This window comes from Paenibacillus tritici, from assembly GCF_013204885.1.
Lineage (GTDB): Bacteria > Bacillota > Bacilli > Paenibacillales > Paenibacillaceae > Paenibacillus_AQ > Paenibacillus_AQ tritici.
Map to the genome: position 1 here is coordinate 1 of NZ_JABMKX010000021.1, position 57,671 is coordinate 57,671.

The following is a 57,671-nucleotide window of genomic DNA, read 5'->3' on the forward strand; positions in this document are numbered from 1 at the left end:
GACTTTTTCATGAGGTCGCCTCGTTTCGTATGTTTGTAGGGGTACAAACACTTTAACGAATCAGCGGCCTTTTTGCTACCTTATTTTGGGTAATCAACAGGCTTAGAAAAACGTATCTTAAATTTAGCTATATACGAGCGTCTGAGGACAGCAATTGGATAAACGTCATTTAATTTCAGGGATTTCCTCGAATCTGACCGATTCGCTGTATATCAAGTGCTATTTTTCCAACTGCTTCCCGGCAAGCGGGCCTCCATTCATGAGCAAGTGGAGATTATCCAACTGCTGTTTCCCGCTACAGACTGCCTTACGCAGCAGCCCCCTTCTCTAGGCTGATACTACCATCTGTAGCCGCTTCTTCGGAGTTATTCATGTCAGTGTGCTGGCAGGGTATATCCGGATAAGCCTCACAGCGCACGCTCCGTATCCCAAATTGTCTAAGCCTCTATTCCAAAAAAAGCTGACCCCCGGAACTCCAGGTGTCAGCTTGATCTGCTCTCGTCTGCTCTCGTCTACTGTTGTTCAGCCTTCTCTAACATTCTAAGCACCAGCGTTACTGCTTCCGCCCGAGTGGCCTGATCCTGTGGAGCCAAGCGGTTATTGGCTTTACCCTCAATCAGACCGGCTGCATAGGCCACTGCTGCATACGGCTGGCCCCAGGCCGGGATGTCCGCCGCATCTGTGAACGGCGCCTTAGCCCTGGCATCCGTCTTCACCTCCAGCGCCCGGATGATCATCGTGATCATCTCCAGACGGGTAATCGTCCCGTCAGGCCGGAAGGTCTGATCCGTATAGCCTGTAATCCAGCCGGATTTAACCGCAGCAGCAATATACGGCTTCGCCCAAGATGGAATGCTGCGCTCATCCTTGAAGGTAATGCCGGATGGCTCAAGCTGTACATTCAAGGCACGGCCGAGGATTACCGCAAATTCACTGCGGCTAACTTCTCCGTTGGGACGGAAGGTTCCGTCTTCATAGCCGTTCACGAGCTTGCGTTCCGCCGCTGTGAGGATGCTCTCTCTAGCCCAATGCTTATCTACATCCTTGAACTTAGGCAGAGTAACATTCCCGCCGTCCCCTGTATTTCCAGTGTTTTCTGTATTTCCCGTGTTCCCTGCATTACCTGTATTCCCCGTGTTGCCGGTACCGCCAACAGTTCCGGTTGTACCGTTATTGCCAGAAGGGCTACCTGTATTACCTGTATTACCTGAATTACCATTGTTACCTGTATTACCGTTGTTACCATTATTCCCGTTATTTCCGTTATTTCCGTTGTCCGTGCCGCCGTCAGGTTTCGTTTCCGTCTTCAGGACCGTTAGCCCGAAGCTTTTTTGCGCCTCTGCCCCGTCTTTTGTAAGCGTCGCCGTCAGCGTCACTTCGGTTGTGGCAGACGGTCGCTTCACTTCCCCTGTCATAGAGATGACTTCCGGGTTCGTTGAAGTCCAGGTTATCGCACTTCCATGCTCCCCTACAGCCGGCAGAACGACATTCTTCGTTACCGAAGTCTTATGATCTCCTTCGGCGTAACCAATCTCCAGCAGCGCCTTATCCAAATTCACAGCCAGCGGCTGCGGCAGATTACCTAAGGTGATTGTTACCGAGTCTGTATGGAGTGGAACAGTGACGGTTCCTTTTTCGTTATCTATAATGCCTGTAGAGGCTTCAGTGATGTTGTTCACCATACTCGGCAATTGAACGCTGAAGCTGGCCGCACCGGCTTCAATCCTGGCCTGCTTCAAATTACTGCTGAAGGTTACAACAAGCTGGTTATCCTGTCTTACCACATTGTACCCGACTCTGCCGCCCTGCAGCGCAGGGTAGTTCTGCACACTGGCCACCTTGTTATGATTCGCCGCTGCGTCCGTAACCCACTCCTTGGGAATCCCGCGGCCCACGATAATCTCGTATTTCTGATTCTTATCGTAGATTTTCTCCGCAATCAGAGAGTCAACCAGTACCTTGGAGTTAACGGATTGGCCCCACATATGCTGCGCTGACCCGCCGCCGCCCGGTGTGTTCTGAAGGTTCAGCTCATCATTCGTCTGGGACCACGGACTTCCCGCGACCGGATAATGAATGCCTTCCCACCAGCTGAACGGTCCGCTCATGGAATTTTCAATCATGAATTCATAAGCTTTGATGCCCATATCCCGGTACTCTTCCCCGCGCAGCGCAGCACTCCCGTAACCGGCATTATATGCGCTGGAGTAGAAGCCATGCGGGTAACCTCCGAAGTTGTATGGAGAATCCGTGGTATCCTCCTGTATACGTCGGTTAATTCCATAGGTATACGTATCATCCAGCAGCTTAAGGTTAATATTGTCTTCCGGCTGCTCTGCCCCGAAAAGATACCCGTCCCAGTGCCATCTGCCGAACAGGAACATGGAAGCCCAGTTTGCATCCCTTGAATCAGCCATTCGGTTCTCATCATTACTCTCAACGACTGATGCCGGGAGATAATCCAATCCCTTATCCGTTATCGTCTGCTCCAGCTTAGCGGTGAATTTGGCCAGCAAGTCATCATATCTGGCTTTGGCCCACTCGGCCTCCTGCAAATAAGCCTCGTCCTTCTTCAAGCGGTACAATTCACGGGACACATATTCATAGGCGGTCAGACCCGTCAGGGCGGAATAATTGTCTATGGTCCAGTTCCCCTCGGAGTCAATCGCATAGGTTTGTTTCATGATTCCGTCCGTATTCCGGTCAGTCTCGATGCTTCTTGCACCGAACTTCACTCTTTTCTCAAACACTGTACCCGCAGATCCGTCCCCGGCAGTCATCTGTTCATCGAAGATCGAGGCGTCACCGGTCTTGCTTAAATAAACAGCATAAGCCCAGGGAATCTTCCAGTTGGTATCCCAGTACAGATTGCTGTCCACCAGCCCTGTCTCAATATTGATTCCGCCGGTCAGCGGGATACTCTTCAAATAATCCTGCGCATGGGCGAAGTCCCCGCTCTGAATCAGATCCACCAGAATCCCGAGCGTATCATGTGAGAATAACCGGGCGTAGCCGTTCTCACCCACATGCAGATACTGACCATCTTTGATGATCTGCGTATCAATATAACCGGACTTGAACGCATTCTCCAGCTCGTTGTTAGGCAGGTCGAGTTCTACTATTCGGGAGAGCCTGTCCTGCCAATAAGCCTTCATATCACTGTAATTAGCTTCATACGTTCCCTGGGCGGACACCTGCTCCGTGGTCAAGGAAGTAAACTGCGTAACGTTCTTGTCAAAATACTCATATTTATCCGCTTCAATCGCATAGTCCCTGACAATACTCTCTCCAGGCTCTACGGTGTACACATTTGCTGCGGCTTCATTGAGCGGAATCAGATTTCCTGATACTACCGGCAGGAGCATCGTTTCCCCGGAGTGATTCGTAGCCGTGATTCTGGAATAGTTAATGACATAGTCCCTGCTGTTCACTGTATGTTTGTTGGCGAAGCTCTCTATTCTGTAGTCCATTTTATACTTGGAATATTCACTGATGAATACCGGCAGATACCCTTCACCCTTGGTCCACTTAATGTTGCCGGTATCTGTTACTCCGAAGGTCACGAGCTGCTTGGGGGCAACCGGTCCATGCTGCTCGGGACGGCTTCCGCCGATCTGATAGGAGCCGTCCAGGAATCCGAGGGAAGCATTCTTATCTCCTTCGAACCCGAAGGCTGCCGTCATTTGCGCATGGGTCTCAACCTTGTATTTACCTGAGACCTTTAAGTTATGAACCGCTTCCAGAACAGTGGAGTATGCGGTTATTTTATGGTGTGCCGGAGCGTCTGCATCCAGCGCCTTGGCCGCTTTGACCGCTTGATTCAAGACATTCACCGAGCTGATCGTGTAGCCTTTGATCACGGCTCTGCTTATTCGGTCAATCTGCCCGGCAAAAGCAGTCAGGTCGATATTAATCTCCAGCCCCGCTCTTGCCGACTGTAATTGACGGAGCGCCTCATCAATCTCTGCCTGCGTGGCATCGAAATGATCGGCATACATGCCGGCATTCGCCAATGCGGATTCCAGCGCTGACCAGGACTGCACGGTATACAGCTTGCTGTTATAGTTAGAATCTGCAATCGCATGGATCAAGGCCTGCAAGGCGGTTCTGTCCACCGCAGACTTCTTGATGATTCTTAATATTCCGGTCCCCAGATGTGCCTCGGACTGGAATTTTCCCGCGACGCTTTTACCGAAATATTCACCGGCCGATTCTCCGTGCTTCTTCGTCACCATCCAGCGGTATTTGCCGGAGAATAAATTCTTCTGCGATACAACCAGTGCATAGCGGGTATTGGCCGCGAGATTATAGCGGAATGGAATGGTCGTCATTTTGCCGTCTGCCACATGGTCCTTCGCAACCTCTGTTCCTGCCAGGGGAGCACCCGCTGGTAATCCGGAACGGTCCGTTTGATATAACTTCACAGTCATATCGCTAAGATTATTGGACATTTTCCGGACATTAACCTGGACATACTGCATTTCGAAGCTCTCGCCCACGGAGAACGTCTGATATCTGTCCTGCTGGTCGCCGCTGCTGCCGAACTCGTATTCATTTTCTGCGGCGCCTGTGAAGTCGATCATAAGATTGGTTTCTCTTCTTACCAGTGCATTCTGCGCGGCTTGAAGCCGGGCTAATGCATCATCCACCTCTGCCTGGGAAGCATCCGCCTGCTCCAGAATGCCCCCCGCTGCCTCTCTTGCGTGAACAAACTCCAGCCAGGACTCGTCCGTGTATACGCCCTGAAGTCTGTCCTTCAATTGATTATAGGCATTCTGCAGGTTACTCTTGTCGGCAAGCTCCTTGCTGCTCACCGCCAGCCCCGAGAACGACATATTTCCATACCGTGACAGGGTGTCTGTCTGCAGGCCTTCCACTCTGAGTTCAACATTGGCCGGAACCTTAATCTGATACTTGTATACTTCCGAGCTCCCTCCTGCGCTGATAACCTTGGTCTCTACCAGGTTCGTATCCGCATAGATATTCACATTAGCCTTAGCCTGCCATAACCCGATGCCGAATACGACCGTTGATTCCTGCGGCTGCGGGGATACACTGAAGGTCCAGCCTACATGTTCGTAACTCCCGGAATCCCTGTTCTTCGGAAAAAACACGCCAAACCCCGTATCCTTAACAGCGCTTTCATATCCGGTCATACCATCATTCCAGGAGTAGGACAGATAATTGCCGTCCTGGCCCTTGTCCGGCTTCCCTTCAATTCCCGTGGTACCGTTGCCGTATACGTTGAAGGTTACAGAGCTTGGGCCGGCCTTTGTAATCCGTATGACGTCGTCCGGGCCGTTGCCTCTCAGATGCAGCCAGTCCACATTGCCAACCTGTGACAGATCCAGCGAATACTCCCCTTCTACTCTGCTCTGGGCGATATCAAGTACGGCGGAGTCTGTAGCGGAGTCAGTGACGTCTGCTCCATAGGCGATATTGACCTGACCCGGCAGGACTGAGGTTAGAACCAGTGAAGCCAACAAGAACATAAGCGGAATTTTGCTGATCGGTATTCTGAACATTGGGAACCTCCTTATCTATTTGATTTAAGCATATAAAAACCCCGTAGATTTAAACATACTAATATCTTTACATCCAGCCGACTTTTTTTACCTCTTTACGGCCCGGCCATCCGGGTAACCATAGTTCGCGGGATATGATTCCCGGCAAAAATAGAGGCTGTCCCAAGCAGCCATTTCATGGCTTTTGGGACAGCCTCCTTAAGTCCGGCCAGATGTACGCCAGCGCCTTCCGGCTGCGGGTATCTACGCTTCCGGCCGCTGCTTTATCTTCCCGCCTGCAGCAACGCCCCCAGCTCCCGCAGCAGCCGGGCATTGTCCGCCCGGCCCTTCACCGCGACGCGGATATGCCCCGGCGCAAGGCCCGGGTACATGGCGCAGCTGCGGACGAGAATGCCGCCCGCGCCCAAGCGCTGCTGCATCTCCTGCGCGCTCCACGGAGCAGGCAGCCGCAGCAGCAGGAAGTTCGCTTCGCCCGGCGGCACTTCGCAGCCGAGCTCCAGCAGACCTTGGCGCAGCCGCTGCCGCTCTGCTGCGATCAGCGCGCGCGTCTCCTGCCCGTAGCCGTCGCCGCTCTGCAGGCAGGCTTCTCCGGCCAGCAGCGCCAGGCCGTTCACGCTCCAGGTCACCTGCTTGCCGGTCATCGCCGCGGCAAGCTCCGGGTGCGCGGCGGTGAAGCCCAGCCGCAGCCCCGGAATGGCAAAGAACTTCGTCATCGAGCGCACCAGCACCGTATGACGGTAAGCCCCCAGCTCCGGCAGCAGGGATTGCCGGTCCGCCTCCGGGATGAAGTCGATGAACGCTTCATCCACGGCAAGAATCGTCCCGCAGGCCTCTGCCTTGCGGGCCAGCAGCCGCAGCTCGTCCAGCGGATACTGGACGCCGTTCGGATTGTTCGGCTGGCCGAGGAACAGCAGATCGACCTGCTCCAGCAGGCCGGATATTCTGTCCACGTCAGCCCGGTACTCCCTGCCGCTGGCCCCCTGAACGGACAGCACCTCCGCGCCGAACTGCTCCGCGAGCTGGCGGTACTCGGAGAAGCACGGCTCGACGATGCCTACCCGGCGCGGCGCAGCCGCCAGCAGGAGCAGAGCCATCGACTCAGCAGCTCCATTGGCAACGGTAATCCAGTCTGTGCCTACCCCCAGGCTCTCGGCCAGCAGCGCCTTAAGCCTCCGGTGACCCGGATCGGGATAAGCTGTAATCGCGGGTACAGCTTCCCGCAGCAGCGCCAGCACACCCTGCGGCGGCCCCAGCGGGTTAATGTTGGCGCTGAAATCCAGGAAGCCGCCGCCCTTCTCCCCGTATAGCTCAGCCGCTGTCAGCAGATCACCGCCATGGCCATATTTCTCAAGCATAGATACACTCCCTTTGGGCTTCATCATTACTTCAGTAACCCTTCTCCCAATTATCAGCCCTCAGCCGGAAATACGTCAATGATCTCACAGTAACGCACGAGTGCATCCGGCATAGTTCCGAGCACTGATCATCTCCCGGAGAAATACCAGGCGAAGCTGATTCTGCCGTACATAAGTCCGCTGGCAGCCTCAGTGGAGGAGGGACTGGCGGCCTTGCACAACTCCCCCGTGATAAGTTAAACTTTCGATTTTGTGGAAATCTCTCTTTTGGTTATAATAAGTACAGCAGTTTACTATGGTCAAGCGGAGGAATCACTAATGCTTTTTATTGATAATACCGGAATTACAGACGCATCCATCAATCTGGCCATTGAGGAGTTTGCGCTCAAAAACCTGCCGATGGACGAGAGCTACCTGCTCTTTTATATCAACAGCCCCTCGATCATTATCGGCAAACACCAGAATACGATCGAAGAGATCAACCAGGAGTATGTGAAGGAGCATAATATCCAGGTCGTACGGCGGTTGTCCGGCGGCGGCGCGGTGTATCATGATCTGGGCAATCTCAACTTCAGCTTCATTACCAAAGACGACGGACAGTCTTTTCATAACTTCCTCAAATTCACCCAGCCGGTGATCGACTATCTGAAGTCTATGGGGGTGAATGCCGAGCTGAGCGGACGGAATGATCTCCAGGTCGGGGAGCAAAAAATCTCCGGCAACGCCCAGTTCTCCACGCGCGGACGCATGTTCAGCCACGGCACCTTAATGTTCGACCTTAATCTGGATGATGTCCAGGCTTCACTGAATGTGAATCCCGAGAAGTTCAAATCGAAGAGCACCAAGTCCGTACGCAGCCGTGTCGCCAATATCAAGGAGCTGCTGGGCAACCCGGATCTTACGATCGAACAGTTCCGCGAAGGCCTGCTGCGTTCCATCTTCGGGATGGAGGCCGCCGAGGTTCCGCAGTACAAGCTGACCACAGACGACTGGGTGCGGATCAATGAAATCTCCAAGGAGCATTACCAGAACTGGGATTGGAACTACGGCCTCTCGCCAAAAAGCAATGTGAAGCATACCCGCAAATTCCCGGCAGGGCTGGTCGATATCCGCATGGATATTGAGGATTCTGTCATCCGCGAGATCAAAATCTACGGAGACTTCTTCGGCGTCGGCGATGTAGCTGATGTGGAGAACGCGCTGCGCGGCAAACGTTATGAGGAAGCCGAGGTACGGCAGGCGCTGGCGGATCTCGATCTGAAGCATTACTTCGGCCGCATTGAGCCGGAGGACTTCATCGGTCTGGTATTTCTTGAGGAATAAACTTGAGGAATAAATAGAAGGCATTACAAGCCAAAGCCCTCCCGCGCGGATGATCTCCGCACCGGAGGGCTTTGCCGTACACGCTTGCCGGTATTGTATCAGGCTCTGTGTCGCTCCCCTTAACAAGCAAGTGGATAAACGTATCTTAAATCGCCCGTTTCTGAGGAATCCAGGGAAGCAAGTGGATAAACAGCATCTATAATTGCTCCTTTTTGCTACTTAGGGTGAATCGAGAGGTTGTAAGTGCTGTTTATCCACCTGCTGTTGCAGCAGGAAGCATTCATTCATCAGCAAGTGTACGAAATCCAACTGCTATCTCCGGTCCTCACCGCGTCCTGGCCTGACCCATTCGTTATCAGACGTCATCCCAAAGATGGCGTAAGCACAAACACATAGACAACGAGCGCCAGCGTAAGCATCACGCATACCTTCTCCACTGCGTTGCCCTTCTTCGTACCGGTACTCATCAGCCTCAGCCGCAGCTTCAGCGGGATCGGTGGCAGCGGAGTGATCCCGCGCTGGGTCAGGGAATCGGCGAGCAAATGCAGGCCGTAGGACATACTCCCGGCAATCCAGAGGCTGCCGCCGTCATTCATGCCCGGTGAGACGAAGTAGAGCAGCGCCCCCCATCCGGCAACGGCATACAGCGTATGCGTGATCCCGCGGTGCGGAACTACCGATGCTACGACCAGCACACAGGCGGCGATATAGTTCCAGGGATCATAGGCATCGGCAAAAGCAAACAAGGCCAGCGCGATCAGCAGCATCACCAGATGCCGCAGCCTGCGGCTGGGCAGGAAGGATACACTGCCCACGAGCAGAGCCAGCGCTATGTTCCAAGGCGGCTCGGCAATCCCGGCAAAATAAAGATAGATGCCGGCGCCGATCAAAGCTACCTGCAGGATACGCAGCAGGAACTCGGGCACTGCCTTGCGTACCAACAGGGAATTCGGCTCGTCGATGTCGGGCAGCAGGGAGCTGACCACGGCAACGGCGACGGCCGGGAGGGTGATTTCCAGTCCCAGCAGGCTCATGGCGGACAAGGTAACCCCGGTGCTGATAACTAAATGGGATTTGCCCATCATGGTGAATCCGCTCCTTCATATAAGAGTATAATGATTCTGAGATGCCTGAAATGAGAACGTGTGTGCGGTTATCGAAGTATACCAAGGCTTTCCTTTTTTGTCCAGACTATAATTGGTACCCGGGTCATTCCCGTCCGTCCATCCAAGCAGGCGGCGCAGTTTCGGCTTGTCCTGTCCCCTGATTTAGGATACAATTTGGACAACTCAACTGGCCCTGAAATTGATAATCTCTGTGCATCGCGCACGAATCGCCGGTCTAAGTCTGCTACTGGCGGCGGTATGCGGGGAGATACAGCGGATAGCCGGACTACAACATACTTTTAGGAGAGAACCCAAATGTACAAATTGATTGCCATCGACATCGACGATACCCTGATTAATGACGATAAGGAAGTGACCCCGGCCACACAAACCGCGCTGGAGCAGGCTGTAGCCGCAGGCGTTGTAGTAACACTCGCTACAGGACGCGCTTATGCTTCCGCCCAGGCGATTGCCCGCCAGACCGGACTCAACGTGCCGATTATCACCTATCAGGGCGCGCTGGTGAAGAACCTGCTCGATGAAGAAGTCCTCTATGAGCGTTATGTGCCGCAGGATGCGGTACGCAAGCTGTTCCAGTATTGTGTGGAGCATGACCTTCACCTGCAGACTTACATCGACGACAAGCTGTATGCCCGGGAAGAGAACCAGAAGCTGATTGATTATTCCACACTGAACGGTACGCAGTACTACATTGAACCGGACTGGGAAGAGAAGCTCGTCCCGCAAAAAACTCCAAAAATGCTGATCATCGACGATCCGGCCTTCCTGGATGAGCTGTCCCCGATCCTGCGCAGCCTCCTGGGCGATTCGGTTCATATCACGAAGTCCAAGCCGCATTTCCTGGAGATCATGCACCACGAGGGCACCAAGGGTCTGGCGCTGGAATTCCTGGCCGCGCACTTTGGCTGTGACCCGTCCGAGACCATCGCTGTAGGCGATTCCTGGAACGATCATGAGATGCTGGAAGCTGCCGGACTCGGTGTAGCGATGGCGAATGCCATCCCTGCGCTCAAGGAGATCGCTGACTTCGTGACCCTCAGCAATAATGAAGACGGTGTGAAGTACGCGATTGATAAGTTCATTCTGGGGGCAGTTCAAGAGGCGTAAGCCAACCGGACCCCAACCTATAATCCCTGTATTTCCATAAAAAGGGTGGCGTACCGCAGGTTCATTCATTGAACCCGGCGGTATGCCACCCTTTATTTTTTTCGTGCAACGCTGTGAATTACACCGCTCCGATTACACGGCTCCGGCTACCGAAGCCTTCTGATTGACAGACTCCGTTCCGCCGCTGCCGCGGCTCTCCGTATTGCCGGAAGTCCCTTGCTCCTCCGCAGACTCCTGCTCCAATTGAGTATTATACAGCTCGGAGTACCGCCCTCTTGCAGTGAGCAGCTCCTCATGACTGCCCCGCTCCACAATCTCCCCGTTCTCCATCACCAGAATAATATCGGCATTCTGGATGGTTGAGAGGCGGTGGGCGATAACAAGCGTTGTTTTGTCCTTCATCAGTTTGCGGATGGCCTGCTGGACCATTTTCTCCGACTCGTTGTCGAGTGCAGCCGTAGCTTCATCCAGCAGCAGAATCGGCGCATTCTTAAGCATCGCTCTGGCAATGGACAGGCGCTGTCTCTGCCCTCCCGACAATCTCGAACCATGCTCGCCAATATCCGTGTGTATACCCTCCGGCAGCTCCATAACGAATTCATAAGCGTTCGCCTGCCGCAGCGCCTCCATAATCTCTTCGTCGGCCGCACCGGGCTTACCGCTCTCGATATTGTCACGGATGCTCCCCGTATACAGGCCCGACTCCTGGGGGACATAGGCGAAATAACTTCTTAGCTGTTCCAGCCGCATTCCGGTAATCGGACTGCCATTAATGGAGACCTCACCAGCATCCGGTGTATAGAACCCGAGCAGCAGCTTGAACAACGTCGATTTACCGCCGCCGCTCGGGCCGACCACGGCCATTTGTTGTCCGCGCGTCAGCTCCAGACTAATCTGGTTAAGACTCCGCTTCTCACTATCCGGGTATCCAAAGGCCAGATTCGTGAGCTGAAGCACCCCGAACTCCGGCGGCACCGCCTGCACCTCAGGCAGCACCTCAACCTCTGCGGGAGCATCCATCACTTCAAAAATCCGTTCAGCCGCACCCAGCGACTGCTGCATGGAAGCCACCAGGCCCGGCAGCACCGAGAACGGCCCTACCAGATAATTCATTAATTGAATGAAGGCGATCATCGCCCCGACCTCAAGCCTTCCGTTAGCCACGAACCAGCCGGCAATGACCAGGGCCAGGAGGAAGGTGAGGTTACCAAGCAGAGAAGAAATGGCTCCCGTTGCCCCCTCGATACCGGCCTTCTTCCTCTCCCCGGAGGCGATACTCTCACTGTAATCTATGTATTGCTTCTGCAGCCTGCGCTCTATCGAGAAGGCTTTGAACACCATGCTGCTGCCCAGGATATCATTCAGAAAAGATGTCGTTCTGCTCATACTTTCCTGCACCCGCACACTGTTGACACGCATCGCATTGCCGAAGACTTTGCCGGTCAGGAACAACAGCGGGCCTATAGACAGGCAGATCAGCGCAAGCACCCAGTTAATATAGAGCAGATAGGCAAAGGAGGCTACCGCCAGCAGCGGGTTGCGCATCAGATCCATCATCACCCGCCCGCAGGCTTCGCCGACCGACTGATTGTCATTCGTGAACCGGGACAGCAAATCCCCCGAATGATTACGGTCGAAGTAAGACTGCGGCAAGGCCAGCGTATGACTCATCATATCCTGACGCAGCTCATTTCTGATTTTGGCCGAGATATTGGTTTTGAGAAATTCATTAAGGAAGGTATTGAGGCCAGCGACAATAAGGAATAACACTCCAAACCAGGCAAGCCCCTTGAACGCCTCCACATCCAGACGCACGGCCGCATCCGTAATCCGGGCCAGAAACCAGGCCATCGTAAGATCCAGCATAATACTTAATACGGTGACCAGCAGCAGTACAGCATAGATTAGCTTGTGTCTAAGCATGTATGTACCCAGTCTCGCAAAAGCACCTTTCTTCTTCACATCATCAGCCCCCATTGGAATTCAACATCCTGCATTGTATTTAATTACCTTCCGGCTCATGCATTCAGTTTACTATACCACAAAGCAAGGAACCCAGCGGCGGCAGATGGATTCCTTAATCGGTCTCGGGGCTGACTGGAGTGAATACGGGAGAATCCTGTTATCCTGTCAAAAATCCCTGGAGTAGAGCACTCCCTCTGATCCTGGGGTTCAGGACTCCTCCGGGTGCAGCGGAATCTTCATCCCCGTAACCGCAAGAGTCACCTTCTCCGGCAGAATATAATCCTTCTCCAGATTGATGTCATGCGACATATGCGTGTAGACCGCACGGCGCGGCTGAACGGTCTCCAGCAGATCGGCGGCTTCGGTCATATCATACACAGAGCGGGTGGACAATGCTGCGGCTTCGTAATAAAAGCTGGTTCCCAGCACCAGCAGATCCGCTCCGTGCATAGACTTCGTCTCCTCCGGCGTGAGGGAGATGGAGTCCGGGCAGTATATCCAGACATACCCCTCCTTCTCCAGCCGGTAGGCGTAGGAATAACCATTCTTGCCATGGTTCACCCGCCACGTAGTAATCTGCCAGCCGTCCAGCGTAACGCCGTCATCGCAGGGAATCAGGTCGATATGCCCGCTGAGCCACGGGTATTGCCGTTCAATGACAGGAATGACCTCGGCCGGAGCGTACAGCTCTCCCCTGAAGCCCATCCAGCGGCAGCTGTCCGCCCATTCCGGCAGTCCGCCGATATGGTCGAAATGCGCATGCGTCACCAGCAGACGTTCCATGCGGCGGTGCCCCAGCAGCTCCATCTGACGCCGCCAGTCCGGTCCGCAGTCAATCGCCAGGAATCCGGCTCCGTTATCTATAAGCACAGAAGAACGCAGGCGGCTATTGCGCCCGGTTGTTCTTGCTTCCGTGCAGGTCTCACAATCGCAGTAGACCCGGGGTACCCCCATGGCATCCCCTGTTCCAAGGAACACTAATGTATCCATATGCCTGCCCTCCATCATCGTCTATTTTTCAGCGTGTATCCGTCAGTTCATTATAGAACAGCAGCCGGTCCTTTGCACCTTAGCCCGATACAAGTGGAAACGGCTTAGCCGTCCTTTAAAGGACGGTACCGTTTCAGCGAGAAATAGAAGGATAATTTATCATGTGAAACATATAAATTCTTATATTTCAAACAAAGAGCCGCCCCTCAGCCTGACCCGGCCGCAGAACAGCTCTCTTCATCATGCACACCTCACACCCAACAGGTATCGTCCAATCGCAGTACGCTTCTTCCACCCTCCGCCAGACCTACCTCGTTCTTACCCGCCTAGATTCCGGCCAGCACCTGGTACCATATGCCCCGCTTGGAGTATAACGTCGTACGGACCTCTTCCCAGCCGCCAAGGTAGCTGATGTCGAACAGCCCGGCAGGAACCGGATACTGGCTCTCATGCTCGGCATAGACCTGCTGGTTCACGGGACGGAAGCCGAATTTGGCGAAAATCTCCTGCGCCTCCGGCGTAGTCAGATAATCCACCAGCGCCTCTGCGGCCTTGCGGGTGCCGCGCTCATCCACATATTTGTCCACCACCGCAGCGGGATTCTCGATCAGCATCGTATTCCGGGGGAGGATCACCTCATACTTGACCCCCTCGGCAATCCGCGCCAGCAGCTCATTCTCATAGGTCACGATCACATCGCCGACCCCGTACTCGAAGGCAGCCATGGAAGCCCGCCCGCTTTTATCCAGAGATTCGACGTTTCGGTGTATGCTCTCCAGGAAGGCCTTGGCAGCAGCAGGGTCCTTCGCTCCTTCCTGCTCCTCAGAACGCTTCAGACCCGCCCCGTAGATCGCGTTGATATCCCACTGGGCCCCCCCGGAGGTCTTAGGGTTAGGGTAGAGCACCTTCACACCCGGCTTCGCCAGATCCGCAAAATCATGAATGCCCTTCGGATTGCCTTCCCGCGTTCCCAAGGCCACTACTGACCGCGTCACCATACCCGCCTCGCCGTGATTCTTCCAGCTCTTCTCCACCAGTCCTGCCTTGACCAGCTTCTCCACATCGCCTTCCATCGCCAGCAGAGTGACATCCGCCTCGAAGCCGCCGGCAATCGCCCGCGCCTGGGTTCCAGAGGCCTCATAGGACTGCTGGAATACGATTTTTTGGCCGGTATCCGCCTGCCATTGCTTCGCGAACAAGGGGAGAATCTCGCCCATGGCATCCTTCACCACGCTGTACGCACCCACCACAAGCGTCACATCTCCCTGCGGCGGCGTACCTGCTTCCCCGGAGGCCTGCTGTTCATTTGCGCAGCCGGCAGCGCTCAGGGTGAACACCGCCAGCATGAAGACCGTCAGCCATCCGTGCAGTAGTCTGCTCCTTCTGATAAGCCTCATCCCGGCGACACATCCTACATCATTTATTTTTTAGATAAATACAGGCATCGGATCTTTCTTAAGGCCATTCTCCTGAATCCAGCTCCGCTCCTCATTGAACAGGTAAGCGCGGTGTACCAGCACAGATATCTCCTGGCCCGGAGTCAGCGTTTCTTTCTCCAGAGAGCGGTAGGTGACCAGCTTATGTCCCTTTACCTCAACCTCCACGAGCCACTCACTTCCGCGGAAATGCAGATGCTTGACCGTACCCTGCTCCGTGGCCGAAGCCATTTTGAATTCATGCAGATGGCCCACCTCAATATACTCGGGACGGATCAGCGCTTTGGTCGGCCTGCCGCCGCCTGCTCCCTGGAAGCCTTTCAGCTCAGAGGCACTTTCGATCAGCGTGGATTCCCCGATGAAGGTCGCCACGAACGGCGTCTTCGGCTCTTTATAGATATCCCAAGGCGTTCCCTTCTGCTCCAGCCGTCCCTGGTTAATGATCATAATCTCATCCGCCACTTCAATCGCTTCATCCTGGTCATGAGTGACGAAGATCGAGGTGATGCCAACACGTTCAATCAGCTCCCGCAGCCAGGAACGCAGCTCTTGGCGGATCTTCGCATCTATTGCCGCGAACGGCTCATCCAGCAGCAGCAGCTGCGGTTCAGGCGCCAGCGCCCGGGCAAAGGCCACCCGCTGGCGCTGCCCGCCGGACAGCTGATGCGGATACCGCTTCTCGAAGCCCTTCAGTCCGGTAAGCTCCACCAGCTCGGTGACACGGTCACGAATGGCCGATTTGCTGGCTTTCTTGACCTTCAGCCCGAAGGCGATATTCTCGAACACCGTCATGTGCTTGAACAGCGCATAATTCTGGAACACGAAGCCGATCTCGCGCTCCTGCGGTGGAAGATGGTTCACAGTCTTGCCGTGGAATATAATCTCCCCGCTATCCGGTGTCTCAAGGCCTGCCAGCATGCGCAGAATTGAGGTTTTGCCGCCGCCGCTTGGGCCGAGCAGCCCGATCAGGTGACCCTTGGTAATTCCGAAATGGACATCCTTCACGGCATGAAAATCTCCAAAATGCTTATCGAGTCCCCGGACCTCTACATGCATAACTAGTGCCCTCCCTTTCTTCTCTTGCTCCATTCCATCAACAGCAGCAGCCCCGCAGAGAATGCGGCCAGCACCAGCGCTACACCGCCCGCAGCCGTAACATTGAAATTCTCGACATCCTGGTAGATCAGCGTGGTTGCCGTCTGCGTCCGGTTCATAATATTGCCGGACACGACGAGCACCGCCCCGAATTCGCCAAGCGAGCGGGCCACCGTCAGAATCACTCCATAGATGACAGCCCAGCGGATCGAGGGCCAGGTCACCTTCCAGAAGGTGGTCCAGCCATAGGCGCCAAGTGTTGACGCAGCCTCTTCCTGCTGGGAGCCGATCTCCTGCAGCACCGGCATCACCTCACGCACCATCAGCGGGAACGTCACGAACAGCGTTGCAATGACCATTCCCGGAAAAGCATACACAATCTTCACTCCGATTTGTTCAAATAATGCACCAAGCGCACTGTCCGGCCCGAGCAGCAGAACGATCATCAGGCCGCCGATAACCGGCGATACCGCATAAGGCAAATCCACAATGCTGTTCAAGAGGCTTTTCAGACGCCGTCCCAGCCAGTCTGCCCTTACCAGATACAAGGCCATCATAATGCCAAACAAAGTGTTCAGCAGTGTCACTACGGCCACCACGCCTCCGGTCATCAGCAGCGCATGCAGCGCCTCCGGCCGGGTCAGCGCATTCCAGAAGCCGCTCCAGCCTTCGCTGAAGGCGCCCATCGTCATTCTGCCAAGCGGGGCAGCGATCAGCACGAAGAATACGAGATAAGTAAGGCCAATCCACAGTCTTCTCATGATCTTCTCCCCCGCATCTGCAGCAGGTTAATCAGCCAGAGAATCAGAAAGGATAGGGTCAGCAGAATGATTGACACCGCTGCCGCCCCGGCCGGATTGTCACTTTCGACCTCCCCGAAGATAAAAACGGAAGACACCAGGGTACGCCCCGGGATATTGCCGGCTACGAGTACAACCGCACCGAATTCAGCAAGCGCCCGCGAGAAGGCCAGCATCCCGCCGCCGATCATGCCAGGTGCCATAGACGGAAGAATCACCTGGAGGAAGACCCGGCTGGGCCTCGCCCCCATCGTATACGCCGCCTCCTCTTCCGAAGCATCCAGCTCCTCCAGCAGCGGCTGTACCGCCCGGATTACGAAGGGGAACGTGACGAAGACCATAGCAATCACAATGGCCGGCTGGTGAAAAACCACCGTAAAGCCCAGAGATTCCGCCAGGCCGCCGATCAGGCTTCCGGGACCCAGCAGCAGCAGAATCATTAGTCCTCCAACTGCAGTAGGCAGGGCAAACGGGAGATCAACGAGACTGTTCAGCAGCGCTCTGCCCCGGAACTTATAACGGATAAGGACCCAGGCAATCATCGTGCCCAGAAGTACATTCGTAAGTGCAGCAATGACAGCCAGCTTAAGTGTTAATACAACCGACTTCCAAGCAATCGGGTCGGTCACACTCTCGGCGAAGCTTCCGAACCCTGACGAGAATGAATTGTAATAGACTCCAAGGATCGGCAACACGATCAGTATGACGAAATACAGTACGACTGTTGTTCTAAATCCCCAAGTCCAGCCCTTGTGCCTGATCAACGAATTCAATGCTCAACCTCCCACCTCCGGCGGATAACCGGTCGGTTTACTCGACTTTAAGGCTGTAATTATTCCTATTAATATACTTGGTTTAAAGTTATCCCTACTTTACCAAAGACTGCTTGCTGCCGTCAATTACTTTGTTAAGTTTTGGGTTAAAGTATAAGTATCATCATTGTTGTTCAAATCAGAGAGGGGCGTATTCATAATGCTGCATACTATGGAGATCACCACCAGCAAGCGGGATGAAATGCGGGACATTACCCGCGAGGTTCAATCTTATGTGAAAAAAAGCGGAGTGCTTAACGGGCTGGTCTTCGTCTATTGCCCGCACACTACTGCAGGGATTGCGATTAACGAGAACGCAGACCCTGATGTGAAGCGTGATGTGCTGATGCGCCTGGATGAGGTCTATCCCTGGGAGCATCCTAAATACCGCCACGCCGAGGGTAATACGGCCTCCCACCTGAAATCCATCACTGCCGGACCATCACAGACGCTCATTATTCATGAAGGGGCTGTGCTGCTGGGCCGCTGGCAGGGCATTTATTTCTGTGAGTTCGATGGTCCGAGGCAGCGCCAGTGCCACCTCAAAATCATCGAAGGTTAGTCTATTATTGCCTTGTAAAAACTTATAGAAGAGCAGCTTCGCCGGTTCCTGCGGAGCTGCTCTCTATACAATTGATAGCTTCTATAACACTTTCACCAATCAATGTTATACCAATGCAACGCTCTAAAGTGTGAGCTGTTAAAAAAAACAGCTTTTACAGACTGCGGCTTAATACTTTGACATGCGTAAGAGCAGCTTGCTTCACATCCTCGAACAACACTTTATCCTGGATATAATAAGAAATAAATCCGTGGGCAGACAGGAACAGGGTCAACGGCACATTCTGCCAGTCTTCCGACACATATCCCTCTTCCTTCATATGACGGCGGACAATACTTGCGAATAACTCGAAACATCGGCCCTGTTCTGCCCGGCAATAAGCCAGCAGTTCTTCGTCGCGGATCATGAACATGATCTCATACTGATACGGATGGTCCAGTCCGAAACGGATGAACTCCATAACCAGTTGTTCCACTCGGGTCATTCCCTCTACAGGAGGAGTGCTCATTGCATCATTCAATAACGTGGCTACATGATTGAAATCCTCGACCACGATCGCGTAGAAAAGTTCAGCTTTTTCTTTGAAATGATAATATAGAGAGCCGTGGCTATACCCCAGGTGCTGACCAATGCTGCGCATCGAAATGGCACGGTACCCTTTGGTTATAAAAAGATGCCTCGCCGCCTCCAAGATTCTTTCTCTCGACAACTCCTGTTCCACTGCTCTTCTTGCCATAGTCTATTCCCCTTCGCTGTAGTAAAGCCGCCGCCCTTCTGTAACAAGGGATTGCCCCTCCGTAAGATCGGTTATCCATGCGATAAATGCGTCACCTTCGTCATTGCGCGGAAGGCATAGCAGCGTAACTTTATCCGTAAATAAAGTCTCTCCGGTCTGGATGTTCCTGCCCCGCAGCGCGTTCTCCACCTTGCCCAGCCAAGTGTATTCGATCTCTACGAACACCTCCCGCCTCAGCACACGTGTGATTACCTCTCCGGCTTCCAGTGCAAGAACCGCACCGTCTGTATAAGCACGAATCAGCCCGCCTGCACCCAGCATAATACCTCCGAAATAACGGGTAACTACAATTGCTACATTTTTAACCTTTTGGCTGCGGATTACTTCCAAAATCGGTTTCCCGGCCGTTCCGCCCGGTTCCCCGTCGTCCGACTGTCTCTGGATCTCATCCCTCTCACCAATCATATAAGCAGAGCAGTTATGTGTAGCGTTCCAATGCTGCTTCTTGATATGATCGATAAATTGAACAGCTTCTTCTTCGTTCTCCACTGGCATTACATGTCCAATGAAGCGTGATTTACGGATTACGACTTCCCGTGAACCGGGAGTACGCACCGTCCGGTATTGTTCCAGCATTGTTGTCCATTCCTTAATCTACATATGATAACTTGATATATATTAGGAGCAGCCCCGGTAATGGTTACCTCTGGACTGCTCCCTGATGACTTATATGCGTATGAATAATCTGCGGTCCTGTGGTTATGTGTAGAACTATTCTGTAAGTCTGGCTTCCAGTTCTGCCTTTTCTTTCTCGTAGCCTGGTTTGCCCAGCAGTGCGAACATATTCTTCTTGTAGGCTTCAACACCCGGCTGGTCGAACGGATTCACACCCAGCAGGTATCCGCTGATGCCGCAGGCTTTCTCGAAGAAGTACACCAGATAACCGAAGGTATAAGGGGTCTGGTCAGGAATGGTAACGATCAGATTCGGCACTTGGCCGTCCGTGTGCGCCAGCATCGTTCCCTGGAAGGCCTTCTTGTTCACGAAGTCCATCGTCTGGCCGGTCAGGAAGTTCAATCCGTCCAGATCATCCGGATCATTCTCGATCGTTACATGGTGCTGCACCTTCTCCACCTGAATAACCGTCTCAAAGATGTTGCGGTTACCCTCCTGAATGAACTGGCCCATGGAGTGCAGGTCTGTAGAGAAGTCCACCGAGGACGGATAGATTCCCTTGAAGTCCTTGCCTTCGCTTTCGCCGTACAGCTGTTTCCACCATTCGGAGACAAAGTGCAGGGACGGCTCGTAGTTCACGAGAATTTCTGTAGTTTTGCCTTTGCGGTAGAGTGCGTTACGTACTGCAGCATATTGATAGCTCTGGTTGGTAGCCACATCGGGATTGTTGAATTCATCGGCTGCGGCTGCGGCCCCTTGCATCATCTCTTCAATGTTAATACCGGCTACGGCAATCGGCAGAAGACCTACCGGTGTCAGTACGGAATAACGTCCGCCGACATCATCAGGGATAATGAACGACTCATAGCCTTCTTCATTAGCCAGCTTCTTGAGTGCTCCCTTCTCCTTGTCTGTAGTTGCGTAGATACGTTTGCGGGCTTCTTCCTTGCCGTATTTCTTCTCCAGTGCTGCGCGGAAAATGCGGAAAGCAATCGCCGGCTCAGTAGTCGTACCGGATTTGGAGATTACATTCACGGAGAAGTCCTTGCCTTCTACCAGATCAAGCAGATGCGTGATGTAGGTGGAGCTGATGTTGTTCCCGGCAAAATATACTTCCGGAGTCTTGCGCTTGTCCTTGGACAGGTTATTGTAGAAGGAATGTGATAGCGCCTCAATCGCTGCGCGGGCTCCCAGGTAAGATCCGCCGATACCGATTACGATCAGTACTTCGGAATCACTCTGAATCTTCTTGGCGGCCTGCTGAATGCGGGCGAACTCTTCCTTGTCATACGCTGTAGGGAGATCAATCCAGCCCAGGTAATCGGAGCCGGCTCCGCTCTTGTTGTGCAGTTGCTCGTGGGCCAGTTTCACCGGAGCGGCGAAATAGTCAATCTCGGTCTGGCTGAAGAAGGAAAGGGCCTTGGTGTAGTCAAAATTAATCTTCTTGGACATCGGTAATGGTAGCCTCCTGTTTATCTCTTTAGATTTGACACCGTTTGTTGCAACATTATAATCTAGGATACTTTAATTTGCCTTGACTGGCAAGGTCTTAAGGCATAACCCCGGCTTTGGAACCATGTTTTTGAAAGTTTCATGAAAGCGTTTGCCAGGCAGAACAGGTATTCTGTTCTGTGGAACCTGCCGGGTCCTTCTGATAGAATGTAGACAAACTTAATTTCTAGAATAGGATCTCACTTGAGCAAAGGTGGAAATCAAATGAAGCAAATCGGTTTTATTGGACTCGGAACGATGGGGGCGCCTATGGCGTCCAATCTGCTGCGCAGCGGCTTTGAGGTTACGGTCTACAACCGCACCGTTGAGAAATGCAGACCCCTGGAACAGGAAGGCGCGAAGACCGCCCCTACGCCGCAGGCCGCGGCTGCGGGCAAAGATGTTATTATTACCATGATCAGCAATGACGATTCGATCCGTGAAGTCTTCTACGGCGACAGCGGTATTCTGGCTGCCCTTCAGCCGGGAACAACCGTCATTGATTCCAGTACCATCTCCCCCGGTCTGGCCAAGGAGATTGCCTCTGCCGTAGAGGAGCGGGGCGGCAGCTTCCTTGATGCCCCTGTAACCGGCAGCAAGCCGGCAGCTATCGACGGCACTCTGGTCTTCATGGTTGGCGGACATGCCGAAGTGATTGAGAAGCACCGGGATCTCTTCGACTCCATGGGCCGTCTGCTGCTGCATATGGGCGCTAACGGCAGCGGAGCTGTAGCCAAGCTGGCCCACAATGCCATGGTCGGCATTCACAACGTGGCGCTTGCCGAGGGCTTCTCCATCGCCGTGAAGTCCGGCGTTCCCGCAGACAAGTTCCTGGAACTGGTGAAGAACGGGTCTGCCGGCAGCAAGCAGGCCGAACTCAAGGGACAGAAGATTATCGACAATGACTTCAGTAACCAGTTCTCCCTTGCCCTGATGCTGAAGGATCTCAAGCTGGCGTCCTCGCTCAGCGATTCCACCGGCGTTCCTTCCCCTATGCTTGGCGTAGCCAAAAGCATGTTCCAGGCGGGCTTCAATCACGGCTACGGCGACGAGGACCTGTCCGCCGTGGTCAAATCCTACGAAGACTGGATCGGACGGAAGATCGGCGGTACAGGGGAGCAGGAATAAGAGACTTCCACTGGGAGTAATGAGTGCATCTGGGAGTATGAACGGATTACCGGCCCGCTATCGGCGGATTCAGAAGGAGCCTGATTATCACCTAAAAAAAAGCACCCCGGGACATAATCTCCCAGGGTGCTTTTTTGCTACTGCTTCATACTACACAATCGGGTAAGAACAGCAATAATCAGTTAATGCGAATACTTCCAGCGCAAATTTGGAGTTACCGGGAACATGGAACGTTTCCGCTCCGTTAATGTCCTTCCACACCTCAGTGCCGGGAAGCAGCACTTTCAGATTACCGGAGAGGATCTCCATGGTCTCCGGGCCATCTGTGCTGAATTCGTATACTCCAGGCAGCATAATGCCAAGTGTCACCTTAGTACCGTTCTCCAGAGTAACTGTACGGCTAGTAACTTTACCGTCGTAATAGATATTAGCTGCTTTTTGAATTGTCGCGCCCGTAAACTGACTCATATGCTTATTCTCCCCTTTGTCCTTAGATCCGTCTATTATAGCAGTGCTTTTACGCGGCTGACTACATTTTCTACGGTGAAGCCATACTCTCTGATTACTGTATCGCCAGGGGCAGAAGCGCCGAAGGTCGTGATGCCCAGAATGTCGCCCTGATCACCCGTATAACGTTCCCAGCCGAAGGTCTGCGCCATTTCAATCGCCAGACGGGCTTTCACTTCAGGCAGGATGACGGAATCACGGTATGCCTTATCCTGTTTCTCGAACAGATCCCAGCTTGGCAAGCTGATTACACGAACATCAATGCCTTCTTCGGCAAGAGCAGCCTGAGCCTTAACCGCCAGCTGTACTTCAGAGCCTGTAGCGATGATCTGCGCCTGCGGAGTACCGTTCTTGGAGTCAGAGACAACATAACCGCCGCGTTTGATGTTATCGCGCACACCGTCTACGGTACCTGCCAGAATCGGCAGGTTCTGACGGGTCAGTACCAAGGCTACCGGATTCGCGGTGTTCTCCATAGCATAAGCCCAGGCAGCCGAGGTTTCATTACCGTCCGCCGGACGAATTACCGTAAGGCCTGGAATGATACGCAGGGACGCAAGCTGTTCAATCGGCTCATGGGTAGGACCATCTTCACCCACTGCGATACTGTCATGGGTAAGCACGTAAGTGACCGGAAGCTTCATGATGGAAGCCAAACGGACAGCCGGACGCAGATAATCCGTAAATACGAAGAACGTACCGCCGAATACTTTCAGACCGCTGTGCAGTGCAATCCCGTTCATGGCTGCAGCCATACCGAATTCACGTACGCCGAAATAAATATTGCGGCCGTCATAGGATTCGGAAGTGAACTGCGACAGACCGTTCAGATGCGTCATAGTCGAGCTCTCCAGGTCAGCAGAACCTCCTACCAGCTGCGGGATACCGGCAGTCAAGCCGTTCAGCGCATTACCGGACGCCACACGGGTGGATACCGCTTTGTCTGCTGCTTGGTAGAATGGCAGATTCGCATCCCAGCCTGCAGGAAGCTCACCGTTCAGTGCTGTTTCGAGCTGTGCAGCAAGCTCAGGGTAGGCTTTTTTGTAGGCTGCAAATTTCTCATCCCATGCCTGGTTAGCTGCAATGCCTTTAGCTTTCACTTCAGCGAAGCTGGCGCGGACCTCGTCCGGTACATAGAAATCTTCTTCATAGACCCATTTGTAGAAGTCCTTCGTAAGCTTCGCTTCATCAGCACCCAGCGGGGAACCATGGGTACCGCCGTGGCCGCCTTTACCCTGCTTGTTCGGGCTGCCGTAGCCGATTACTGTCTTCACTTCGATCAATGTCGGTTTGCTGCTGTCTGCTTGAGCTTCTGCAAGAGCCTTACCCAGTGCAGGAAGATCATTGCCGTCTTCTACACGCAGAACCTGCCAGCCATAAGCTTCGAAACGCTTGGCGACATTCTCGGAGAACGCCAGATTCAGCTTGCCGTCGAGGGAGATATCATTGGAATCGTACATTACAATCAGTTTGCCCAGCTTCAAGTGGCCAGCAAGCGATGCAGATTCGGAGGAGATCCCTTCCATCAAGTCGCCGTCGCCGCAAATGGCGTACGTATAATGGTCAATCACGTTATGTTCATCTTTATTGTAAGTGGCACCCAGCTGCGCTTCAGCCATTGCCATACCTACAGCCATACCGATACCTTGTCCAAGCGGACCGGTTGTTGCATCTACACCGGCAGTGTGGCCGAATTCCGGATGTCCCGGTGTCAAGCTGCCCCATTGGCGGAACTGCTTCAATTCTTCCATTGGCAGATCATAGCCGCTGAGGTGCAGCAAGCTGTACAGGAGCATGGAGCCATGTCCGGCGGACAATACAAAACGGTCACGGTTAATCCAAGTCGGATGGTCCGGGTTATGATTCATCGTCTTAGCGAACAATTGGTATCCCATCGGTGCCGAACCCATCGGCATACCCGGATGTCCTGAATTTGCTTTTTCAATGGCATCAATGGCGAGTGTACGGATTGTTGTGATGGCCAGGTTGTCCACCGTTGAGTTTTCTGCTTTATGAATGGCTTGATCTTTTGCTTGTTCAGTCATTAAAATAATCCTCCTCAAATCAAGAATGTCATTTTGACTATTATTGTATCACGTAAGTGGAAGCATTTCCAATTGTTTTTGCTGCAGCTTATAATTTGCGGCTTCGGCCGGGACTATGCACTCCTATGCCCGGGACTTAGCCTTAAGTCTAGTTTCTATCTAAGACTAAAGTTTGTTTTACAAAGCGGATTTATACAGTAAGATGGAAGTACCTCAGCAAGATTTTTAACCGGATTATCCATAATTTCCAGCAGAAAGGAATACTGAAGATGACTGCAAACAGAGATATTTATATTGTGCTGACCGGAACAGGCACAGCCTTCAGCGGACTTATAAAATGGTTCACCAAAGCAGAGCTGAATCATGCTTCGATTGCCTTTGACAGTGAACTGCGCGAGGTCTACAGCTTCGGCAGAAAAAAGGTATACAATCCGTTTATCGCCGGCCTTATCCATGAGGATTTCGTTCATCCGTTCTACAGCAGCGCAGATTGTGCCATCTATCAGCTCAGAGTCACTACGGAAGAGTATGACACCATGTACAACCATGTCCAGGGGATGATGCAGAATCAGGAACGTTATAAGTATCACCTGCTTGGCCTGGTCGGCGTGCTACTGAACATCCGGATTGACCGGGAGAATGCTTTTTTCTGCTCCCAGTTCGTAGCCTCTGTATTTGAAGAAACAGCCGTTCATCCGGTAGCCAAGCCCTCCTGCTTCGTCACTCCGGAGGATTTCGCTTCATCCCTGTGCGCCCACAAGATATTCAGCGGCAAACTCTCCTATTATATGCACCGTACCAATCGGATGGCCCACCTTAATTCCAGTCTACATAATACCCCGTCCTCTGTTCCGGCAGAATATGCTGCAAGAAGAATGCGGCTTAATGAAGAACGGGCCGAGGGGATCGTCTGAACGATCACCCTCCGCCCGCTTGCGGCTGTGTGAATTATAGATTAAGTACCTGGATCACAGAGGTGGAGTGCTTCTTTATTTTACTCGATGGCTCTGATAATATTCTGTCCAATCTCCGAGTATCGTTACCGTAACCCGATCCACTTTGGTGTGATATTCATTGGTAGCCGTAAAAGTGAACGTAACCGGGCCATCCGGCAGCTGTTCAAAAGACGGGTCTGCCAGTTCGCCTGTCCACACGGTCTTGTCACTCCCGGTTGGACTCAGTTCTGCTGTGTACCCTCCAGTCATCGTAACCTGCACAGTATCCGGCAAGCCGGTTGCCTTCCCCTGGAGCACAAACTTCTCACCCGCCCAGTATACGCTATATCCCCGCGGACTTTCAGGTGAACCGCTTTGCTTCAGATTGTATGCCTGACGGTTGTTATTCCACTCCTCTGTATGCTGGACAGCCCCCTTAATGCTAAGCAGGTTAACCATCATAAATTTCTTCGGAGATACCTTACTCCATTCAAAGCCGTCATAGGCTTCTACTTCCACTCCATATCTCACATTCTCTACAAGTGCGCCGGCTGGCACCTGCCACTGATGTGCTTCCGATAGTTGTTCACCGGATTGGACCTGTATGCGCCCATTGGACAAGTCGATGACCCGTACCTTAAAACGCTGCTGCACATCGCCGTCGACATCCTGATAATCCCACTTCAATATTGGAGTTAACGTACTTACAATGGTAGGACTTGTGGACACTGTACTCGCCGGGTAGGTGACATTGACTACTGGGAGCCGGTTCACTACTGTAATATTTTGAATCCGTTCCCGGTATAGGCCCAAAGAATCTGTAACCACTTGCCGTAACGAAAAAGTCCCGTTGGTAGTAAACTGCTTGGTGAAATCACTTTGCGTGCTCGACAGCCCCTCTGCTCCGCTTCCCGGCTTCAGGAAATATTGATAGCGGATGCTGTCGCCTTTCGGGATATCCTCATCCGTGGCCGTGCTTTTGATGGTAAGGAGATCTGTCCTGTAGATCGGCAGCTTTGCCGCATCTTTTCCTGTATCTGTAGTTAAGGTGAATCCCGGCTTCGGCGGGTTGTCGATGATGAAGGCTTTTTCGTTGGAGATTTCAGACCAGGAACCCTTGGAATAGGCCCGGGCGTATAAGCTGAACAGAGCGAACCGTTCAAAGGTGGGATTCGCCACCTGATGCTGCCGCACCCCGCCCGAAGGATCTGAATCCTCAATCGTGTTGACCAGCAAACCGTCTTTGGTGAAGAACTCCAACCGGTAGTTCTCTTGCGGGTCATTCTCCGGGTCTGAATACAACCATTCAATCAGCGGATCTCCTTGAAGCTCTGCGTCAATAATTGAAGGATTAGACAGGGTTCCCGCAGGAGTGCTGAGTATAATAGACGGCGGCAGGTTTGGATTCACATTGACTTTTAACGCAGCGATATTCGATTTGCCCCCAACTTGATCTACTACCCAGTGCTCCAGTGTGTATATCCCTTTGTCCTGGAACTCTACATTGATATTGCGGGTATTGTACATCCGGGTAGCCCCATCGCTGTGAGTCACCTTCCAGTAGTATTGCAGGCTGCCAGCATCGGAGGAATCCTCATCCGCATCAATCCCGTAATAAGTCTTACTGTCATACTGGTATACCACCGAAGATCCGTTAATCTCTGCGGTTGGAATATGATTCTTGACGGTGAACAGTCGCGTAGCATTCGAGCTCAGCGACCCGTCCGATGCCGTAAGCCTCATCTCCCAGCCCTCTGAAATGGCCTGCTGCTGCGAAATCCCATTTCTTGCAATCAAATCACGGATCGTCATAGATGGATAACGGTTACCACTGGCATAATAATACCCGCTGTTATTGATCCGTGCGTTCCAGCCATAGATTAGGGGGTCTCCGTCCTCATCCGGATCAGGAGTCAGGTTCTCCAGTGAGATCACTGTATCCCGATACACTTCAGCGGGCATATTGAACGCAGCTGCCGGAGGATGATTTATGACTTGTACTGTTTGGCTGTAAGGCTGTGACCAAAGCCCCCGGTTATCATGGACCTGAAGGGTCAATTGATACGTCCCCACACCGAAGGCAGCGATATTCGGCGGCACCGCCGCACCGCCCCAATGACTCCATACCTGCTGCCACCCGTCCTTGATCACAGTCCAGTTGTACACATCAAGCGGATCATTATCCGGGTCAAAAGACTTGTCAGTGATCGTCGTGGCCTTACGATAAGACACAATACTGGGCTCGACAGTAAACAGCGCCACTGGCGGCAAGTTGCCTGCTGCACCTACTGTTTGCTGCGACCAGTCGCTCCAGACGCCCACCCCATTCTCACCATCTACGTCCCTCACCCTTAGACGGATATCATACTGGTCACTGCTCGGCAGTTGGGCTGGAGGGTACCCATCCGTCCAGACTTGCCCCTCTGTCTTCTTATATTGCCATTGCCAGTCCATCAGCCCCTTGTTAGAGGCAGTGATATGATCTAAATCATATGAACTGTCCGTGATCTGCAGCCATCCGCCCGTCAGCCTGGCACTGAACAAGGCAATCGGCTTGCGGTGAACATGGAAGGTCATGGAGGACAAGTTATTCCGGCTCCATTTGCGGTAGACATCGAACCGGTCATCACCCTTGGGATTGTCTCTTCCCTGGAAGTTAGCCACGTACACCCCGCTATACGGGAAGGACGAATATGGCGAACTTCGCCATAATCCGGAATCACCAATGATCCCCATTGAATTGTCAAAGAAATACGGATCATGGTCAAATCTGTATCTTTCTTCCCGCTTCGGGTCACCTTCAGAGTCAGAGTATTTGGTTCTAACCTCCACGGGAGTATTAATCAAGACAAACGATTTATTTCTCATTTGTTGTCTGACGTTAATCGTAAGCGTCCCCCGGGCTGTCATTCCTGATGGGTCCGATGCTGTGATGTTCATGGTGTAGGTTCCTGGTGGTATCGTGTCTTGAAGAACATCCAGTGGAATATTAAATATTTTTGACATCTTGGTTTGAGGTACCACGGTCTTTTTGTAAAATACGTTCGGAATCTCGGCTGTTACGGTGAGATCCTCGTTATCGGGATCACTAACATACCCCTCAATATTAATCCCGCTTAAGTTGGGGGCATTGACTAAAGTAATACCATTGGCTGTCCCGATAGAAAGACTTGGTGCATAATTGGGTATTAATTCTGCAACTCTGGTCATGTATGGCGACCACCAATAGGTGTTTGTCCTAGCCAGCACTCTAAACCGGAACAATTCTGGATCATCCGCTAGACCTGGAGTGTATTCATTTGGCTGATAATAGTTATATCCTTGTGCATATTCATTAGGATATGTGTTCGCCATTAAACCCCGTATTTTGGACATATCTACATCAAGAACAGCAGGCATATAATATCCTTGTGATGCTACTGCATTGATGTGTAAATTTCCCCAATCTGCTGACCAGTTGTAATACTGACCATAATAATCAGGTGTTCTAGGATCGTTACAGCTCCATAATTCGTCACGGCCATAATCTTGTCTGTTTATTTCATATTGATATGCTTTTTTGGTATACACGGTACTACACATTTCGATTTGCATTGGCTCAGTATATCCGGCCCAATCAGGTCTTCCCGTTGTATAGGTGACATGTAAATTAGAGCCTGGAACAATATCATAGGTCAACCTTTTGGTAGTTTTATTAAATTTAAGATTGGTTACCTTCAGAGCAGGAAAATCAATGACAACCTTATCATCCTGATTGCCATGTCCCCCTCGTCCAGCTTCAAAGTTAATATCCTTGTAATATATGAAATCGTCTGCTGCTGCCTGCACAACCGTTCCGATTCCTACTCCCTCTAGGGCTGGTTGCGGTAACAAAGGCAGCAGTAAAGTTAAACTTAGAAAAAGGATAATGATCCTTTTAACTTGATGTTTCATATGGCCAGCTTCCCCTCCTCCCTTATAAATCCCAATCTACTTCAGGCGCGCGGTTATTCACTTCTACAATCCGCTCAATCACATTCTGGGTCGCTTCAGAATTCGTCCGCAGCCGATCCGCATCAGTGACAAAATCCTCAATGGTTGGCTGTCCGAACTCTTCAAGAACAGTAACACGTACCTCATACTTCCCGACCTGATACAGCTCCAAATTTAGGCGGGTTTGGTTGGCGTCGCTGAACTGAACCCAGCCTTCATCTGTGAAATTTCCGTTGTTATTAGAATCGTAGCGATATTCCCAGATCCGTTGAATGATATTATCTTTGTCTGAAGAGAATGACATATCATCAATCGAGATGATCGCTTTGTTTCCATTACCCGGGTCCCGATAGGAACCAATAGGCATTGCAAAGTAGGCAAAAGGGGATTCGTCGGGGGCGATATCAAAGATAATCTCCTTGTCCGAAGCATACCCGGCCGTATTCTCTACGTGAATTGTAGCTTTATACTTTCCTGGCTTCTTAAAAAGAATATCCTTACTCTCCAGTTCGGCCAAGTTGCCGCTGTACTTAATATCCGCATTCGTCCCACCGCTGACTGCACTGATCGTGACCTGTGTCTTAGACTTAATGATCGGAAACCGGGTTGGACTCTGGCTGCTGTTGATCAATGTAGTTTTCCGATTCTGCTTGAGTGATCCGATAATTTCCAGGCTTGCCGATGGAACCGGTTCGATAACCGTTACTTCCGTACTGGTGCTCCCGATTAGACCATCATTATCGACAACGGTAAGAGTAATGGGGAACGTCTGTCCAACATCATCTCGGGTATACCACACATAACCCCTGGCCGTATTCTCTATGCCCCCTTGCGCTCCAGGAGTTCCCCACGCGTAGTCGGTAATATATCCGTCTGGATCAGAGGAGTTTCCCCCGTATACCATCATGTCAGAACCGGCTTTGATGTACTTAGGTGCAGAGATCCGGGCGATCGGCGGCTTCCCTTCCGGCTTGGTCGGTTTGCTGGGTACGGATGGATAGGTGATGGGGTTATCCGTCTTGTACACCCCGGCAGAGACCTCCATTTTCTGCTCCAGGGAGGTTATGGTTCCAGACTTGGTGAGGACCGGCTTTTTGAATCGAATGACAACAGTCAGGATATAATCCTGCTTGAAATTATCATTGATGACACGACTCGCCGGGATGGAAAGGTCAAAACTCTTGGATGCCGTAAGCTGCTTGCTGTAATCCTTCTTCATGTCGGCCTTGCCTGTACCATTCTTCTCATTGGCATAAAACACCCATTCCTCGATGTTAGAGGAATCTGTATAACCGAGCAGCTCGCCTTTAACGTTAATCTTCACATCGACCTTGCTGCCTTCCAGCTTGATCGGGTTCGGGCTTGGCTTCTCCAATGTGGCCGTTCCGTTTAGGGTGGCCTGGTCGGGTGGGGAGTAGTCGAAGGTGACCAGGCCTCCATAGCTGTAGGTGGTTACTTTGGCATCGGCTGTGTAATAATACGATGCGAAAGCTTTATATTTGCGTCCTTCCGCTTTACCTGACAAACCATCATTGCTTTCCGCATCCCACGGTACCCCGTCAGGGATTGTATAATTTAAAATCACTCTTCCATTTTTAAATTTCGGATCTTCTGCATAAGATGATTTTTCAAAAGATACAACCTTTATAGTAGATTGAATTATATCCTGATTATTAACAACCTCATTTACCGATCCGTTGTACCACTTCAAGAAAAGGTTGTCTTGATAAGGGCCTGCGGTTACCTTCGTTCTTGGTGGATTCCGTGAAGGATAAACATCAGTTGCAGTAACATCACCAGTCTTCATACGGTCATTATGTTCGTCATATTCGTTTATCTGCCATCTTCTTCCGTCTGAATACAACCAGATAGAGTTATAAATTTGTGTCCTAAACATTGCATCCCAAGAAGCCTTATAGCCTACGACATTTCTATAGTACTTTTGATTAGCCACCCCATTTAGCGCAACTTTAATTTTCCCGTTTTCCAAAGAAACACTCACCTTACCATTCGGCCCATTATATTTTAGACTTCCTGTTTTAATAGAAGAGCTAGTCACACCATTAGGAAGCTCTAAATAAAAGTTTTTAGCCGAATTGTCAGAACCAAGTAAACCAGTCGTAATAGGAATAGAAATTGAAGTTGATTTTGTGTCAGCAGCTTGCACAGATTTAGAGAATACAAAAGGAACAATTAGCGATACGCATAAACATAATAAAATCACTTTCTTCATAATCAGTAGTCCTCTTAATATTTCACTATTAATTTTTCATCAAAACCATTAGCATGATACAAACGAACTGCAAAATAATCAAAATCTTTTTCATACAAAAATGCTTGATACGTAGACAGTTCTTCACCTGGCTTGAGTGTATAGTAGTAGAATGCACTTTTATTGTTTATTTTCCCCTCATTTGTTTTTGGCCAAATAGGATCTAACTCCCCTCCCCGTTTTAGTGTTAAAACCCACTTATCTTGTTGATCATTCAATGATCTTTTTACCGTACTATTACTGTTATTCTTTATCGTAATTTTAGTCCAGATGAAATATTTAGGCTTGCTTACCAATACTCCAAAGGAGTCATATCTAAATTGTTTTATTAAATTCTGGGCATCCTTGGAGTTAATATCATAAATCATGATCTTCTCCAACGTATAACTCAATCCCCCGGCCGTAACCGTCACTGGCAGCTCCATATCCTTCACTAATCCATACTTGGAGAGATTATCTCTCATTACTGGTGCTGCCGTTGACTGCGCCGTTGGTTTAGCTGTCGGCTTCGCTTCTGCTGCACTGACAGCTCCCGTTTGAGCAACAACCGAACCTGTTAACAAGGCCACTCCCAGCAAAGCTTTCACCGCTGTCTTCCCCACTAATGTCTTGCTGATCATCTTCTTTTTCATCATTGAAATCTCCCTTATTTGTAATTTTGAACCCGTCAGCGATTCATCCTATACTCCTGCACCGCCGGGACCGTGATGGCCTCTTGGACCTTGCTTCTGGAGATGAGAACCGGATGCTCGGTTTGAATAACCGCTATGACCGAAGGGCCTTGTATGTATTTGGTGATGCCGTAAGTACGGTCTTCATAGAGCAGCGGAAAGGTGGCTCCGGTTGCTTCATCCACAATGTCGAACTTAACGATCTTCACTTGAGCCTGAAGCCGGCTCCCCGCCAGGGGGGATAAGCCGTCGTCCAGTCCCAGATTGCTCTGCAGGGTTTGGCGGAAGGTGGCATAGGCCTCAGCGGGGTCAATAACCAGCCGGCCTTGTGCCCTCGCTGCTTCGTTCAATTCCTGTGATGCGTCATGGACGGCCATGTTGTTGGCGTCCTTAAGCATACTTCGCATAGTATCCCACTCCTGATTCTGAATCTGAAAGAACCAGGAATAAATAAAGATCAAGAGGACAAATGCCAGCTTAATAATATAATCCATTGGTTAGCTTCATCCCTTAATTAATCGAGATATTCACTCATGATCGAGCCATGTCCGTAATACTGTGTGGGCTGGGATACGCCGGAGAAATTATAGGGGAACAGGTTCACCCGCGGTGCTGTCACGAACACATCAATCCGCTGTTTGCGCTCTAGGATTACTTCTGTTCCGCTGGTAACTTGGATCGAGCTCTCCGGAAATCCGACGGCCTTCAGATTTGAGATGACCTCAGCCTTCATAGAGGCCGTGACCATCCCTTCTGTCGCTGCCTTTTGCGTGATATAAGATGTGTTGGCCTTGACCTGCAGATCGAGCAGATAATCAATGTACGTAAAAATCGGCTGCAGGATTATGAACAGCACCAGCCACATGAACAATGCCCGGAGGACGGTTGCCTTCAAGCGCAGCGCCTCCTTTTAATACTGCTCGACAGCTTTGACATGGGTAATAATATCATCCTGGCTGCCGCCGATAATGCTTGTAGCCCCGGCAATAAAAATACCGGCAATCACAAAGCCAATAGCCAGGAACAGCGCGACGGAAATCGAGTCCTTCTTCATCTCAGTTAAACCAAGGGATGAACGAGCGTGTCAGTTACAGCAGCTTCCCCGGAATCTGCCGGTTGAACCAGACTAACCTTGGGAATATCAGGCCGGTTGTCGTCGGCTTTGTCAATTACGTCCCGTACCACAGGAATCAATATAGCGATTACGATAGCCACACACAGGAATCCGATAGCGATAAATAAACCGGTAGAAATAGCATCTTTTTTCATTGTTAATATCTCCCTTATGATTTTATATTGTAAAATGCTGCTTGAATATAACAAAAATTTCACTTGTAGCACTTTCTTGCTGCCAATGGCCAATTCTGCTCACTGAAACATACCTACGCCGTTAAAATTTCCTTTGATCAGCATAATGTACTGCATGGCCAGCGAGACAATCATCAGGAAGGTAGCGATAGACGGAATGACATTGATGATAGTGGAAATATCTCCGATAAAGGACCACTTCTTCAAATATTGATCGCTGGAGATTTTGGTGATGATTTTGCCCTGCTCCCGTAAATAATTCGCCGCTTCATGGTCATCATCCATCCCCTCCGTCGCCAGCAGAATGGAGCGGATATCGTTGATAAACGTATGGTTCTCGGGGAATTTGCCGCAAAACCATTCAATCGCCCGCTCCGTTCCCTCATCCACCGCCCTTTCCGAGAGCTCGTACAGATCCTGGCGGATGTAATTGAAATGGTTGGCCGTTCCGGCGCAGAAGGCTCCAAATTCCACATATCCCCGCTTGCGCAGCCGATTATTCTCATAGAGACGGATGAAGGAGATCAGCTCCCCGTCTTTTTGAATCAGTGTCTTCTGATGCAGCCAAATCAGCAGCCAGCCAAGCGGCAGAGCCCGCTTCGGACTGGTAATCAGCAGAATCAGCAGGGCAATAAGCGGATCATACACAGACATCGGCTCGGAACGTACGAAGTCTCCTGCTGCCTGGATAACCAGATACATCACAGCCGCCGAATAACGGAACAGAGTGATTTTGGCCGCTGAGATGGACAGCCCGCTCTGATTCAGCAATTGCTGGAGCCGCTCATTTTGCACCCGTTCCCCGAAGGCCTTCCACTGCATGCTCAGACGGAGCACATACCGTTCCTGACGACTGCTGCTGCTGACAAAGACCAATAGGGCAAGATACACAATACCTGTTACAGCTATTAATAGTAATAATCTATCCATTATTCATCACCTTAGTGGTAGTCCAGCTTGGGTCTGGCGAGGATGGTACTAATCATGAACGAGATGAATAATCCCGCAATGATCACCATCATAAAGGTAAGTCCAACCGTCGTTTCAAACTGTAATTTGAAATAGACATCCGGCTTGAGCATGTACATAAACGTTCCAACAGAAGATACCAGCACAATCAGATTTCCGTACAGCCCCAGGCTAATCGCATCCCTGCTGCTTGCCTTCACCGTCATAATGGTCTCCCGTTGCAGCTCCATCGAGCGGTTCAGCGTCATGAGTGAGCTTTTGAGATAACGTGTCCCCTCCTTCTCGCAATAGAGCAGATCGGAGACGAATTCTACGGCAAACGTCGTCCCAATCGCCCGGGCGAAACGCCCTGCTTCCTCATTCAGCTCCCGTTCATTGCTGTAATTGGCGAACGCTGCCCCAAGCAGCTTCAGAGGAGTCTTCAGCACGTTATCCCCGGGCAGCAATTCACTGGTCTTCGATAAAATGGAATCTGCGGATAAATGAGTGAATTTGGTGGCGATTTTGATCACATCGAGCAGGTCGTAACTCCCCCGTACCTTTCTCTGGGCATGGGCATATCTCATCCGCAGATAAGGAATACATGCCGAGAGGACTGCCAGGAACAGCGGAAGCCGCCAGGCATTCTGGACAGGTGCGCCGTCATTCAGGACCATTCCCTCAAGAAAAGGATTGCTGAAGCTCATCTGCCCCGGCAGCTCCCTCAGTGTCAGCAGACTGGATAGAAACACCCCCAGGAACAGCATTCCTGAACGGGCGGTAAAGCGCAGAACACTGAGGCCCGGCTCATATCTCTTATGGGCAAAATACAGCAGATCATCCAGATGACGGTACAGCCAATTTCTCCTCTTCACCGTTCTGACTTTCTTACCGAACAGGCTCCTTCTCAGGTCCATCCGGAACTCCAGCTTCTGCCCCCACTGCTTCAGCCCGCGATGGGCAAGCGGCTTCACCAGCAGCCAGAGTCCGCCTACAACGAGTAAGTGAAGGATAAACTGGATGATATATAACAGCAGTTCCACAGGCTCCGCTTCCTCTCATTCATTCAAAACAATTTTGGATTTCAGACTTTCCTTCAGCGGGTTAGCCATCGGCTTCTGCGCAGCAAGATGTCCAAGCTCCTGCAGCAGCATCCGTGCAGCTCTGGCATTCTTCTTCTTCATCTTCAGCATCAGCCCCGGTGTCAGCTTGTCATTATAGCTCCAGGCCGATTGCTCCGGTTCCCAGCGCATCAGATCACTGGCGAATACCGAGTTGCTGGCTTCTTCATAAAAGACCTCGGAAATCCGCGTCAGCCGCTTCTTCCCGTCCGGGACACTTTCCAGAATAAATACCAGCTCACAGGATTTCAGCGCTGAGATTAAATGCCCCTTCAGGCTGCCGCCAATCCGTGTAGATACGGCAAATGCCCCCTGATACGGAATATCCTCTGAATCTACAGTATGAAAGGTTCCTGTAATGCCGTCATAGCCCTTCTCTCCGCTCCACAGATAGAATTCCCATTCGTTATAGCGCATTTCCGTCATGTAGAGAATGTTCGGGTCATGCCGCAGGGACTCCACTCCGACCTCCATTAATTCTTCATTGGATGCCTGGATCGGGATGATCCGGTGGCCTTTAATCTGATACGGCAGAATCGACTCCGGATGCTTCTCAATCATGACTACTCCCATGCAGGAAGAGGAGCCCAGCAGCTGCTCACCGACAATCGTATTGGCAAAAGTGGTTTTGCCTGAGCCTACCGCCCCAGCGATAATCGTATTGCGGAACGTGCCTGTGAGGGCGCGGATCAGATCAATCGCTTCTGCAGGAATACATTCCGTACCGGCCTGATCGTCAAGATCCAGGAATTCAACAACCTGACGCCGTAACGAGATGGTGGTGAAGCCCTCCCAGACCCGCGGCGAGACCCAGATGGCTAGACGGATGAACCGACCCGGCCAGAGGGGATCATCCATTTTGAATTCCACCGAAGGGTTATCCTTGTTCAGCTTCTTGTTCGGATCACTTTTCAGCAGAGAACGCTTAAGCTGCTCCACCCGGTCCAGCGAGGGCATCTCGTAAGGATAAGCGACAAACCTCCCTTGATGGTTATAGAAAATCTGACGTCCGATCATCTGCAGTCCGGTTGATTCACTATAAGCACGGTCTGTAAACCAGCGGTAGGCGGGGCCAAAGCCCTTCCATTCATGAAACAGCGCTTCTGCCGCTGTACGGTAAGCCTCCGGCACTTTGCCGGTAAACGGGGTCCGCCGCAGATATTTCTCAATCTCGTTCATGAAAAAGCTGACCGCCTGCGGATCACCAATCAGCGCCTTGGCATTCAGTTCGAAATAGCTGTCATCCTCACGTTCCAGCCCGGCGTTCATTTCATTTTTCATTTTTTGCAGGAATCCGTAAAAGTCCTCTTTGCCTGGTGTGCTGGTACGCAGTACGCTCTGCTTCAGTGAGAAACCCTGTGTCATTGAAATATCCCCTTCTTGCGGACTTCGCGGGCAAGGCCCAGCGATACAAGCAAAGCATGGACCTTGTCGTCCGCTTGCTGAAGCTCCTTTTTGCCGAGCGGCAGGCTCTCCGGGAAAGATGGATAATGCGGAAGCTCCAGCAGAAGCTCGCAGCCGAGATGCAGGGCCAGATTCTTCGCTGAGGTCAGCTCCTCCACATTGCTGCGGTTAATAATCCACTGGAAGTCCTGCGGGTGCAGGTCCATATGCCCGGCCAGCTCCATAAGGGGCTGCAGCCTGTATTCATGCCGTGGATGCGTCACCATCATGCGCAGTACGGATTTCTGCATACCCACATACCAGGCGGCGCTCTCGGGAATCGATCCGAAATCCGCTATAACCACATCGGCACTCTCAATGGCGCTGGCCAGCAGATATTCGATCTCCTCTTCCTGGTAATCCTGCGCGCTAAGATAATCGAAGTTGCCAGGCAGATAAGCATAACCTTCCTGCTTCACCAATCCGTCAAAATCCTCAGCATGCAGCATTTTTCCGGTAATCCGCGGCCGCAGCCTGTCCAGACTAACCGCTGTCTTCCGGTCATGGCCCGGATCGTACAGATCAAGACCAAGCAATATCACCCGCAGACCTGAAGCGGCAATTCTCCTGGCGAACAGCTTGGCGATACTTGTACAGCCAATACCCGGTCCTGAGCCGAAGAATCCGACCAGATTACCGCTGTCTTTAAGCTCATCCTCCATGATGTAGCGCAGCTTATCTATGATAGCCGCCGAGGTCGAACGCGGGGGCATGAAGAAGATGCCCAGACCCTCACAGTGCATATGTATGGCCTGATACCCCCTCACTCCTTTTTGCAAATACATATACAAAATAGAAGAGTCAGGGTACCTCCCTCTCAGCTCACTTAAATCCGCCACCGGCACCTGCTCGCTTGTCACCATCAAGAGATGCCCTCCGGTATGTTCAGGCCCCGGCAGCACACTTTGTGCAATGACCGTAAATCCTGCAAGCTTAATTTCATTGATTGTCAGCTGATCAATTCCCAGACTGAATATTCTCAAGCTCATCCTTCCTCCCTTCTGCTTCTGCTCCGCGCTACTCTACCCTTACAATCCATAGCTTCTTGCCCTGTTCGAGATAAGCACCCAGCAGCTCACCGTCGCTCTTCTTCAGCTTCAGCTCAGGTGCTGCCACCTTCCCGGTCGAAGTAAAGCGGTTATTGTTGTTGCCATTCTCTGAATCGAGTACATCATTGTTGTCTTCAGTACGCACATAGTTCACCGTCACTCCGCTTAAGAATACCTTGCGGGCCGGTACCTCGGGCGGAACCTCTGCTTCCAGCAGGGAAGAAGCGTCTGAGGCCTTACTCCCTCCGGGAGTAGTTACAGATGCAGGTGCTGCTGCCGCCGGGCTGCTTCCCCGCCGCTCTTTAGCGGCCGGTTCACCTTCTACCAGATAGATATCCACCTTATCCCTGCTGCGGAGAGAACCGTTAATGGCATAGATAGCATCCTTGGGAATGGGGAAAATCCCTTCATCCTGCTGCGGCTCCAGCTCGCTTACATCAACCAGCGATTCGGTCAGGATGCTTCCATCTGTCAGATTGACATTCGTAATCTTCCGTTCCACCTGATCCAGGCTTGTGATGACCCCGGCCGGAATATCTTTGGTCTGCACGGAATCCAGATAGAGATTCTCCGCCTTAAGCTCATGATTCTTCGGCAGAAACCCTCCGCTATCCACTTTAATTTTGACAACAGTCTGTGACAGCACATAAGGCTTGAAGTAGAGATCATAGCCGAGCAGTCCGCCGAAGCCGATGATCAGAATGAGGCAAGCGAAGAAGTAATTGCGTTTCAATAAACGTCCGTGTGGTGTTGCCAAGCCCTTTACCCCCTTTGAATGTGATTTTGCACATAACAAAATACACTTAGGATTAATATCCAAAATGTGGTAAAATGCTTTTTTACCTGTCATGGTGAGAAGTGTATTAGATTATCATGTGAGGTTGTCTAGCTTGAGGCTGCGGGAAGTTCCCGGCTGAAGATAATGTCCGGTAAAAGCCAGGCCGGAACGATGTGATGTACATTTGCTTTCGCATGTTCCCTGGCTTTTACCGGAGTGGTTGTAAGGCTAACTGAAGTAGTCCGCTGATTAGTTAAATACTACTGTCTTGTTATGATGCACGAGAATTCTGTCCTCGATATGCCATTTCACGGCACGGGCCAGAACCACCCGCTCAATCGTACGTCCAATGCGCTTAAGCTCATTCACATCGTCGCTGTGGCTGACCCGCTGCACATCCTGCTCGATAATCGGTCCGCCGTCCAGCTCCTCGGTCACATAATGGGCAGTCGCCCCAATGATCTTGACTCCGCGCTGATAGGCCTGGGCGTAAGGCTTGCCGCCGACGAATGCGGGCAGGAACGAATGATGGATATTGATAATCCGGTGCCGGTAATGCTCGATGAACGAAGGAGAGATAATCTGCATATATCTGGCCAGAATGATCACATCAATATCTTCACCGATCACCTCAAGCTGGCGCTTCTCTGCTTCGGCCTTCGTCTCTGCCGTAACCGGAATATGATGGAACGGAATCCCGAAGGACTCTACATAAGCCTGCATATCGGTGTGGTTACTGACAACAAGGGCAATATCCGCATCCAGATCACCGGCCTGCCACTGCCAGAGCAGCTCCACCAGACAATGATCCTCCTTGGAGACAAAGATCGCCAGCCGTTTCTTGTGGCTCACCTTGAAGATCTGCCAGTTCATCTTGAAGCGTTCGGCAACGCCGCCGAAGATCGTACGCACCTCTTCAATCCGCTCATCCAGCCCGAGCAGGTCAAACTCTATTCTCATGAAAAACATTCCGCCGTCCGGGTCCATCGTATATTGGTCCGACTGCACAATGTTCGCGCCATGCTGGTACAAAAAATGCGACACCGCCGCTACAATCCCCGGACCGTCAGGACAAGAAATGAGCATACGCGCCCGGTCAGGATGTTGTGTGCCTGATGAATGATCTCTCTTCACATGTAATTCCATATTTCTCCGTCCATCCTCTCATCTGTTAACGCAATCTGTTGTTTGATTAGGCCTTCACGAGCAGCTGTTTGCCTGCCAGCCAGGCGATCAGCCGGTGATTAACGGCCTCCTCACTGAGCTGAGGGAATAATCCGGCGGCCATTACCTGATCATAGAGACGTTCCAGTGGTTCACGGGGATCTGCCTTTTTGGCCTTCGCGTCGTTCTTCAGCAGTTCCCACACATCAAGAACATAACGGCGGGAATCCAGCTCCTGCTTGGCAAAAAAAGCATGCAGCTCTTCCAGCTCCTTCAGGAATTCCGCTCCGAAACGTTCAGAGACATTGCCGCGCAGCAAGGCGATTTCCACTTCATACATAGGACGGACCTTCTTCGCTTCTTTGCCGATCCAAGGCGTCTCCAGAATAAACGGCAGACCTGCCAGCGCCTCATGATGCACAACATTGTTGATTGCCTCGTAACCAATGTAGCCTGAGCCAATCGGAGTATGGCGGTCTTTGCCCGCTCCGCGCGGGTTCTTACTGTCATTGATGTGAATAACACCGAGACGCTCAAGGCCGACGGTGTCATCGAATTTCTTCAGCACCCCATCCAGATCGTTCACGATATCGTATCCGGCATCATGAATATGACAGGTGTCCAGACAAATGGACAGCCGCTCATTGAATTCGACCTTATCAATAATAGAGGCAAGCTCCTCAAAGCTGCGGCCGACCTCCGTCCCCTTGCCGGCCATCGTCTCCAACGCGATGTGCACATCCGTCTCATTCGTACCGCCCAGCACCTCATTCAGTCCGTCTGCAATACGCTGAATGCCATATTCAGAATCCTTGTCGGTGAATGCACCCGGATGCAGAACAATATGCTTGACCTCAAGTGCATGGGTGCGGCGGATCTCCTCCTGCAGGAAATCTACTGCCAGCTGGTAGGTGTTTTCCTTATAGGAGCCCAGGTTAATAATGTAAGGAGCGTGAACCACAATCTCCTCTACGCCATTCTCCCGCATCGCCAGCTTGCCTTCCTCAGGGAACATGGACTCAATTGGCTTACGGCGCGTATTTTGCGGCGCTCCCGTATATATCATAAACGAGGTAGATCCGTACTCATTTGCTTCATTGGCCGCGCTCAAGAGACCCTTGTCCGCGCAGGACACATGTGAACCTATTTTCAGCATGCCTATTTCCCTCTTTCCTTCACGAATTAACCCTTATTCTACCGTGATCGGGAGAATAAATCTAGGCAAGCCCGGAGAGGCTGCTTTGGCTTCGCAAAACTTGGGAAATACGCTATACTCAAGATAAGTAAAGGAAAGTGACAATCATCATTGTCAAAGGCGGTGTAACCATGCATTTTCATTCACCCTCAAGCCTGTTATCCACGGGACCAAGCAATTGGTTTATGAATTCCATCGCATTTTGGACGTTTTTACTGCTGGGCTGTATGTGCATCGGCGGCTACTTTATGTTCCGCAAATTCCTGAAGGTACTGCCCAAGGCTGACGGCAAATCCAAGCTGGACTGGCAGAATTACTGGGTAGAACGCAGCCGGCCGCTATGGAGCGACGAGATGAAGGCTTTTCTGGACCAGCTTGTACAGCCTGTGCCTACCCCCTTCCGAGACATTGCCAAGCATTCCATTGCTGCCGAGATCGGCAAGCTTGCCGTGGAGAGCGATGCGCCGGAGGTCACCCGTGAGCACTGCATCAAAGGCTATATTATCGCCACACCTCGGCGCGACAACAGATTCCTGGTCACCTTTCTGGAAAAGAACGGCATCGACTACGCTCCCTACAAACATCTGGTCAAATAAGTTACTTCACTACCGGGCGTCCAGAACAGGAGGAATCCCTATGAAATATATCATATGCGGAGGCAGCGGATTCATTGGCATTGAGCTTACGGAATATTGGCTGAATAGCGGACATCAGATTATCAGTGTCGGCCGCCGGCTCCCGGAGAATAAGCTGGCACATCCGGGTCTGAGCTATCTTACCTGGGACAGCCTCGAATCAAATCCAGAAGCTGCCGAGGGTGCAGATGCACTGATTAACCTGGCCGGAGCTTCACTCAGCCAGCGCTGGACTCCGAAGGGTAAGCAGGCCATTATGACATCCCGGCTTGAAACCGTTACCGCTGCCGGGAAGCTGCTGAATTCCCTTCAGCATAAACCCCAGATCATCATCCAGTCTTCTGCCGTCGCCATCTATGGTACTTCACTGCAGGATACTTATAACGAAGCTTCTCCTGTCCGTGTTGTGGACTTCCCTTCAGAAGTCGTCAAGACCTGGGAGGAGGCTGCTGATGAAGCATACCAGGGTGTAAGGCTGGTCAAGCTGCGCACAGGTGTCGTACTCGGCAATGAGAGCGGTGCTTTTCCCAAAATGAAGCTGCCTTACTCGCTTGGCTTCGGCGGCAAAATCGGCACCGGCAAGCAGTGGATGTCCTGGATTCACCTCACAGATATCGTCCGGCTCATTGAATTCTGCATTCTTCATCCCGAGCTGGAAGGTCCGGTCAATGCCACGGCTCCACAGCCCGTCACCAATGAACAGTTCGGAAGAATGATCGGTAAAGTCTACCATCGTCCGCATTGGTTTCCTCTCCCTGCCTTTCTGCTGAAGACCGCTGTAGGTGAACTGTCAGAGATTCTGCTGGAGGGCCAGCGTGTGCTGCCTTCCAAAGCGATCAACCATGGGTTCACATTCACCTACCCGACACTTCAGCCTGCACTGGAGCAATTAAGAACCCAGTAGGTTAGGCAGTGTGAAATGTGTAGCACCCCCTAACAATTGTGAACACAGCCCCTTCGGTCAGCGGGTATTCTTTATAGGGAACCATCGTCTCACCTGCAAGAAACGTACCATTCCTGGAGTCCAAATCCTTCAGAATGTATCCTCCCGGGCCTCTGGAGATTTCAGCATGGACCCGTGAGGCTCCTTCTGACTTCTCTACATACTGGGCCACCTCTGATGAGCGTCCGATAATGAAGCTGGGACGGTTCAGCTCAATTCTCTCCGGGACTCCGCTCTCATCTGAATCGGTTCTTTCCAGATAAGGCCCTGTACGGCCGGCTAGGGGTGGCCCGCTGCCTGTACCCTGTTCAGGTTCACGGGTCAGCAGTGCCGTAGCCATTGCCGTCTCCTTCTTCTGGGGCCTGCTCCCGGCTATCCCAGCCGATGCCTGTTGGCTGCTGGCCGATTTGCCTGTGAAGCCATTGGCTGCTACATCAGCTAATTGTTGCTGAACTACCGGATTCCTGCCGAAATCCCACTCCAGTTCGCTTCTCAGCTTCCGCTTCCGGGCTGCACCACTATAATCCTCTTCCGCAGCTTCCAAGTCTTCCTCAGCTTCGCCCCATGCCACTCTTCCACTCCATACCAGCCAGCCTAAAGTTGCAAGAATCAGAGTACCCGCAGCACAGACTATGAGCCACAACGTCCCGGGATCATGTAAATAGAGAAACTTCCATAGCAGTGCATCACACAGGACGGCCCCCAGCAATACATATGTCCTATAAGGACTACTAGGCCTGTCCGCAGCCTGAATGGCTCTCAGTGGTTGGTCCGTTGCCGTCTGCCCACCGGTCGCACCCTCCTTCCGCTTCAGCTGCGGCGTACCGCTCATCCAAGGAGCCGGATTAAGCATCGAGCCAGAAGACAGCGCCTGATTATCTCCTTGTCCACGCGGGGACGCTGCGGCCGCCGGGAACTCCCTTGCCGGTTCTGCCATGCTGCGGAGCGGAGGCTGTACCCAATCTATCCTGTTTCCTGATCCGGCAGCAGAGGTACCCGCCCCAGCTACCTGGCTCCCATGGACAGGCTCCGCTGCTTCAGCATGGACCTTATGATTGTTCGCTCCCGTCAGCAGTTCCGCCAAAAGCTCCTTAAGCCCTGCCGGACTGAAGGTATCCTCCCCGCAATATTGCAGCAACCGCTGGATACCGTCACCGGACAATTCCTGAAGCGCAGCCATGAAGACCATGATCAGCGATTTCAATGCTTCACCCGGTCTTAGTGAAGGCTCCGTACGTTGCAGCGGAATATAAGTCAGGAATACCTTGCCGCTGCTGAGCGGGCCTTCAATAAAGATAAAGTCCTCATGGAGCGCATACTGCTCTGTACGCAGCATATATAACTGCCCCTCCTCCATTCCGGCAGCGATCTGCAGCAGCAGTCCGAAGAACTCCATCATGCTGAGCTTCTCACTCTTAAGTAATGCCCCCAGCATCTTCCGCTTGGAAACCTTATACTCCAGTGTTACCTGTAAATCTATCTCTCTGAGGAGCAGCCGCAGATGATGCGGAATACCGCTATTCATCAGCATCCGGGCCTGCACCATATTGAGCTCTCCTGCGCTGAGTCCTGCGGATCTGCCCAACAGCATAGTTATTCCGTCCTGCTGGATGAAATCACGTTCCAGTCCATACAAACTCCCTCACCTCCTGAGCTGACAATAATAAGCTTGATGTCAGAAATAAATATAAGCACAGATGAATCCCGGAAATACTGCCAGCATAAAAGGAAATCGGAGCAGTTCCCCCTCCAGCCCTTTGAAGGAACTCATATTGCGCAGCAGCAGGAAGCCCGCTGTCCTGCTAATCATGCTGCGGAGCCTGCGGCCGCTCTCCCGTCTGAACAGAATAATAACCCAGCCCACGACCGCCCCTAAGAGTACTGAATATACAATCACCTGAAGTGAGAAGAGTACACCGGTCCAGGCTCCGATGGCGGCAAACAGCTTAACATCCCCGGCCCCTACCGCTCCGATAAAATACATAATCAGCAATAGCAAAAATCCTGCTGCGCCGCCGCAAAGAGAAAACAGCAGTCCCGGCCAGCCCTTTATAATCGTCTGAAGGATGAGCCCCCCGAGCAACGCAGGCAGTGTAATCCAGTTAGGAATTCTCATCCAGCGTATATCTGTGAATAATGCCGCTGTCAGAAACGGCAGGCAGCCCCATATTGCCCATTCCGTCATCCGTGTTCCTCTTTCCTAGTCTTTTATTTTTTCACCACTGTAAAGGTTGCTTCCAACGTAGTTCCATCAGCCAGACTAATCACGAAGGGCCAGGTCCCCGGCGTTGTGTTGACGCCTATTTTCCATTCCCATTCGATGTACCCGTTCTCATCCGCCTGCTTCCAGCCCAGATACTTGGCAGTGCTCCGGCCGCTCTTGTAGAAAATCGACAGATTGGCGGAAGCCCCGGGAGGCACCTTCACCTTTATTGTCCCCTGACGATTCGCCACTCCCGGGTTTGGCTTCTCCAGGATCATGATCGTCCCGGACTCCTCCTCCGGTTCAGCCGAAGTTCCCTCCCCGGAAGAATCCGTGTTGCCGATCCATAAGCGTTCAACAGCGCTGGCCTCCAGCACAATTTTTTGATTCAGGAACGGGACTTTCATCGGCAGTTCATAGCTGACCACCAGACCGAAATAGGGATGCGTACCTTTTTGAAGATCTGGCACAGTAACATTGGAAACATGAATCCTGCTATATTCAAGCCAGTCCGAGGACATATAGGGACGCAGCATAGGCTTAAGCACCAGATCCAGCGCAGCCTCCGAGGCTCCCGCCTGCACCTTCTGCAGCGGTCCCTCTCCTTCCCGGACAGCAGCCCTGACCCAGGCTTCCATGGGTTCTGGAAGCTTACTGACGTAGTCCTCACTCCATTCCGTTAGCGACAGCCGCGGAATGCTCCAGATTCCCGCAGAGGCTGGGTCACCAGAACTGCCAGCTTCACCTGCCTCACCCGCTTCATCTGCTTCACCTGTCTCCCCGGCTTCATCTTCCCCGCCAGCAGCATCCCGCTGCTGCGCAGCCAATGCCGCAGGATACATATGGGTTGAGATGATTTTGACGGTATCAGAAGCTGTGCTCTGGAGCGCTGTCGAATACAACGTCATTTGGATAATGAAGATGAGGAACAAGATAAACAACAGGAACATGGGCAGAACCAGCGCCGCTTCGACAACCATGCTGCCTTCCTCCTGCGGGCCCGGTGACTTCCGCAGCCAGTGCTTCATTCTCCTGTCCCCCTTCAATAAGAAAAGTCAGCCCCTACTGTTCTGAAATACGTTTTGCCCCGTATATCACCTGGCAGTCCTGCACTGTAATCCACCAGCTTCACCACACCCGGGAGGAACCAAAGCGGCATCCCCAGCGTGAGTTCTGTGGAGGCATATGTAAATTTCTCTATCGGATTGATGCCAGTATTCAGACGGATAAGCGCAAGCATCCGGGCCAGCTGCTCTTCGCCTCCTCCATGAAGCAGGAGGAACAGCCGCAAATAATCACGGTACGAGAGTTTCGCAGTCATATATTTAGATAACGGAATCTCCCCTTTCGTGCAGAGAAGGATCATATCCTGAATAGCCTGCTCAATGCCGTACAGCAGTGCAGCCGCCAGCACAACGAGCGGATTGCCCAGGCCGGATTTCTCTATCATCCCCTCCATCGTCCGCACTGCCAGCCGCATGGCAAAGATCTCCCCATATGCTGACGCTACATTCCCGGCAGGATTATAGAATCCATACAAGATATATTCGAGTTCCTGTGCCTGCGGCTTCAGCTGTTCCCCAAGCTGCTCACCGGCTCCTTCAGCGGACCCTGAAGCCAAGGAGGTCAGCGCCGACAGATCAAAATGCCGGAAGTACATCGCAGAATACTCCGTCTGATAAAGCCTGTCCCTGGCTCCTTCCAGCACACTGCCCATTGCAGCATAGATACCATCCATATCCTTCATCGAAGATTGGCCCGCAGCATAATGACTGGAGGTGTTCACGGAAGCAGCCGGTTCCTGTTCTACCCCTTCGTTGAATGAAACATTCTCCTGGTGGTACCGGCGCAGACTACGATATTGTTCCATCCCTTCGCCTGCGCTGCCTCCAAGGGCGCGGATCTGATCCAGCAGATTCATGGCATCCCCAAGCTTCTCCTTGGCCTGCCGTTCTATCTGCTTGCGTTCGCCGTCGGAGGTGCGGCGGCTCTCGATCCGTGCGGCTTCTGCGGCAATAACAGTGCCGTGTTGTCCATAGCTCCCTATATAGCCGTTAACGGCCTGAGAAGCATCAAGAACCCCGGAAGTCATAAGAGAATGGTCTGCATAGAGCCCCGCTGCCGTGCTTAATATAGCCGGTAGACTGGAGACCACCGGTTCCATAGGCAGAGCTGCACTTCGCTGTACCCCGATGTTATTCTCCATCTCGCTAATCTCTGACGAAGGGAGGATAAGCCCCTCCACTTGTTCCCTCAGCTTCTTAAGCGGTTCTGAGCTAAGTTCTCCCGCAGTCTCCGGAATGTCCCAGCTGCGCGCAGGATCATCCCCGGCAGCACTGGCCTCTGCATTGGCCTGTTCAATCACACTCTTCATCTGAAGGTTCAGCGCCTTAACCTGTTCAAACGCAGCCGCTGCCTCTTCCAGCAGGCGGTTATTGCTCTCTTGAAAGTCTGCCAGAGCTGCAGGGATACGGCCTGCCAGTTCAAGGGTCTGATTCTCATAACGTGATAGAACCGCTGTATACCTCGGCCACCTTTTGGAATCCCGGTAATAATCCTCATAATACTTATTCACATAATCCCCATACATCGCCGGGATGTCAGAGCCAGAAGCCAGAGGTCCAAGCGTAAGCGCGGATATGCTATTCCCGGGAGGGTCCATCAGAAGCTTCTGCAGCTTCCGGGCACTGTCAGCAGCTTCCCTCCGCTTCCGCAGCATAAGATCCAGCGCTTCCTCGCGCTGATCGTACAAGGGCTGGAGGTCTCCCAGTACATTCGTTGTCCGTGAAGCTTCAGTCATTGCCGCCGATAACGGCTTAAGCTTGCCTGCCAGCTCCAGGGCGAAATCAACCGGCGCTTTGTATTTCATCTCTTCAATAATCTGCCGCCGGAAGACCTCATAACTGCCCAGCGGACGGCTCCAGTCCAGGGAAGAGGAATCGACCATCACGGGAAGCAGATTAAAGGCATCGCCCCGTCCGCTCTCGTACAGATTATCGTTAAGCACCTTCGACATCAGCTGATTCCCGTCTCCGCCGCCGAAGGCAAATAATCCATAACCCTCCCGCAGTTCAATATCATAAGCAGACATCACGGAACGGATAGCGGCTCTCGCCAAGCGTTCCTCCTGCACATTCACTGCTGCAATCCGTGCATAATCAATTAGTACAGCGTTGAATAGAAATACAAAGGCCAGAACCATAATCAGAAAGATCGAAACCGAACCTTCCGCTGCACTAAGACCTCTGAAGGTATATCCAGCTAATCCTTTACCCGCATCGCTTCTAGTAATACTAACTTCATAGTCCAGGAAGCGGCTCCGGCCAGAGAGCTTGTTCAAGGAACTGCTGTGCTTGAAAATACGCATATGATCTCCCTCCCCTTGCCTTATCCCCGGAACAGCTCCAGGCTGCTCCGGCCGGCAGACCTTAGCGCAGCTTGTCCAGCATAAGGGCTGCATTTTTCTTCTCCATGCCGCTCCCCTCCTTGCTGCCGGACGAATTACGTTTGAACTTGGCCCCATAGTAACGCATGAGATCCACCGTTCTTATAAACTCAACAGGCTCCGTAACATAGGAACGGGCACACACCTCAGGAACAGCTCCATCAGCCAGCAGATTGTCCAGGACAGGCAGTTGCAGCAGCTTCTTCAACTCCGTACTGATTCTGCGGCCTGTGAGACTGTAAGCATAGCCCATCTCTCCCTGCAGACCGGCTGGTACCATCTGCGCAGCCCGGCGCAGCTTCAACACCGGCAACGGGCCTCCGCCCTCAGCGTTATCAGGGAGCACAATGGCTGTACTGCCGTTATCTGCCCCGATTCCGAACAGGGACGACAACAGACCATCCTCCCCGATTCTCCAGTACAGCGGGTCATAATTACCGGCCTGAAATTCTCCGGTTGTCGCCCGGTTACTGTTCTCCCAGTTATAGGAGGCACGCTCCGCAGTAGCTGAGGCGATCTGCAGCAGCATCGACTTCTGATAGGTGTACAAGGAGAAGAACAGCAGCACCAGCGTAATCCCCATAATGATCGGCAGCAGAAGCGAAGCCTCGATGGTGAAGCTGCCCTCATCCTCCCTCAGCGGAATCAATCAAATACTTCCTGACTCTTATCTCCAGCCGTGCTGATCAGGTCCTTGACCACCTTTACAATCTCCTCACGGAACACCAGAACTACCGCAATCAGCACAGCAATGATCAGTATCATCTCCAGCGTACCCAGCCCTTCTTCATCCTTCCAAAAGCTTCTTGCTCCTTCAATCATCAGTGTTAACATTCGCTTCTACCTCCTACATTTTTAACATCATAAGCGCCGGTGTCCCCACCAGCACAATCACAATCAAGAAGATAACCACCATCGGAAAAACCAGCTTCGATGATGCCTGTTCCCCGCGTGTCCGGCTGATCGCCTTCCGCTTCTCCCAGAGCATCCGTGACAGATCCCGCAGTGACAGAACAAAGTCGGCCCCGCCTCTGCGGTAATTCAGCAGCACCGTAGTGGTGAAGATAGAGACCTCCTGCACCGCACAGCGCTTGCTGAAGTTCTCAAACGCCTGCTGGAAGGAATAACCGCCGTCCCATTCCGCCGTCATCTTCATTAATTCCGCGTACAGCGGATGGGCGCTGTCTCCATGGCGGCTGTTCACACAGCGGATAATAGCCCGCTGCACAGTCTCTCCTGCGCCGACCAGCAGAACAATACTGTTCAGCAGCTCGGGAAGCTCAAGCATAATATTCTGCTCCCGCACACGGACCTTCTTGTGCAGATCGCTGACCATGGCCACCGGAAGCGCTACGGCCAGCAGTCCTCCAAGGATCATTCCCGTCTGCTCGCCCGTAAGCAAGGTCAGTGCGCTTCCGCCTGCCAGCAGCAGCCAGCTGTAGCTGAGCATCTCTCCCAGGAAGAGCAAGGTGCGTTCTGCACTGTAGCGCATCCCATAGAGCCGCTGGAGCGAGCGCTGTATCCTGAACATCACCGAGGGAAGATAACTGGCGATTCTGCCTTGTTCTACAAGTAACAACAGAGGCTCACCCAGCCGGCGAAGCCGCAGGCCTTCCATAGACAGCTCCCGCAGTGCCGCATAGCGGCTTCCGCATCTCATGCGCAGGAATAGCCAGCCTGCTGCGAGCAGGAGCAGGACAACACCGCAGATCCATGACATCCCCTTCACTCTCCTCCCTTCACAGCGGAATGTTCATGATCTTATTGGTCCAGAGATAACAGAGGAATAACGCAATTAAGGCGAGTGTAGACACCGCTATTCCTGCTCCGGTGTACATGGGCTCCATATAGTCACCGGCACTCAGACTCATAAACATCACCATCATCAGGGGAGAGACCAGCAGCGCCTTGGCTTCGAATTTCTTCTGGGCAATACTGACCGCAATATCCTGCTGAATATCCAGCTTCTCCCCAATAATGGTCGACGTACGCCGCACGATCTCCACCAGATCCCCTCCTGTCCGCTTGCAGACCATGAACACATCTGCGAAGCGCTCTACATCCTCCATTCCGGCTCTTTTGCTGAATTCATACAGCGCATCTTCAATCGGTTCCCCGTTCTCCATGCGGGCGCAGATGATATTCAGCTCTGAGATCATGTCGCTTGCGCCCTCCGGGTCAAGCATCCGGAGATCAAGCACGGCCTCCCGGAAGGCATTCTCCACCGACCGTCCGGCAGAGAGCGACGAGGAGAGCGAGAACAGCATTTGCTTGAACTGCAGATTCAGCGCGGCCCGGCGGCGCTGCAGCAGATACCGGCGCAGCAGCCGTGGCCCATACGCGCTGCCGGGGACAAGCAGCGCAGCCAGGAACAGCTGATGGTAGAACAAGTAACCAATCCCGAACAACAGGACCCCGGCACACAGAATGACCAACATTCTTTGCAGGGAGGTCAACTCGTATACGGTATAATCGGGCAGAAGCACTTGTTCTCCCGAAGCAGATAAGCCTTCCGGCAGCCCTGGCGGTGTTCTTTTCATGAAGACTCTTCTGCGCCTGCCCGGGGGCGACTGTCCCCTCTTCTTCATGACCTTTAAGATACAATCGCCTCCTTCCCGGAACCTGCACTACCATACCGCTTCAACGGATATTCAGCGATTCCGGCCATTTGCAGCTTGACCACATTCAGAAGCGGGTTGCCACAGACCTCAAGTCTTCCCTGCACCCTGCCGTCCAGCTCGCCTGATTCACGGAATTCGTATAGCGGATTCAGTACGACCTCGCCGCTGCGCACACCGGCGACTTCGCTGATCTCCATCACTCTGCGTGAACGGTCACGCAGCCGCGACAGATGCACGAAGATATCTATCGCCGAGCTGATCTGCTGACGGACGACGGTTACCGGCAGCTCAGCCGCGCTAAGCACCATCGTCTCCAGACGGCTGAGCATATCCAGCGCGCTGTTGGAGTGGCCAGTCGATAACGAACCGTCATGGCCTGTGTTCATGGCCTGCAGCATATCCAGACATTCGGCTCCCCGTACCTCGCCGACAACAATGCGGTTCGGGCGCATCCGCAATGAAGTGCGGATCAAGTCACGGATGGTAATCTCGCCCCGTCCCTCCGTATTGGCATTCCGGGTCTCCAGGGAGACCAGATTCGGAACCGTGACAATCTGCAGCTCTGCCGAATCCTCCACCGTGATGACACGCTCCTGCGGCGGGATGAACTGTGACAGAGCATTCAGAAAGGTTGTTTTCCCTGATCCGGTCCCGCCGCTGATGAAAATATTATATTTGGCGGCTACCAGAATCTGCAGCAGCTCTGCCGCCTCCTCAGTTAGCGCTTCACGCTTCACCAGCTCTTCCATCGTCATCGGGGTCTCCGGGAATTTGCGGATCGTCATGGCCGGACCCTTCAGCGCCGCAGGCGGCAGTACGATATTGACACGTGAGCCATCCGGCAGCCGCGCATCCACAATCGGTGAGGATTCATTGACCACACGGTTGACGCCGGAGACGATGATCTGGATGATATCCTCCAGCCTGCTCCCGGATTCAAAGGCCAGCGGCAGCCTGCGGATCATCCCGTCCTCCTCAATGAAGATCTCTTCATGGCTGTTGATCATAATCTCGGTGATCGCCGGATTATCCACCAGGGGCTGCAGGATATCCAGCCCGCGGAAGGAATCGAACAGCTTCTTCACCAGTTCATGCTTCTCCTGGGCTGTCAGGAGGCGCAAGTGTTCCCGCTCCAGGATAATCCGTTCTATAAAAGCAGCCAGCTCATGGTTCCCGATGACCGAGGTCACATCCAGCCCGGCCCGGATATCGCTGCGCAGCGCTCTGAACATTTCTTCATTCATACAGAACTCCCGGTGAACACCCCGGGCAATGCCGGTTCTACGATCCCCCGGCAGAGCTCCTGAATACCATCAATGAATTGGGGGGAGTTAAGACAAAGCTCTCCGTAATGCTGCAGCCCCCAGGAAGGGATATACGGAAGGACGGCATCCAGCTTGAGCGCCGAAGAGGGCAGCCGCTCATTCTCCGCCCCGGTGCAGTTGTTCAACACTAACCGGCTCTTATTCATCAGCTCCGGCGGCATCCCGGAATGCGGACTTGCCATATACTCGATCCAGCGTTCAGTCTTGCGGATACTGACCTGCTCATTCTTCAGCACCCACAGCAAGACTCCACACCTGTGCAGAACAGCCTGGGCCCGCTCTTCCTCAATACTGCCGGTGTCTACGATAATCACATCATAGCTTCCGACCCCGGCCAGCCCCTCCAATAGCTCCAGCGTGTCCTGCTGCGACATTTGCAGCATCTCCTTGAAGTTCTCCACAGGCCGGAAGGCATCACACCGCAGACTTTCATGCCTGAATACATAGTCGCCCCACTTCGGCTTGCCCCGTCCCCCCTTATGCTCTACGCCCCCTGCCTTAAGCTCATATAGGAGCCGCTCCAGACCAGGTACATTACTGCCCGGCATCCGCAAAATGAATCCGCTGCTGTCCACACTCTCCAGGTTCAGATAGAACACGGACAGGCCGGTGGCTCCAAGCTGCTTCGCCATATTTAACGCTGCCGTTGTTTTGCCGCTGCCGCCGCTGGCCGAGACGACCCCGAGCAGCAATGTTGCTTCCTTAGGCAACGCAGCAGTTCTAATCCGCTTCAGGTCACTTAGCTGGAGAATCGCTTCCAGCAGCGACGGCAGCGCCTGATACTTGGCAATTCTCCTTCCCCCTGCCAGGTCTCCGCGTTCGGATAATTCTCCGGCTTCGGTTAAGACTGCCCAGGGAACCGTGCTTCTTCCTTCCACCAGCCAGGCTTCAATGAAGGACGGATCTCCTGCAACCGCGTCCGGCAGCTCATCGCCTGTCATAAATTCCATAAAAGCCTCCAGTCTGCTGAAAGCCGTGATCCGCATGATCTCCCCATACTCGCTATGATGCAGGTAATGCAGCAGCGGTTCTATGTACTCACTCTCCCGGACTGCAAGCACGATTCTTGCCGTCATGTAATCACCCTCCTCTGAAGAATCTTGGGAAAAACGGCAGCAAAAAAAGCACCGCCAATAACCGTGGGATACGGTCATTGAACGGTGCTTCCGTTACTGTTCCTGTAATTTACAGCTATAGTAGCATATATATAAGAGCACAGCAATAGATTTTTTCCAGCATCCGATAGATCCCTCCAGAATTCCCCTTATTGATCGGCTAGAGGAATCTCCGCTTCATGTCCGGTGTCGGCAAAAGGCACTGCTCATCCCGGCCGAACCAGCGGTAGCGGTTCCTTGCCACAATCCTGTATATTGCGTTGCGCAGCGGCCTTGGCATCAGGGTGAACACATATGCCAGAGGCCACGGAAACCGCAGTCTGCGGGCAATCCGCAGCACTGCCGCCGATTCTGTATAATACTTGCCGTTCTCAACCAGCACAACTGTGTCTAACTGCCGCTCCGGCAGACCGCCTGCCTTAAGCAGCTCCCGGCCCGCCTCACTCTGCAGGGAAGCAAATTTGAAGTTTGCCTGCGGGTCACGGGGAATAATGAACCGGACCAGCCCCTGGCACAGATGACAGACTCCATCAATCAGCACGACCGCTTCTCTCTGCACTTCCTTGTTGATCTCCGCCACTTCGTCCGCCCCTTCCCTCTTAGACATAGTGTACCCTTCACTCCTCTGCAGAAAACAGCAAAAAACGCGGGATAGCTCCCGCGCCTACAATGTCCGTTCGTCTAATTACTCGGCAATTGCCTTGTTAATCCACTCGTCTCCGGTCATTTGCTCTTCAAAATCAGCTGTGAAGGATTCCATACATTTGCAGATGAAATCTTTGCGGCATACCGGACAAGGAGTCTTGAGCAGGCGGCTGATGTTCGTCATTTTCCATTCCGGAAACCGATTGTAGAACGCGCGGCACTCCGTTCCGTCAGCAAGCTTGATAATGAACTCGTACAATCCTTCCTTATCATTGCTGCTGGCTTTGGTCACATTCGTAATACTCGGTTTGTAAGACATCTTCATCACCCATTATTTAAATTTTTGGTAAATTAATAGCGCACACGACACTAACAGATACTTAGACATATTAAAGAATATTCGGGGTGATGTCAACCAAAGCAGTGGCGGAAGGCCGCTATTTATTACACTTCTATCCTTCTTCGACTCTATTTAGCCATTATTCCCAGGATTGTGCTTTCCTACCCGTTATATAAAACGCACTTAAGATTTGAACTTGAAGCTTAATCGTCACTGCGGTGAACATTTGGACTTCCGGCCGCTGTTGTCAACAGATTTCTTGATCTACTCCGCTCTTCGCGGTGGAAATCCGTTGACAAAGGCGGTCGCTCCCGCTCCTACAGTTCCAAATTTCCCCTCCGCTTCTTTTGCTTTTTGTTTATTTCTTCAGTGCTTATTATATAGAACGAACCACATGTTCATAGCAATAAAGACCGGACATTTGCTGCCCGGCCTTAAGTGTTTACGAATATTTTTGAAGTATTTTGCAGCTATAGAATTCCGGGTATCCTCTTAAAGTACGTTCAGCTCTACTTCGATATTTCCGCGGGTTGCCTTGGAGTAAGGGCAGAAATCATGGGCTTTCTTAGCCAGATCTTCGGCAACAGAGCGCTCGATGCCCGGCAGCTTCACATCCAGCTTCACGGCCAGCTTGAATCCTCCGTCGCTCTCATCCTTGCCGATCAGCACATTCGAGGTAATCTCGACATCCTGCAGCTTCACGCCTTCCTTACGGGCGATATTGGCGAGCGCACTTTCATAGCAAGCGCCATAGCCCGCCGCGAACAGCTGCTCCGGGTTCGTGCCGGCACCGCCTGGGCCTCCAAGCTCCTTGGGGATTTTGAGGTCATGCTTAAGCGCCCCATCCGAAGATTCAACTGAACCCTCACGGCCTCCGCGAACCTTAGCTGTAGCTGTATATAATGCCTTCAGTTTCAATGCAGTCATCTTTAATCTTCTCCTTTTTGACACAAATTTTGTAAGAACACTTACCCATAACTTAAACCACCTCATGTTTTTGAAACGATTATAGCTGATGTATCCACCTTGAGGCTTGCTTCTGCTGGTGAATGGTGTACAATTAAATTGTGATAAATCATTTGTTCGGGAGGAATCATCCATGAGTGTCTATGATTATGAAGCCAACACCCTGCGGGGTCAGGAAGAATCGCTCTCCAAATACAAAGGCAAGGTTCTGCTCGTCGTGAATACAGCCAGCAAATGCGGACTCACCCCGCAATATAAGGGTCTCCAGGAAGTGTACGATAAATTCAAAGACCGCGGCTTCGAGGTTCTGGGATTCCCCAGCAACCAGTTTGCCGGACAGGAGCCGGGTGAGAGTGAGGATATCGCGGAGTTCTGCGAGATTAACTACGGTGTGTCCTTCCCCATGTACGAGAAGATTAATGTCAATGGCGCCGATGCCCATCCCCTGTTCAAATATCTGTCCAAAGAGGCACCCGGAGTCCTCGGCTCGAAGAGTATCAAATGGAACTTCACCAAATTCCTGGTGGACCAGGAAGGCCGCGTGCTGAAGCGCTTCTCCCCGCAGACAACGCCGGATCAGATCGAAGATGAGATCGCCAAGCTGCTGAAGTAGAATGAAAAGCAAACACCCTTCATACCCGGATCGAAACGGGGGCGAAGGGTGTTTTTTGAGACAAAAAAAGCCGAAACCCTTGAATCATCAAAGGTCTCGGCTTTTTTCCAATAGTATGCGGTAGAGAGGACTCGAACCTCCACGGGTATACACCCACTACCCCCTCAAGATAGCGTGTCTGCCATTCCACCACTACCGCGCGGTGTGTCTAACGTTGAAGCATTGTTTGAGGCCAACATTCAATATTATAAATCGGTTGCGCTCAAAAGTAAAGATGCTGGCTTAAGAATTTTGGTCCTTATCCTTACGTTTGCGATACTCGGTGAAAGCGATATATTCCTTGATGAAATTCTTCTCCTCCGGCTGCAGCTCCTCCGATTGGCAATTCAATTGCCTCATTGGGCCAAAAAAATAATCCTCGCCGCTTTCTTGCACCGTTTGGGTCTGTTTGCCCAGAATCAGCCAATCGAGGCTGACATGGAAAAACGCGGCGATCTCGATCAGCTTATGAGTGCCGGGTGTAGACTTGCCCCGCTTCCAATCGCCCATGTTGCCGGTACTGATTCCAAGCTGCGCACAGAAGGATTTCTTGGTAAGACCTTGCCGTTTGATCAGAAATTCAATTCGTTCGTATATGGTCTGCATCACCCAACCGCCTCCCGATAGAAAATATAATACGTAAAAACGTTATTTTTTATTGAAAAATGACGTAAAAAAGTATATAATTAACTATTATTATATCTTTACCTATTTTATATCATAGCGGCTGGATAGTCGATACGAGGTGAGCAATCTGAACAGCAAACGCCCCATTACTGCCTACGGTTGGGCTATTAAGAAACGTCTGGCAGAACTGCACTTGGATCAGAAGAAATTCTGTGAGTTACACGACATCCCACCCTATCGGCTGTCCAACCTGATTCACGGTACACGCAAGGCAGACAGATACCGTCGTCAAGTCGCTGAATTGTTGAACCTGCCTCCATCTTAGTGCCTTCAACCCGCATACTGAGGAGCGATTATCTTTGCCTGACAGCCTCTCAACCCTCTTCCCGTCTCTTAATGCGCTGACACATAATGCGCTGGTAATAGACAGCAGCGGAATGATCCGCTTCGTTAGCGCCCGGTGGGATGAATTTAACCGGCAATATGGACTCACAAGCACCCCGGACTGCCTGGAGCGGAGCATACTTGAGCTGTTTCAGGAAGTGATGATCGTTCCCGCAGACATCCATAAGCTGGAGCAGCTGCTACAGGATATGGTCCAAGGCACCCGTCTGTCCTC

At 52.1% G+C, this 57,671-nt stretch carries 52 protein-coding genes and 1 tRNA gene (1 of these 53 running past the window's edge); 10 read left to right on the forward strand and 43 right to left on the reverse strand.

All coding sequences use genetic code 11. From position 1 onward, the window contains the following. Positions 1-512: 512 nt before the first annotated feature. Together HQN87_RS27395 and cobD are read right to left on the reverse strand one after the other, a co-directional pair. Complete coding sequence (locus HQN87_RS27395) at positions 513-5,525, reverse strand: S-layer homology domain-containing protein (RefSeq protein ID WP_173139797.1); 5,013 nt, start codon at positions 5,523-5,525, stop codon at positions 513-515. Positions 5,526-5,788: 263 nt separating this feature from the next. Beyond that, positions 5,789-6,880: a threonine-phosphate decarboxylase CobD gene (gene cobD / locus HQN87_RS27400; RefSeq protein WP_173139944.1), complete on the reverse strand. Its 1,092-nt coding sequence runs from the start codon at positions 6,878-6,880 to the stop codon at positions 5,789-5,791. Between the two features lie 318 nt (positions 6,881-7,198). Between cobD and lplA the strand changes: the two genes are divergently transcribed. Beyond that, positions 7,199-8,203, forward strand: a complete 1,005-nt coding sequence (gene lplA / locus HQN87_RS27405; RefSeq protein WP_173139799.1) for a lipoate--protein ligase — start codon at positions 7,199-7,201, stop codon at positions 8,201-8,203. 362 nt (positions 8,204-8,565) lie between these two features. On the opposite strand, the gene HQN87_RS27410 is transcribed toward lplA, so the two are convergent. Continuing rightward, positions 8,566-9,288, reverse strand: coding sequence for a metal-dependent hydrolase (locus HQN87_RS27410; protein WP_173139801.1), 723 nt, complete (start codon positions 9,286-9,288; stop codon positions 8,566-8,568). A gap of 336 nt (positions 9,289-9,624) precedes the next feature. Between HQN87_RS27410 and HQN87_RS27415 the strand changes: the two genes are divergently transcribed. Beyond that, positions 9,625-10,437 (forward strand): Cof-type HAD-IIB family hydrolase, encoded by an 813-nt coding sequence (locus HQN87_RS27415; protein ID WP_173139804.1) that lies wholly within the window; start codon positions 9,625-9,627, stop codon positions 10,435-10,437. A gap of 132 nt (positions 10,438-10,569) precedes the next feature. On the opposite strand, the gene HQN87_RS27420 is transcribed toward HQN87_RS27415, so the two are convergent. The 6 genes from HQN87_RS27420 to cysT form a co-directional block, all read right to left on the reverse strand. Beyond that, positions 10,570-12,399, reverse strand: coding sequence for an ABC transporter ATP-binding protein (locus HQN87_RS27420; RefSeq protein ID WP_173139806.1), 1,830 nt, complete (start codon positions 12,397-12,399; stop codon positions 10,570-10,572). Between the two features lie 210 nt (positions 12,400-12,609). Further along, positions 12,610-13,392 (reverse strand): MBL fold metallo-hydrolase, encoded by a 783-nt coding sequence (locus tag HQN87_RS27425; protein WP_173139808.1) that lies wholly within the window; start codon positions 13,390-13,392, stop codon positions 12,610-12,612. 326 nt (positions 13,393-13,718) lie between these two features. Further along, positions 13,719-14,789 carry a sulfate ABC transporter substrate-binding protein gene (locus HQN87_RS27430; protein ID WP_173139810.1) on the reverse strand — a complete coding sequence of 357 codons (1,071 nt, stop codon included), beginning with the start codon at positions 14,787-14,789 and terminating at the stop codon, positions 13,719-13,721. Between the two features lie 30 nt (positions 14,790-14,819). Further along, positions 14,820-15,884, reverse strand: coding sequence for a sulfate/molybdate ABC transporter ATP-binding protein (locus HQN87_RS27435; RefSeq protein ID WP_173139812.1), 1,065 nt, complete (start codon positions 15,882-15,884; stop codon positions 14,820-14,822). 2 nt (positions 15,885-15,886) lie between these two features. Further along, positions 15,887-16,684: a sulfate ABC transporter permease gene (locus HQN87_RS27440; protein ID WP_173139814.1), complete on the reverse strand. Its 798-nt coding sequence runs from the start codon at positions 16,682-16,684 to the stop codon at positions 15,887-15,889. Further along, positions 16,681-17,496, reverse strand: coding sequence for a sulfate ABC transporter permease subunit CysT (gene cysT, locus HQN87_RS27445; RefSeq protein ID WP_173139815.1), 816 nt, complete (start codon positions 17,494-17,496; stop codon positions 16,681-16,683). The genes HQN87_RS27440 and cysT overlap by 4 nt, the downstream gene beginning before the upstream one ends. A 199-nt stretch (positions 17,497-17,695) precedes the next feature. Here cysT and HQN87_RS27450 point away from each other — a divergent pair, with 199 nt between their 5' ends. After that, positions 17,696-18,097 carry a secondary thiamine-phosphate synthase enzyme YjbQ gene (locus HQN87_RS27450; protein ID WP_173139816.1) on the forward strand — a complete coding sequence of 134 codons (402 nt, stop codon included), beginning with the start codon at positions 17,696-17,698 and terminating at the stop codon, positions 18,095-18,097. A gap of 154 nt (positions 18,098-18,251) precedes the next feature. On the opposite strand, the gene HQN87_RS27455 is transcribed toward HQN87_RS27450, so the two are convergent. From HQN87_RS27455 to HQN87_RS27465, 3 genes are all read right to left on the reverse strand, one after another. Next, complete coding sequence (locus tag HQN87_RS27455) at positions 18,252-18,833, reverse strand: TetR/AcrR family transcriptional regulator (RefSeq protein WP_173139817.1); 582 nt, start codon at positions 18,831-18,833, stop codon at positions 18,252-18,254. 3 nt (positions 18,834-18,836) lie between these two features. Then, positions 18,837-19,469 (reverse strand): YigZ family protein, encoded by a 633-nt coding sequence (locus HQN87_RS27460; protein ID WP_173139818.1) that lies wholly within the window; start codon positions 19,467-19,469, stop codon positions 18,837-18,839. 135 nt (positions 19,470-19,604) lie between these two features. After that, positions 19,605-20,960, reverse strand: a complete 1,356-nt coding sequence (locus HQN87_RS27465; RefSeq protein ID WP_036700477.1) for a glucose-6-phosphate isomerase — start codon at positions 20,958-20,960, stop codon at positions 19,605-19,607. 264 nt (positions 20,961-21,224) lie between these two features. On the opposite strand from HQN87_RS27465, the gene HQN87_RS27470 reads away from it, so the two are divergent. Beyond that, positions 21,225-22,127 carry an NAD(P)-dependent oxidoreductase gene (locus tag HQN87_RS27470; protein WP_173139819.1) on the forward strand — a complete coding sequence of 301 codons (903 nt, stop codon included), beginning with the start codon at positions 21,225-21,227 and terminating at the stop codon, positions 22,125-22,127. A 150-nt stretch (positions 22,128-22,277) separates the two neighbouring features. On the opposite strand, the gene ppnP is transcribed toward HQN87_RS27470, so the two are convergent. Together ppnP and tkt are read right to left on the reverse strand one after the other, a co-directional pair. Then, a complete protein-coding gene (gene ppnP / locus HQN87_RS27475) occupies positions 22,278-22,595 on the reverse strand; it encodes a pyrimidine/purine nucleoside phosphorylase (protein ID WP_173139820.1) in 318 nt (105 codons plus the stop codon). A gap of 35 nt (positions 22,596-22,630) precedes the next feature. Continuing rightward, a complete protein-coding gene (tkt, locus tag HQN87_RS27480) occupies positions 22,631-24,679 on the reverse strand; it encodes a transketolase (protein WP_173139821.1) in 2,049 nt (682 codons plus the stop codon). 269 nt (positions 24,680-24,948) lie between these two features. On the opposite strand from tkt, the gene HQN87_RS27485 reads away from it, so the two are divergent. Next, positions 24,949-25,593, forward strand: a complete 645-nt coding sequence (locus tag HQN87_RS27485) for a hypothetical protein (RefSeq protein ID WP_211722411.1) — start codon at positions 24,949-24,951, stop codon at positions 25,591-25,593. 75 nt (positions 25,594-25,668) lie between these two features. Here the strand turns inward: HQN87_RS27485 and HQN87_RS27490 are convergent, their stop codons facing one another. The 14 genes from HQN87_RS27490 to HQN87_RS27555 all read right to left on the reverse strand — a co-directional run bounded on the left by HQN87_RS27490 (position 25,669) and on the right by HQN87_RS27555 (position 41,496). Further along, a complete protein-coding gene (locus HQN87_RS27490) occupies positions 25,669-28,554 on the reverse strand; it encodes a PKD/REJ-like domain-containing protein (RefSeq protein ID WP_173139822.1) in 2,886 nt (961 codons plus the stop codon). Between the two features lie 1,015 nt (positions 28,555-29,569). After that, on the reverse strand, positions 29,570-31,819 hold the full coding sequence (locus tag HQN87_RS27495; RefSeq protein ID WP_173139824.1) for a hypothetical protein: 2,250 nt from the start codon (positions 31,817-31,819) through the stop codon (positions 29,570-29,572). 14 nt (positions 31,820-31,833) lie between these two features. Beyond that, positions 31,834-32,490, reverse strand: coding sequence for a hypothetical protein (locus HQN87_RS27500; RefSeq protein ID WP_173139826.1), 657 nt, complete (start codon positions 32,488-32,490; stop codon positions 31,834-31,836). 35 nt (positions 32,491-32,525) lie between these two features. Continuing rightward, positions 32,526-33,023 carry a hypothetical protein gene (locus tag HQN87_RS27505; protein ID WP_173139828.1) on the reverse strand — a complete coding sequence of 166 codons (498 nt, stop codon included), beginning with the start codon at positions 33,021-33,023 and terminating at the stop codon, positions 32,526-32,528. A gap of 20 nt (positions 33,024-33,043) precedes the next feature. Beyond that, positions 33,044-33,424, reverse strand: a complete 381-nt coding sequence (locus HQN87_RS27510; RefSeq protein WP_173139831.1) for a hypothetical protein — start codon at positions 33,422-33,424, stop codon at positions 33,044-33,046. 15 nt (positions 33,425-33,439) lie between these two features. Further along, a complete protein-coding gene (locus HQN87_RS27515) occupies positions 33,440-33,583 on the reverse strand; it encodes a hypothetical protein (RefSeq protein WP_156118554.1) in 144 nt (47 codons plus the stop codon). Positions 33,584-33,588: 5 nt separating this feature from the next. After that, positions 33,589-33,798 carry a hypothetical protein gene (locus HQN87_RS27520; protein WP_173139833.1) on the reverse strand — a complete coding sequence of 70 codons (210 nt, stop codon included), beginning with the start codon at positions 33,796-33,798 and terminating at the stop codon, positions 33,589-33,591. Between the two features lie 99 nt (positions 33,799-33,897). Continuing rightward, positions 33,898-34,767, reverse strand: coding sequence for a hypothetical protein (locus HQN87_RS27525; protein ID WP_173139835.1), 870 nt, complete (start codon positions 34,765-34,767; stop codon positions 33,898-33,900). A gap of 11 nt (positions 34,768-34,778) precedes the next feature. Further along, complete coding sequence (locus HQN87_RS27530) at positions 34,779-35,828, reverse strand: hypothetical protein (RefSeq protein WP_173139837.1); 1,050 nt, start codon at positions 35,826-35,828, stop codon at positions 34,779-34,781. A gap of 15 nt (positions 35,829-35,843) precedes the next feature. Continuing rightward, positions 35,844-37,271: a P-loop NTPase family protein gene (locus HQN87_RS27535; RefSeq protein ID WP_173139839.1), complete on the reverse strand. Its 1,428-nt coding sequence runs from the start codon at positions 37,269-37,271 to the stop codon at positions 35,844-35,846. Then, on the reverse strand, positions 37,268-38,338 hold the full coding sequence (locus HQN87_RS27540; protein WP_173139841.1) for a CpaE/TadZ family protein: 1,071 nt from the start codon (positions 38,336-38,338) through the stop codon (positions 37,268-37,270). The genes HQN87_RS27535 and HQN87_RS27540 overlap by 4 nt, the downstream gene beginning before the upstream one ends. A 28-nt stretch (positions 38,339-38,366) precedes the next feature. Continuing rightward, positions 38,367-39,155 (reverse strand): CpaB family protein, encoded by a 789-nt coding sequence (locus tag HQN87_RS27545; RefSeq protein WP_173139843.1) that lies wholly within the window; start codon positions 39,153-39,155, stop codon positions 38,367-38,369. Between the two features lie 270 nt (positions 39,156-39,425). Beyond that, complete coding sequence (gene purU, locus HQN87_RS27550) at positions 39,426-40,322, reverse strand: formyltetrahydrofolate deformylase (RefSeq protein ID WP_173139845.1); 897 nt, start codon at positions 40,320-40,322, stop codon at positions 39,426-39,428. A gap of 46 nt (positions 40,323-40,368) precedes the next feature. Beyond that, positions 40,369-41,496: a deoxyribonuclease IV gene (locus HQN87_RS27555; protein WP_173139847.1), complete on the reverse strand. Its 1,128-nt coding sequence runs from the start codon at positions 41,494-41,496 to the stop codon at positions 40,369-40,371. Positions 41,497-41,666: 170 nt separating this feature from the next. On the opposite strand from HQN87_RS27555, the gene HQN87_RS27560 reads away from it, so the two are divergent. Then, complete coding sequence (locus HQN87_RS27560; protein ID WP_173139945.1) at positions 41,667-42,131, forward strand: DUF2621 domain-containing protein; 465 nt, start codon at positions 41,667-41,669, stop codon at positions 42,129-42,131. A gap of 40 nt (positions 42,132-42,171) precedes the next feature. Then, complete coding sequence (locus HQN87_RS27565; protein WP_173139849.1) at positions 42,172-43,074, forward strand: TIGR01777 family oxidoreductase; 903 nt, start codon at positions 42,172-42,174, stop codon at positions 43,072-43,074. A gap of 1 nt (position 43,075) precedes the next feature. Here the strand turns inward: HQN87_RS27565 and HQN87_RS27570 are convergent, their stop codons facing one another. The 13 genes from HQN87_RS27570 to HQN87_RS27630 all read right to left on the reverse strand — a co-directional run bounded on the left by HQN87_RS27570 (position 43,076) and on the right by HQN87_RS27630 (position 55,719). Next, positions 43,076-44,749: a DUF6382 and FHA domain-containing protein gene (locus tag HQN87_RS27570; protein WP_254075697.1), complete on the reverse strand. Its 1,674-nt coding sequence runs from the start codon at positions 44,747-44,749 to the stop codon at positions 43,076-43,078. A 39-nt stretch (positions 44,750-44,788) separates the two neighbouring features. Beyond that, on the reverse strand, positions 44,789-45,298 hold the full coding sequence (locus tag HQN87_RS27575; RefSeq protein ID WP_173139850.1) for an A24 family peptidase: 510 nt from the start codon (positions 45,296-45,298) through the stop codon (positions 44,789-44,791). 23 nt (positions 45,299-45,321) lie between these two features. Next, entirely contained in the window at positions 45,322-46,344 is a 1,023-nt protein-coding gene (locus HQN87_RS27580; protein ID WP_254075698.1) for a TadE/TadG family type IV pilus assembly protein, read from the reverse strand. Between the two features lie 14 nt (positions 46,345-46,358). After that, positions 46,359-48,683 carry a hypothetical protein gene (locus tag HQN87_RS27585; protein ID WP_173139851.1) on the reverse strand — a complete coding sequence of 775 codons (2,325 nt, stop codon included), beginning with the start codon at positions 48,681-48,683 and terminating at the stop codon, positions 46,359-46,361. Positions 48,684-48,744: 61 nt separating this feature from the next. Continuing rightward, on the reverse strand, positions 48,745-49,410 hold the full coding sequence (locus HQN87_RS27590) for a TadE/TadG family type IV pilus assembly protein (RefSeq protein ID WP_173139852.1): 666 nt from the start codon (positions 49,408-49,410) through the stop codon (positions 48,745-48,747). Further along, the gene (locus tag HQN87_RS27595) at positions 49,407-49,595 is read right to left on the reverse strand and encodes a Flp1 family type IVb pilin (RefSeq protein WP_173139853.1); all 189 of its coding nucleotides are present in this window, start codon (positions 49,593-49,595) and stop codon (positions 49,407-49,409) included. The genes HQN87_RS27590 and HQN87_RS27595 overlap by 4 nt, the downstream gene beginning before the upstream one ends. A 13-nt stretch (positions 49,596-49,608) precedes the next feature. Then, positions 49,609-50,481 carry a type II secretion system F family protein gene (locus tag HQN87_RS27600; protein ID WP_173139854.1) on the reverse strand — a complete coding sequence of 291 codons (873 nt, stop codon included), beginning with the start codon at positions 50,479-50,481 and terminating at the stop codon, positions 49,609-49,611. Between the two features lie 19 nt (positions 50,482-50,500). After that, entirely contained in the window at positions 50,501-51,301 is an 801-nt protein-coding gene (locus tag HQN87_RS27605; RefSeq protein ID WP_173139948.1) for a type II secretion system F family protein, read from the reverse strand. 53 nt (positions 51,302-51,354) lie between these two features. After that, complete coding sequence (locus HQN87_RS27610; protein WP_173139856.1) at positions 51,355-52,626, reverse strand: TadA family conjugal transfer-associated ATPase; 1,272 nt, start codon at positions 52,624-52,626, stop codon at positions 51,355-51,357. Then, a complete protein-coding gene (locus tag HQN87_RS27615) occupies positions 52,623-53,783 on the reverse strand; it encodes a CpaE/TadZ family protein (protein WP_173139858.1) in 1,161 nt (386 codons plus the stop codon). The genes HQN87_RS27610 and HQN87_RS27615 overlap by 4 nt, the downstream gene beginning before the upstream one ends. A 199-nt stretch (positions 53,784-53,982) precedes the next feature. Beyond that, entirely contained in the window at positions 53,983-54,429 is a 447-nt protein-coding gene (locus HQN87_RS27620; RefSeq protein WP_173139860.1) for a thiol-disulfide oxidoreductase DCC family protein, read from the reverse strand. A 78-nt stretch (positions 54,430-54,507) separates the two neighbouring features. After that, on the reverse strand, positions 54,508-54,786 hold the full coding sequence (locus HQN87_RS27625; protein WP_036727511.1) for a hypothetical protein: 279 nt from the start codon (positions 54,784-54,786) through the stop codon (positions 54,508-54,510). A gap of 513 nt (positions 54,787-55,299) precedes the next feature. Beyond that, on the reverse strand, positions 55,300-55,719 hold the full coding sequence (locus HQN87_RS27630; RefSeq protein WP_173139949.1) for an organic hydroperoxide resistance protein: 420 nt from the start codon (positions 55,717-55,719) through the stop codon (positions 55,300-55,302). Positions 55,720-55,906: 187 nt separating this feature from the next. Here HQN87_RS27630 and HQN87_RS27635 point away from each other — a divergent pair, with 187 nt between their 5' ends. Further along, positions 55,907-56,386 (forward strand): glutathione peroxidase, encoded by a 480-nt coding sequence (locus HQN87_RS27635; protein ID WP_173139862.1) that lies wholly within the window; start codon positions 55,907-55,909, stop codon positions 56,384-56,386. A gap of 116 nt (positions 56,387-56,502) precedes the next feature. On the opposite strand, the gene HQN87_RS27640 is transcribed toward HQN87_RS27635, so the two are convergent. Together HQN87_RS27640 and HQN87_RS27645 are read right to left on the reverse strand one after the other, a co-directional pair. After that, positions 56,503-56,585 (reverse strand) — tRNA-Leu (locus tag HQN87_RS27640). 83 nt (positions 56,586-56,668) lie between these two features. After that, positions 56,669-57,031: a helix-turn-helix domain-containing protein gene (locus HQN87_RS27645; protein ID WP_173139950.1), complete on the reverse strand. Its 363-nt coding sequence runs from the start codon at positions 57,029-57,031 to the stop codon at positions 56,669-56,671. A gap of 148 nt (positions 57,032-57,179) precedes the next feature. Between HQN87_RS27645 and HQN87_RS32530 the strand changes: the two genes are divergently transcribed. Together HQN87_RS32530 and HQN87_RS27650 are read left to right on the forward strand one after the other, a co-directional pair. Next, positions 57,180-57,377, forward strand: coding sequence for an XRE family transcriptional regulator (locus tag HQN87_RS32530; RefSeq protein ID WP_246553664.1), 198 nt, complete (start codon positions 57,180-57,182; stop codon positions 57,375-57,377). 34 nt (positions 57,378-57,411) lie between these two features. After that, on the forward strand, positions 57,412-57,671 hold the start of the coding sequence (locus HQN87_RS27650; protein ID WP_173139864.1) for a PAS domain-containing protein. The gene runs 316 nt beyond the window's last position; only the first 260 of its 576 coding nucleotides appear in the window; its start codon is at positions 57,412-57,414; its stop codon lies off the right edge, out of view.

Bases quoted from the DNA above. Each gene is read 5' to 3' on its own strand.
- HQN87_RS27610 (WP_173139856.1), bottom strand. From the start codon at position 52,626: ATGAATGAAGAAATGTTCAGAGCGCTGCGCAGCGATATCCGGGCCGGG.
- HQN87_RS27440 (WP_173139814.1), bottom strand. From the start codon at position 16,684: ATGAGAAGACTGTGGATTGGCCTTACTTATCTCGTATTCTTCGTGCTG.
- HQN87_RS27540 (WP_173139841.1), bottom strand. From the start codon at position 38,338: ATGAGCTTGAGAATATTCAGTCTGGGAATTGATCAGCTGACAATCAAT.
- HQN87_RS27465 (WP_036700477.1), bottom strand. From the start codon at position 20,960: ATGTCCAAGAAGATTAATTTTGACTACACCAAGGCCCTTTCCTTCTTC.
- HQN87_RS27625 (WP_036727511.1), bottom strand. From the start codon at position 54,786: ATGTCTTACAAACCGAGTATTACGAATGTGACCAAAGCCAGCAGCAAT.
- HQN87_RS27460 (WP_173139818.1), bottom strand. From the start codon at position 19,469: ATGCTGGAACAATACCGGACGGTGCGTACTCCCGGTTCACGGGAAGTC.
- HQN87_RS27505 (WP_173139828.1), bottom strand. From the start codon at position 33,023: ATGGATTATATTATTAAGCTGGCATTTGTCCTCTTGATCTTTATTTAT.
- HQN87_RS27450 (WP_173139816.1), top strand. From the start codon at position 17,696: ATGCTGCATACTATGGAGATCACCACCAGCAAGCGGGATGAAATGCGG.
- lplA (WP_173139799.1), top strand. From the start codon at position 7,199: ATGCTTTTTATTGATAATACCGGAATTACAGACGCATCCATCAATCTG.
- HQN87_RS27525 (WP_173139835.1), bottom strand. From the start codon at position 34,767: ATGGATAGATTATTACTATTAATAGCTGTAACAGGTATTGTGTATCTT.
- HQN87_RS27495 (WP_173139824.1), bottom strand. From the start codon at position 31,819: ATGAAGAAAGTGATTTTATTATGTTTATGCGTATCGCTAATTGTTCCT.
- HQN87_RS27620 (WP_173139860.1), bottom strand. From the start codon at position 54,429: ATGTCTAAGAGGGAAGGGGCGGACGAAGTGGCGGAGATCAACAAGGAA.
- HQN87_RS27600 (WP_173139854.1), bottom strand. From the start codon at position 50,481: ATGTCATGGATCTGCGGTGTTGTCCTGCTCCTGCTCGCAGCAGGCTGG.
- HQN87_RS27490 (WP_173139822.1), bottom strand. From the start codon at position 28,554: ATGAACATCACAGCATCGGACCCATCAGGAATGACAGCCCGGGGGACG.
- HQN87_RS27580 (WP_254075698.1), bottom strand. From the start codon at position 46,344: ATGAAGCACTGGCTGCGGAAGTCACCGGGCCCGCAGGAGGAAGGCAGC.
- HQN87_RS27425 (WP_173139808.1), bottom strand. From the start codon at position 13,392: ATGGATACATTAGTGTTCCTTGGAACAGGGGATGCCATGGGGGTACCC.
- HQN87_RS27410 (WP_173139801.1), bottom strand. From the start codon at position 9,288: ATGATGGGCAAATCCCATTTAGTTATCAGCACCGGGGTTACCTTGTCC.
- HQN87_RS27615 (WP_173139858.1), bottom strand. From the start codon at position 53,783: ATGACGGCAAGAATCGTGCTTGCAGTCCGGGAGAGTGAGTACATAGAA.
- cobD (WP_173139944.1), bottom strand. From the start codon at position 6,880: ATGCTTGAGAAATATGGCCATGGCGGTGATCTGCTGACAGCGGCTGAG.
- HQN87_RS27520 (WP_173139833.1), bottom strand. From the start codon at position 33,798: ATGAAAAAAGATGCTATTTCTACCGGTTTATTTATCGCTATCGGATTC.
- HQN87_RS27635 (WP_173139862.1), top strand. From the start codon at position 55,907: ATGAGTGTCTATGATTATGAAGCCAACACCCTGCGGGGTCAGGAAGAA.
- HQN87_RS27470 (WP_173139819.1), top strand. From the start codon at position 21,225: ATGAAGCAAATCGGTTTTATTGGACTCGGAACGATGGGGGCGCCTATG.
- HQN87_RS27435 (WP_173139812.1), bottom strand. From the start codon at position 15,884: ATGCATGTAGAGGTCCGGGGACTCGATAAGCATTTTGGAGATTTTCAT.
- HQN87_RS27415 (WP_173139804.1), top strand. From the start codon at position 9,625: ATGTACAAATTGATTGCCATCGACATCGACGATACCCTGATTAATGAC.
- HQN87_RS27585 (WP_173139851.1), bottom strand. From the start codon at position 48,683: ATGCGTATTTTCAAGCACAGCAGTTCCTTGAACAAGCTCTCTGGCCGG.
- HQN87_RS27395 (WP_173139797.1), bottom strand. From the start codon at position 5,525: ATGTTCAGAATACCGATCAGCAAAATTCCGCTTATGTTCTTGTTGGCT.
- HQN87_RS27485 (WP_211722411.1), top strand. From the start codon at position 24,949: ATGACTGCAAACAGAGATATTTATATTGTGCTGACCGGAACAGGCACA.
- HQN87_RS27535 (WP_173139839.1), bottom strand. From the start codon at position 37,271: ATGACACAGGGTTTCTCACTGAAGCAGAGCGTACTGCGTACCAGCACA.
- HQN87_RS27560 (WP_173139945.1), top strand. From the start codon at position 41,667: ATGCATTTTCATTCACCCTCAAGCCTGTTATCCACGGGACCAAGCAAT.
- purU (WP_173139845.1), bottom strand. From the start codon at position 40,322: ATGGAATTACATGTGAAGAGAGATCATTCATCAGGCACACAACATCCT.
- HQN87_RS27595 (WP_173139853.1), bottom strand. From the start codon at position 49,595: ATGTTAACACTGATGATTGAAGGAGCAAGAAGCTTTTGGAAGGATGAA.
- HQN87_RS27455 (WP_173139817.1), bottom strand. From the start codon at position 18,833: ATGGCAAGAAGAGCAGTGGAACAGGAGTTGTCGAGAGAAAGAATCTTG.
- HQN87_RS27500 (WP_173139826.1), bottom strand. From the start codon at position 32,490: ATGAAAAAGAAGATGATCAGCAAGACATTAGTGGGGAAGACAGCGGTG.
- HQN87_RS27430 (WP_173139810.1), bottom strand. From the start codon at position 14,789: ATGAGGCTTATCAGAAGGAGCAGACTACTGCACGGATGGCTGACGGTC.
- tkt (WP_173139821.1), bottom strand. From the start codon at position 24,679: ATGACTGAACAAGCAAAAGATCAAGCCATTCATAAAGCAGAAAACTCA.
- HQN87_RS27515 (WP_156118554.1), bottom strand. From the start codon at position 33,583: ATGAAGAAGGACTCGATTTCCGTCGCGCTGTTCCTGGCTATTGGCTTT.
- HQN87_RS27575 (WP_173139850.1), bottom strand. From the start codon at position 45,298: ATGACGGAATGGGCAATATGGGGCTGCCTGCCGTTTCTGACAGCGGCA.
- HQN87_RS27555 (WP_173139847.1), bottom strand. From the start codon at position 41,496: ATGCTGAAAATAGGTTCACATGTGTCCTGCGCGGACAAGGGTCTCTTG.
- HQN87_RS27605 (WP_173139948.1), bottom strand. From the start codon at position 51,301: ATGAAAAGAACACCGCCAGGGCTGCCGGAAGGCTTATCTGCTTCGGGA.
- HQN87_RS27565 (WP_173139849.1), top strand. From the start codon at position 42,172: ATGAAATATATCATATGCGGAGGCAGCGGATTCATTGGCATTGAGCTT.
- ppnP (WP_173139820.1), bottom strand. From the start codon at position 22,595: ATGAGTCAGTTTACGGGCGCGACAATTCAAAAAGCAGCTAATATCTAT.
- HQN87_RS27645 (WP_173139950.1), bottom strand. From the start codon at position 57,031: ATGCAGACCATATACGAACGAATTGAATTTCTGATCAAACGGCAAGGT.